Annotated in this window: 41 protein-coding genes, 2 tRNA genes and 1 pseudogene (1 of these 44 cut by a window edge); 33 read left to right on the top strand and 11 right to left on the bottom strand. The window is 72.5% G+C overall.

Annotated elements, in window-relative coordinates:
* Positions 1-133: 133 nt before the first annotated feature.
* Positions 134-301 (bottom strand): hypothetical protein, encoded by a 168-nt coding sequence (locus ACIQG9_RS25220; RefSeq protein WP_400406887.1) that lies wholly within the window; start codon positions 299-301, stop codon positions 134-136.
* Positions 302-673: 372 nt separating this feature from the next.
* Here ACIQG9_RS25220 and ACIQG9_RS25215 point away from each other — a divergent pair, with 372 nt between their 5' ends.
* From ACIQG9_RS25215 to ACIQG9_RS25125, 19 genes are all read left to right on the top strand, one after another.
* On the top strand, positions 674-1,606 hold the full coding sequence (locus ACIQG9_RS25215) for an ABC transporter ATP-binding protein (protein WP_400406884.1): 933 nt from the start codon (positions 674-676) through the stop codon (positions 1,604-1,606).
* Positions 1,606-2,424, top strand: coding sequence for an ABC transporter permease (locus tag ACIQG9_RS25210; RefSeq protein ID WP_400406882.1), 819 nt, complete (start codon positions 1,606-1,608; stop codon positions 2,422-2,424). The genes ACIQG9_RS25215 and ACIQG9_RS25210 overlap by 1 nt, the downstream gene beginning before the upstream one ends.
* A gap of 9 nt (positions 2,425-2,433) precedes the next feature.
* Positions 2,434-3,243, top strand: a complete 810-nt coding sequence (locus ACIQG9_RS25205) for an ABC transporter permease (RefSeq protein ID WP_400406879.1) — start codon at positions 2,434-2,436, stop codon at positions 3,241-3,243.
* 355 nt (positions 3,244-3,598) lie between these two features.
* Positions 3,599-4,777: an ROK family transcriptional regulator gene (locus tag ACIQG9_RS25200; RefSeq protein ID WP_400406877.1), complete on the top strand. Its 1,179-nt coding sequence runs from the start codon at positions 3,599-3,601 to the stop codon at positions 4,775-4,777.
* Positions 4,774-6,360: a sugar ABC transporter ATP-binding protein gene (locus ACIQG9_RS25195; protein WP_400406875.1), complete on the top strand. Its 1,587-nt coding sequence runs from the start codon at positions 4,774-4,776 to the stop codon at positions 6,358-6,360. Before ACIQG9_RS25200 ends, ACIQG9_RS25195 begins: the two co-directional genes overlap by 4 nt.
* Positions 6,361-6,391: 31 nt before the next feature.
* On the top strand, positions 6,392-7,510 hold the full coding sequence (locus tag ACIQG9_RS25190) for an ABC transporter permease (RefSeq protein ID WP_400406872.1): 1,119 nt from the start codon (positions 6,392-6,394) through the stop codon (positions 7,508-7,510).
* A gap of 118 nt (positions 7,511-7,628) precedes the next feature.
* A complete protein-coding gene (locus ACIQG9_RS25185) occupies positions 7,629-8,684 on the top strand; it encodes a substrate-binding domain-containing protein (RefSeq protein WP_400406870.1) in 1,056 nt (351 codons plus the stop codon).
* A gap of 20 nt (positions 8,685-8,704) precedes the next feature.
* Positions 8,705-9,913, top strand: coding sequence for a Gfo/Idh/MocA family protein (locus tag ACIQG9_RS25180; RefSeq protein WP_400406867.1), 1,209 nt, complete (start codon positions 8,705-8,707; stop codon positions 9,911-9,913).
* A 486-nt stretch (positions 9,914-10,399) separates the two neighbouring features.
* Complete coding sequence (locus ACIQG9_RS25175) at positions 10,400-11,548, top strand: inositol-3-phosphate synthase (protein ID WP_400406866.1); 1,149 nt, start codon at positions 10,400-10,402, stop codon at positions 11,546-11,548.
* Positions 11,545-12,495, top strand: a complete 951-nt coding sequence (locus ACIQG9_RS25170) for an SCO3242 family prenyltransferase (RefSeq protein ID WP_400406863.1) — start codon at positions 11,545-11,547, stop codon at positions 12,493-12,495. The genes ACIQG9_RS25175 and ACIQG9_RS25170 overlap by 4 nt, the downstream gene beginning before the upstream one ends.
* Positions 12,492-13,439, top strand: a complete 948-nt coding sequence (locus ACIQG9_RS25165; protein WP_400406861.1) for a sugar phosphate isomerase/epimerase family protein — start codon at positions 12,492-12,494, stop codon at positions 13,437-13,439. The genes ACIQG9_RS25170 and ACIQG9_RS25165 overlap by 4 nt, the downstream gene beginning before the upstream one ends.
* A gap of 34 nt (positions 13,440-13,473) precedes the next feature.
* A complete protein-coding gene (locus ACIQG9_RS25160) occupies positions 13,474-14,076 on the top strand; it encodes an EboA domain-containing protein (RefSeq protein ID WP_400406858.1) in 603 nt (200 codons plus the stop codon).
* Positions 14,077-14,931 carry a TatD family hydrolase gene (locus tag ACIQG9_RS25155; protein WP_400406856.1) on the top strand — a complete coding sequence of 285 codons (855 nt, stop codon included), beginning with the start codon at positions 14,077-14,079 and terminating at the stop codon, positions 14,929-14,931.
* Positions 14,931-16,139 carry a metabolite traffic protein EboE gene (eboE, locus tag ACIQG9_RS25150; RefSeq protein WP_400406853.1) on the top strand — a complete coding sequence of 403 codons (1,209 nt, stop codon included), beginning with the start codon at positions 14,931-14,933 and terminating at the stop codon, positions 16,137-16,139. Before ACIQG9_RS25155 ends, eboE begins: the two co-directional genes overlap by 1 nt.
* 64 nt (positions 16,140-16,203) lie before the next feature.
* Positions 16,204-17,634 (top strand): alkaline phosphatase family protein, encoded by a 1,431-nt coding sequence (locus ACIQG9_RS25145; RefSeq protein WP_400406851.1) that lies wholly within the window; start codon positions 16,204-16,206, stop codon positions 17,632-17,634.
* Positions 17,631-18,698: a polyprenyl synthetase family protein gene (locus tag ACIQG9_RS25140; protein ID WP_400406849.1), complete on the top strand. Its 1,068-nt coding sequence runs from the start codon at positions 17,631-17,633 to the stop codon at positions 18,696-18,698. Before ACIQG9_RS25145 ends, ACIQG9_RS25140 begins: the two co-directional genes overlap by 4 nt.
* Positions 18,699-19,028: 330 nt before the next feature.
* Positions 19,029-21,896, top strand: coding sequence for a carbohydrate-binding protein (locus tag ACIQG9_RS25135; protein WP_400406846.1), 2,868 nt, complete (start codon positions 19,029-19,031; stop codon positions 21,894-21,896).
* A 61-nt stretch (positions 21,897-21,957) separates the two neighbouring features.
* Positions 21,958-24,069, top strand: a complete 2,112-nt coding sequence (locus ACIQG9_RS25130) for a ThuA domain-containing protein (protein ID WP_400406844.1) — start codon at positions 21,958-21,960, stop codon at positions 24,067-24,069.
* A gap of 397 nt (positions 24,070-24,466) precedes the next feature.
* On the top strand, positions 24,467-25,477 hold the full coding sequence (locus ACIQG9_RS25125) for a sugar phosphate isomerase/epimerase family protein (RefSeq protein WP_400406842.1): 1,011 nt from the start codon (positions 24,467-24,469) through the stop codon (positions 25,475-25,477).
* Between the two features lie 54 nt (positions 25,478-25,531).
* Here the strand turns inward: ACIQG9_RS25125 and ACIQG9_RS25120 are convergent, their stop codons facing one another.
* Positions 25,532-25,915, bottom strand: coding sequence for a hypothetical protein (locus ACIQG9_RS25120; protein WP_400406840.1), 384 nt, complete (start codon positions 25,913-25,915; stop codon positions 25,532-25,534).
* Positions 25,916-26,203: 288 nt separating this feature from the next.
* On the opposite strand from ACIQG9_RS25120, the gene ACIQG9_RS25115 reads away from it, so the two are divergent.
* The 6 genes from ACIQG9_RS25115 to ACIQG9_RS25090 all read left to right on the top strand — a co-directional run bounded on the left by ACIQG9_RS25115 (position 26,204) and on the right by ACIQG9_RS25090 (position 30,684).
* Positions 26,204-26,276: transfer RNA gene (locus ACIQG9_RS25115), tRNA-Asn, on the top strand.
* 237 nt (positions 26,277-26,513) lie between these two features.
* Entirely contained in the window at positions 26,514-28,640 is a 2,127-nt protein-coding gene (locus ACIQG9_RS25110) for an MMPL family transporter (protein WP_400406838.1), read from the top strand.
* Positions 28,630-29,871, top strand: coding sequence for an NAD(P)/FAD-dependent oxidoreductase (locus tag ACIQG9_RS25105; RefSeq protein ID WP_400406836.1), 1,242 nt, complete (start codon positions 28,630-28,632; stop codon positions 29,869-29,871). Before ACIQG9_RS25110 ends, ACIQG9_RS25105 begins: the two co-directional genes overlap by 11 nt.
* Positions 29,872-30,003: 132 nt before the next feature.
* Positions 30,004-30,077, top strand: a tRNA-Ile gene (locus ACIQG9_RS25100).
* A 77-nt stretch (positions 30,078-30,154) separates the two neighbouring features.
* Positions 30,155-30,430: a type II toxin-antitoxin system Phd/YefM family antitoxin gene (locus tag ACIQG9_RS25095; RefSeq protein WP_400406833.1), complete on the top strand. Its 276-nt coding sequence runs from the start codon at positions 30,155-30,157 to the stop codon at positions 30,428-30,430.
* The gene (locus ACIQG9_RS25090; protein WP_354882969.1) at positions 30,427-30,684 is read left to right on the top strand and encodes a Txe/YoeB family addiction module toxin; all 258 of its coding nucleotides are present in this window, start codon (positions 30,427-30,429) and stop codon (positions 30,682-30,684) included. Before ACIQG9_RS25095 ends, ACIQG9_RS25090 begins: the two co-directional genes overlap by 4 nt.
* Before the next feature lie 188 nt (positions 30,685-30,872).
* On the opposite strand, the gene ACIQG9_RS25085 is transcribed toward ACIQG9_RS25090, so the two are convergent.
* From ACIQG9_RS25085 to ACIQG9_RS25070, 4 genes and pseudogenes are all read right to left on the bottom strand, one after another.
* The gene (locus ACIQG9_RS25085) at positions 30,873-31,625 is read right to left on the bottom strand and encodes a Stf0 family sulfotransferase (RefSeq protein ID WP_400406830.1); all 753 of its coding nucleotides are present in this window, start codon (positions 31,623-31,625) and stop codon (positions 30,873-30,875) included.
* Positions 31,626-31,818: 193 nt separating this feature from the next.
* Positions 31,819-32,574: a phosphotransferase family protein gene (locus tag ACIQG9_RS25080; protein WP_400406828.1), complete on the bottom strand. Its 756-nt coding sequence runs from the start codon at positions 32,572-32,574 to the stop codon at positions 31,819-31,821.
* 218 nt (positions 32,575-32,792) lie between these two features.
* A pseudogene (locus tag ACIQG9_RS25075) lies at positions 32,793-33,161 on the bottom strand (helix-turn-helix domain-containing protein); the annotation flags it as partial.
* Positions 33,162-33,299: 138 nt separating this feature from the next.
* The gene (locus ACIQG9_RS25070) at positions 33,300-33,806 is read right to left on the bottom strand and encodes a hypothetical protein (protein ID WP_400406825.1); all 507 of its coding nucleotides are present in this window, start codon (positions 33,804-33,806) and stop codon (positions 33,300-33,302) included.
* Positions 33,807-34,097: 291 nt separating this feature from the next.
* Here ACIQG9_RS25070 and ACIQG9_RS25065 point away from each other — a divergent pair, with 291 nt between their 5' ends.
* The 4 genes from ACIQG9_RS25065 to ACIQG9_RS25050 all read left to right on the top strand — a co-directional run bounded on the left by ACIQG9_RS25065 (position 34,098) and on the right by ACIQG9_RS25050 (position 37,671).
* Entirely contained in the window at positions 34,098-35,729 is a 1,632-nt protein-coding gene (locus tag ACIQG9_RS25065) for a fibronectin type III domain-containing protein (protein WP_400406822.1), read from the top strand.
* 68 nt (positions 35,730-35,797) lie between these two features.
* Entirely contained in the window at positions 35,798-36,493 is a 696-nt protein-coding gene (locus ACIQG9_RS25060) for a hypothetical protein (RefSeq protein ID WP_400406820.1), read from the top strand.
* Positions 36,490-37,302 (top strand): nickel/cobalt transporter, encoded by an 813-nt coding sequence (locus ACIQG9_RS25055; protein WP_400406818.1) that lies wholly within the window; start codon positions 36,490-36,492, stop codon positions 37,300-37,302. The genes ACIQG9_RS25060 and ACIQG9_RS25055 overlap by 4 nt, the downstream gene beginning before the upstream one ends.
* A gap of 63 nt (positions 37,303-37,365) precedes the next feature.
* Positions 37,366-37,671, top strand: coding sequence for a TetR-like C-terminal domain-containing protein (locus ACIQG9_RS25050; protein ID WP_400406816.1), 306 nt, complete (start codon positions 37,366-37,368; stop codon positions 37,669-37,671).
* 86 nt (positions 37,672-37,757) lie between these two features.
* On the opposite strand, the gene ACIQG9_RS25045 is transcribed toward ACIQG9_RS25050, so the two are convergent.
* Positions 37,758-38,447: a TetR/AcrR family transcriptional regulator C-terminal domain-containing protein gene (locus ACIQG9_RS25045; RefSeq protein ID WP_400406814.1), complete on the bottom strand. Its 690-nt coding sequence runs from the start codon at positions 38,445-38,447 to the stop codon at positions 37,758-37,760.
* 128 nt (positions 38,448-38,575) lie between these two features.
* Between ACIQG9_RS25045 and ACIQG9_RS25040 the strand changes: the two genes are divergently transcribed.
* A complete protein-coding gene (locus tag ACIQG9_RS25040; RefSeq protein ID WP_400406812.1) occupies positions 38,576-39,292 on the top strand; it encodes a DUF4386 domain-containing protein in 717 nt (238 codons plus the stop codon).
* A 43-nt stretch (positions 39,293-39,335) separates the two neighbouring features.
* Here the strand turns inward: ACIQG9_RS25040 and ACIQG9_RS25035 are convergent, their stop codons facing one another.
* The 4 genes from ACIQG9_RS25035 to ACIQG9_RS25020 all read right to left on the bottom strand — a co-directional run bounded on the left by ACIQG9_RS25035 (position 39,336) and on the right by ACIQG9_RS25020 (position 44,727).
* Positions 39,336-42,458 (bottom strand): helicase HerA domain-containing protein, encoded by a 3,123-nt coding sequence (locus ACIQG9_RS25035; RefSeq protein ID WP_400406809.1) that lies wholly within the window; start codon positions 42,456-42,458, stop codon positions 39,336-39,338.
* 53 nt (positions 42,459-42,511) lie between these two features.
* Positions 42,512-43,159 (bottom strand): hypothetical protein, encoded by a 648-nt coding sequence (locus ACIQG9_RS25030; RefSeq protein WP_400406807.1) that lies wholly within the window; start codon positions 43,157-43,159, stop codon positions 42,512-42,514.
* A complete protein-coding gene (locus tag ACIQG9_RS25025) occupies positions 43,146-44,171 on the bottom strand; it encodes an endonuclease domain-containing protein (RefSeq protein WP_400406805.1) in 1,026 nt (341 codons plus the stop codon). Before ACIQG9_RS25025 ends, ACIQG9_RS25030 begins: the two co-directional genes overlap by 14 nt.
* A 403-nt stretch (positions 44,172-44,574) precedes the next feature.
* A complete protein-coding gene (locus ACIQG9_RS25020) occupies positions 44,575-44,727 on the bottom strand; it encodes a hypothetical protein (protein ID WP_400406803.1) in 153 nt (50 codons plus the stop codon).
* 59 nt (positions 44,728-44,786) lie between these two features.
* On the opposite strand from ACIQG9_RS25020, the gene ACIQG9_RS25015 reads away from it, so the two are divergent.
* The 3 genes from ACIQG9_RS25015 to ACIQG9_RS25005 form a co-directional block, all read left to right on the top strand.
* Complete coding sequence (locus ACIQG9_RS25015) at positions 44,787-45,182, top strand: hypothetical protein (RefSeq protein ID WP_400406801.1); 396 nt, start codon at positions 44,787-44,789, stop codon at positions 45,180-45,182.
* Between the two features lie 354 nt (positions 45,183-45,536).
* A complete protein-coding gene (locus ACIQG9_RS25010) occupies positions 45,537-45,806 on the top strand; it encodes a hypothetical protein (protein ID WP_400406799.1) in 270 nt (89 codons plus the stop codon).
* Positions 45,806-45,969, top strand: partial view of a hypothetical protein gene (locus ACIQG9_RS25005; RefSeq protein ID WP_400406797.1) — the 5' portion only. The gene runs 874 nt beyond the window's last position; the window shows 164 of its 1,038 coding nt (coding positions 1-164); its start codon is at positions 45,806-45,808; the stop codon falls past the right edge of the window. Before ACIQG9_RS25010 ends, ACIQG9_RS25005 begins: the two co-directional genes overlap by 1 nt.

The raw sequence follows: 45,969 nt of genomic DNA, 5'->3' as shown, positions 1-45,969 counted from the left end.
AGGGGGGGGGGGGGGGGGGGGGGGGGCGGGGGGGGGGGGGGGGGGGGGGGGGGGGGCCGGGGGGGGCGCGGGGGGGGGGTCGCGGGGGGGGGGGGGGGGGGGGGGGGGGGCCCCCCCCCCCCGCCGCCCTGGGTCAGCTCGCGCCCAGGAGGTCCGGCAACGCCTTCGTGGCGCCCCGGCGCGGCGGCACCGGGGCGGTCCGGTAAGCGTTCTCCGGGCTGCTGCCCTTCGCGGCCGGGTTGGCCCGGGCCAGGTGCGCAGGCTGCGGAGCCAGGCCGTCGGGGGAGCGCAGGGATGACACGAGGCGGCACGATACGCGAATTGTGTAATCCAGGGAACATTGCTGATGCCAATTGCTCTCGGTAAGCGATTTTCGGCCCCAATCACGCAGCGAAATCGAATTGCGAGAACTATTCGACAAATACCTCCGACAGGCCCATTGACATCGGATGTTCGGATCGCCCGTCCGAAAACGATCTGTCCAGTATGGCGGGCAACGCCCGTCGTCCTGGTCGGCCGTCGGCCCGTGCGTCCGGCAGGGGCGCCCGTGCATCGCCGCACGTCACCGTGACCGTCGGTAGCACTGATACGTTCCGTGACGAGCCACCCGCCGCGCCGGCCGGCCGGCGAAACCCGGTCGAGGGTGTCGGACGTTGTCGGTAGGGTCGGCCAGGTGACCGACGCCCCGCCATTGATCCGCGCCCGAGGGCTGGTGAAGCGGTTCGACGATTTCACCGCCGTCGACGGCATCGACGTCGACGTCCCACCCGGTGAGGCGTTCGGCTTCCTCGGCCCCAACGGCGCCGGCAAGTCCTCCACCATGCGCATGATCGGCTGCATCTCCCCGCCCAGCGGCGGCGAGCTGCGCATCCTCGGCATGGACCCGGTCCGCGACGGCACCGCCATCCGGGCTCGGCTCGGCGTCTGCCCGCAGCTCGACAACCTCGACCCCGAGCTGACCGTCCAGGAGAACCTCACCACCTACGCCCGCTACTTCGGGGTGCCGCGCCGGGTGGCCCGCGAGCGCGCCGCCGAGCTGCTCGACTTCGTCCAGCTCACCGAGCGGGCCGACAGCCGGGTCGAGCCGCTCTCCGGCGGCATGAAACGTCGGTTGACCATCGCCCGCGCGCTGGTCAACGAGCCGGAGATCGTGCTCCTCGACGAGCCCACCACCGGTCTCGACCCGCAGGCCCGCCACCTGGTGTGGGAGCGGCTGTTCCGGCTCAAGCAGCAGGGCGTCACGCTGGTGCTGACCACCCACTACATGGACGAGGCCGAGCAGCTCTGCGATCGCCTGGTGGTGATGGACGGCGGTCGGATCGTGGCCGAGGGCTCGCCCCGCGCGCTGATCGAGCGGCACTCCACCCGCGAGGTGGTGGAGCTACGGTTCGCCGCCGAGTCGCAGGAGGCGTTCGCCGGCAAGCTCGACGGGCTGGGGGAGCGGGTCGAGGTGCTGCCCGACCGGATCCTGCTCTACGTGCCCGACGGTGACACGGCGGTCGCCGAGGTCGACGCGCGTGGCCTCACCCCGGCCTCGGTCCTGGTCCGGCGCAGCAGCCTGGAGGACGTCTTCCTGCACCTCACCGGCCGCACCCTGGTCGACTGATGGCTGACCGGGCGGGAGTCGAGACGGGCGGGCCGGCGCGGGTTCGGCCGATGCTGCCCCGGGTGCCGGCGCTGGCGGTGCTGGCCCACCACCTGACCGGCTACCGGCGTACCTGGCGGGCCGGGGTCTTCTCCTCGTTCCTGCTGCCCACGCTGACCGTGCTCGGCTTCGGCCTGGGCGTCGGCGCCTACGTCGAGCAGGGCGTCGGCGGGGTGCGCTACCTCGACTGGATCGTGCCCGGACTGCTCGCCTCGACCGCCCTCCAGGTGGCGGTCGGCGAGTCGACCTGGCCGGTGTTCAGCAACTTCCAATGGACCCGGACGTACGTCGCGCAGAGCGCGGCACCGCTGCGGGTCGCCGACATCGTCGGCGGGCACCTGGCCTTCGTGCTCGTCCGGGCGGTCACCGCCAGCGCCGCGTTCCTACTGGTCACCGGGCTGTTCGGGGCGCTGAGGTCGGGCTGGGCGGTGGCCACCCTGCCGATCGTGGCGCTGCTCTGCCTGGCCGTGGCCGCGCCGGCCTTCGCCTTCACCGCCGTGGTGCCCAGCGACAGTTGGCTGGCCATGCTGTTCCGCTTCGCGGTGATCCCGATGACCCTCTTCGCCGGGATCTTCTTCCCGGTCGAGTCGCTGCCCGGGGCGCTGCGCCCGCTGGCGTACGCGACCCCGCTCTGGCACGCGGTCGACCTGTGCCGGGCGGCCACCCTCGGGGTCGCGCCGCAGTGGTCGGCGGCCGGCCACCTCGGCTACCTGGCGGCCTGGGCGGTGGCCGGCTGGCTGCTCGCGGTCCGCGTCTTCCGTCGCCGGCTCGTGGTCTAGGAGCGTCGCGTGGTCACCCTCGTCCTGCCCCGGCTGCTCGACGTCTCCGGCGCGTCCCGCCGCTCGGCCTCGGTGGTCGAGCGCAACATCGCGACCCTCAAGCCGGTCTACTGGCTGCTGCTCGTCTCCGGCTTCGTCGAACCGGTGCTCTACCTCTTCTCGATCGGCGTCGGGGTCGGCCGGCTGATCGACGGCTTCACCCTGCCCGACGGCCGGCCGGTGGCGTACGCGGTGTTCGTGGCCCCCGCCATGCTGGCGGCGTCCGCGATGACCGGGGCGCTCGCCGAGACCACCTTCAACTTCTTCGGCAAGTTCAAGTACCTCAAGCTCTACGACGGCATCATCGCCACCCCGGTGCGCCCGTTCGAGATCGCCCTCGGCGAGCTGGGCTGGGCGATGGTGCGCGGCTCGGCGTACTCGGCGGCCTTTCTCGTGGTGATGGTGGCGATGGAGCTGACCACCGCCGTGCGGGCCGTCGCGGCGTTCCCGGCGGCCGTGCTGGTCGGCTTCTCCTTCGGCGCGCTCGGGATGGCGCTCTCCACCTTCATGCGGAGCTGGCAGGACTTCGACCTGATGGGGTCGGCCCAGTTCGTGCTCTTCCTCTTCTCCGGCACCTTCGTGCCCGCGGAGTCCTACCCGGCGGCGCTGCGCTGGCTGGTCGAGGTGACCCCGCTCTACCGCTCGGTGCACCTGATCCGGGAGGTGAGCGTCGGCGCGGGCGGCTGGTGGTGGGCGCTCGACGTGCTCTACCTGGGCGCGCTGACCGGGCTCGGCCTGCGGGTGGCGTCGCGGCGGATGGCGGGACTGCTCTACCGGTGAGCGGTTAGCGGGCGGCCCGACCTGGGCATCTCGTGGGCGACACCCGCCGACACGAGGAGGGGCGGCGGGTGTCGCTGATCGGCCATCCGTCGTCCGCTCCGCCCCGTCACGTCCGCCGTGGCGGGGCGGATCCGTGTCCGGCCGGTCGATCGTTCCGCCGCAGGTGGCGGGCTGTATCGCGGGCGTGCCGGATGGTCAACCTTTTCTTGATCCACTTTAAGCTTTTGTTCGTTCGGACAAAAGTTGGCGTCGGAACGACTGAAGCTATGGACAGGTGCCACGGAAGTCTCCTACTGTGTCGGACACAACACAACGGCGTGACGTCAATGTGAACCCTGAGGCGGAGGTGAGTCCCGTGCGGACGGCTGACCCCCTGCACGTGCAGCTTTTGCGGCTGCTCCGCGACGAGGGCCCCGCGTCCCGGGCCGAACTGGGCGACCGGTTGCAGATGCCCCGGCCCCGGCTGCTCGCCGAGCTGGAGCGGCTGGTCGGTCTGGGCCTGGTGGCCGAGGCCGGGCTGGCCGCCTCCCGAGGCGGTCGTCGCTCCACTCTGGTCGAGCTGAACCCCGGGCTCCGGTTCGCCGCCGTCGACATGGGCGCCAGCTCGATCGACGTCGAGGTGGTCAACGGGCGGCTGGAACCGGTCGCCGCGTACGCCGAGGCGGCCGACATCCGCTCCGGCCCGAAGGTCATCCTGCACCGGGTCAACGACCTGCTGCACAAGGCCCGGGTGGACGGCGCGTACGAGAAGCTGGACGGCGTCGGCATCGGCGTCCCCGGTCCGGTGAGCTTCCGCGACGGCGTGCCGGTGTCGCCGCCGATCATGCCCGGCTGGGACCGGTTCCCGGTGCGCGAGCTGCTCACCCGTGAGCACGGCTGCCCGGCGGTGGTCGACAACGACGTCAACATCATGGCGATCGGTGAGCGGCACGGCGGGGTGGCCCACTCGGTCGACGACTTCCTCTTCGTCAAGATCGGCACCGGCATAGGGTGCGGCATCTACCTCAGCGGTGAGGTCTACCGGGGCACCGACGGCTGCGCCGGGGACATCGGGCACATCCAGGTCGACGCCGGGGGGCCGATGTGCTCCTGCGGCAACGCCGGCTGCCTGGAGGCCGTGTTCAGCGGCGCCGCCCTGGCCCGGGAGGCCGCCACCGCCGCCCGTACCGGCGCCTCGCCGGCCCTGGCCGAGCGGCTCGCCGCGCGGGGCGCGGTCACCGCCCGCGACGTCGCCGAGGCGGCGGTCGAGGGGGACGTCACCTGCATCCAACTCATCCGCGACGGTGGCCGCCGGGTCGGGCAGGTGCTGGCCGGGCTGGTCAGCTTCACCAACCCGTCGATGATCGTGATCGGCGGCGGGCTGGCCCACCTCGGGCACATTCTGCTCGCCGAGATCCGCAGCGTGGTCTACCGCCGCTCGCTGCCCCTGGCCACCGGCAACCTGCCGGTCGTCCTTTCCGAACTCGGACCGCGCGCCGGCGTCGCCGGCGCGGCCGTCCTCGCCAGCGACGTCGCCTTCGGGGAGGCATCATGAGCGCCGAGTCGACTCCCGCCGGCGGGGCCACCCCGCTGGTCGCCGCCCCCGACGACACCGTCGTCGGTGAGGTGGTGCTCCGCCTCACCGACGTGGTGAAGACCTTCCCCGGGGTACGCGCGCTGGACGGCGTGCAGTTGGAGGTGCGGGCCGGCGAGGTGCACTGCCTGCTCGGGCAGAACGGCGCCGGCAAGTCCACCCTGATCAAGGTGCTCGCCGGGGTGCACCGGCCGGACTCCGGTCAGGTCGAGTGGCGCGGCGAACCGGCGAACTTCGCCAACCCGCAGGCCGCCATGCGGGCCGGCATCGCCACCATCTACCAGGAACTCGACCTGGTCGAGGACCTGTCGGTCGCGGAGAACGCCTTCCTCGGCCACGAGCCGAAGGTCGCCGGCTTCGTCCGGCGCGGGCAGATGGCCCGGCGGACCCGGCAGATCCTGGGCCGGCTCGGCCACGGCGAGATCCCGCCCGGCCGGATGGTCCGCGCCCTGCCGGCGGCCGGCAAGCAGGTGGTCAGCATGGCCCGGGCGCTGTCCCACGAGGCCCGACTGATCATCATGGACGAGCCGAGCGCGGTGCTGGCCCACGACGAGGTGGGCAACCTGTTCCGGATCATCCGGGAACTCACCGCCCAGGGCATCGCGGTCATCTACATCTCGCACCGGATGGAGGAGATCCGCGAGATCGGCGACCGGGTGACCGTACTCAAGGACGGCCGGACCACCGCGGCGAACCTGCCGGCCCGGGACACCCCGACCCGCGACCTGGTCGCGAGGATGACCGGCCGGACCATCGAGTACGTCTTCCCGGACCGCCCGACCGCCGCCGCCACCGGCGACGAGCTGCTGCGGGTCGAGGGGCTGAGCCGGACCGGCGAGTTCGCCGACGTCTCGCTCAGCGTCCGTCCCGGTGAGATCGTCGGCATCGCCGGGCTGGTCGGCTCCGGCCGCTCGGAGCTGCTGGAGACCATCTACGGCGCGCGTCGGGCCGAGTCCGGCACGGTCCGGATGGGCGGCCGGGCGCTGCGCCCGGGAAGCGTCGGCGCGGCGGTCCGGGCCGGCATGGGCATGGCCCCGGAGGAACGCAAGAGCCAGGCGCTGCTGCTCGGCGAGCCGATCCACCGCAACGTCACCCTGGCCACCTTCACCCGGTACGCCCGCCTCGGCTTCACCGACGCCGGGCGGGAACGGGCCGAGGCGGAACGGATCGCCGACAGCCTCCAGCTCCGGCCGAACGACGTGCGCCGGCCGGTACGCACCCTCTCCGGCGGCAACCAGCAGAAGGTGGTGGTCGGGCGCTGGCTGCTCGGCGACACCCGGCTGCTGCTGCTCGACGAGCCGACCCGGGGGGTGGACGTGGGCGCCCGGGCCGAGCTGTACCGGGTGATCCGCGAGCTGGCCGCCCAGGGGGTCGGGGTGCTGCTGGTCTCCAGCGAGGTGCCCGAGGTGCTGGGACTGGCCGACCGGGTGCTGGTCATGCGAGAGGGCCGGATGGTGCGCGAGGCGCCCGCCGGCGAACTGGACGAGAACACCGTGCTCGACCTCGTCATGGCGGGGTCTCTGATGGAAGGCGCGCCGGCATGAGCGAGCGCAGTGAGCGTACCGAGGTGACGGCATGAGCGAGGCGACCGGGACCGCGACGCCGGACCGGCCGGCGGACCTGCCGGCACAGTCCCCGCCGGTCGACCCGGCCGGGACGGCGGCGGCCAAGGAGAAGCCCGGCGCGGGCCGGTTGTCCTGGTGGCACGGCGACGGCGGCGAGGGCGCGAAGCGCAACCTCGGCCTGATCGGGGTGCTGGTGGTGCTGGTCGTGATCGGCGCCGCCACCCGCTGGGACCTCTACTCCAACCTCGACTGGGTGTGGGGCAACACGCTGACCATCCTCAAGCTGGCCTCGGTGGTCGGGGTGGTCACCGTCGGGATGACCTTCGTGATCATCGGCGGGGGCATCGACCTGTCGGTCGGCGCGATCGTCGCGCTGGCCGGGGTCTGGGCCACCACGATCGCCACCCAGAGCTACGGCGCGGGCGGCATGATCTTCACGGCGATCGTGGTCGGCGTGGCGGTCGGGCTGGTCAACGGGCTGCTCATCTCGTACGGCCGGCTGGTGGCGTTCATCGCCACGCTGGCCATGATGGTCGCGGCCCGGGGCCTGGCCGCGCAGATCTCCGGCAAGCAGACCCAGGTGTCGAGCAACACCCTCATCAACGGCATCGCCAGCACCGAACTGCTCGGCATCCCGCTGCTGGTCTACATCCTGGCCGCCGTGGTGGCCGCCGGCTGGGTGCTGCTCAACCGGACCACCTTCGGCCGGCGTACGGTCGCCGTGGGTGGCAACCCGGAGGCGGCCCGGCTCGCCGGCATCAACGTCCGCCGGCACACCCTGCTGCTCTACGCGCTCTCCGGGCTCTGCTGCGGCATCGCCGCGATCATGCTGACCGCGCAGGCCAACTCCGCCCAGGCGGCCATGGCCAACCTGTACGAGCTGGACGCGATCGCCGCGGCCATCATCGGCGGCACGCTGCTCAGCGGCGGCCGGGGCACCATCATCGGCTCCCTGCTCGGGGTGCTGATCTTCTCCACCATCACCAACCTGTTCGCCATCAACGGCCTCTCCACCGAGGCCCAGAACATGGTCAAGGGCGGCATCATCGTCGGCGCCGTCCTGATCCAGCAGGTGCAGTTCCGCAGCCTCACCCAGTTCCTCGGCCGTAACAGGGCCACCACCGCCTGACCCGACGGCGCCCGCCGGGCGCCGCACCGAACCGAGACCGTATTCCGGCGGCCACCCGACGGTGGCCGGGACCCGCACACCCTTTTTCACCCCACCACCCGTCATTCAGGAGGTCGTCATGACCCAGCCCCGTGACCTGTCCCGCCGCCGGTTGCTCCTCGGCGGTGCGGCGGTCGGCGCCGGCGTGCTCCTCGCCGGCTGCACCAGCAACGAGACAGCGCCGACCGCGGCGCAGACCAAGGCGGCCGACAACGCCGCCGGCGGCAACAGCGCCCCCGGCAAGAAGGTGACCATCGGCTTCTCCGCGCCGGCCGCCGACCACGGCTGGATCGCCGCCATCACCAACAACGCCAAGGCGCAGGCCGGCGCGTACTCCGACGTGGACTTCAAGACCGTCGAGGCGGGCGCGGACGCCGCGGCTCAGCGGGCCGCGCTGTCCACCCTGGTCGCGCAGAAGCCGGACGTCATCGTGGTGCTGCCGCACGATGGCAAGGAGCTCAACGCGTTCGGCCTGGAGGCGATGAAGGCCGGCATCCCGGTGGTCAACCTGGACCGGGCCTTCCCGGACGCGCTGGCCTACCGGCTCCAGATCATGGGCGACAACTACGGCATGGGCGTGGCCGCCGCGAACTACATCGTGGCCCAGCTCAAGGCCAAGGGCGTCAGCAACCCGGTCATCGGCGAGATCCCCGGCATCGACTCGCTGGAGCTGACCCAGCAGCGCTCCAAGGGCTTCGCCGACACCCTCGCCACGGCCGGCTTCAAGGTGGCCAACCGCCGGCCGGCGGAGTTCACCGCCGACTCCGGCCAGCAGGCCGCGACCGGCCTGTTCCAGGCGCTGCCGAAGATCGACGCGATCTGGAACCACGACGACGACCAGGGCATCGGTGTGCTGGCCGCCGTCAACCAGGCCAACCGCAAGGAGTTCTTCATGGTCGGCGGCGCCGGCTCGAAGAAGGCCATGGAGGACATCCAGGCCGACAACACGGTGCTCAAGGCGACCGTGACCTACAGCCCGTCGATGGCCTCCTCGGCCATCTCCCTGGCGCGCCTGATCGCCCAGGGCAAGGGCATGTCCGACCTGGTGGAACTCCAGGTGCCCAAGGAGATCGTGCTCGCCTCGGAGACGATCACCAAGGAGAACGCGAGCAACTACCTCAAGCTCGGGTTCTGACACACGGGGGGAGACCCACCTTGTCCACTCACCACAGCGAACTGCGGGTCGGCATGATCGGCTACGCGTTCATGGGCGCCGCGCACTCGCAGGCCTGGCGCACCGTGAACCGGGTGTACGACCTGCCGGCCCGGGTCCGGATGGCGATGGTCTGCGGCCGGGACGCCGCGAAGGTCGCCGAGGCGGCCGACCGGCTCGGCTGGGACGCGCACACCACAGACTGGCGCGCCCTGGTCACCTCGGACGAGATCGACGTGGTCGACATCTGCACACCGGGGGACAGTCACGCCGAGATCGCGCTCGCCGCGCTCGCCGCCGGTAAGCACGTGATCTGCGAGAAGCCGCTGGCCAACACGGTGGCCGAGGCGCGGGCGATGACCGCCGCCGCGGCCACCGCCGGCGCCGCCGGGGTCCGGTCCATGTGCGGGTTCAACTACCGCCGGGTGCCCGCCGTCGCCATGATGCGGCAGCTCGTCGCCGAGGGACGGCTCGGAGTGATCCGGCACGTCCGGGCGGCGTACCTGCAGGACTGGATCGTCGACCCGCAGTTTCCGCTGGTCTGGCGGTTGCAGAGGGACAAGGCGGGCTCCGGTGCGCTCGGCGACATCGGGGCGCACATCATCGACCTGACCCAGTACGTCACCGGACAGCGGATCACCGGGGTCAGCGCGGTCACCGAGACGTTCGTCAAGGAACGGCCGCTGCCGGCCGGCTCCAGTGGCCTGGCCGCGCAGGCCGACGGCAGCGGGACGGCGACCGGCACGGTCACCGTCGACGACGCCGCGGTGTTCGTGGCCCGGCTCGACGACGGCTCGCTGGCCACGTACGAGGCGAGCCGGTTCGCCACCGGCCGCAAGAACGCCCTCCGGGTGGAGATCAACGGTTCGCTCGGCTCGGTGGTGTTCGACCTGGAACGCCTCAACGAGCTGGAGTTCTACGACGCTGCCCGGCCGACCGCCGAGCAGGGATTCACCCGGATCCTGGTGACCGAGGCCGAGCACCCGTACATGTCGGCGTGGTGGCCGCCGGGCCACATCATCGGCTACGAGCACTCCTTCACCCACCAGATGCGCGACTTCGTCGAGGCGGTCGCCACCGGCGCCGACCCGACGCCGTCCTTCGCCGACGCGTTGCAGGTCCAGCTCGTGCTGGACGCGGTGACCCGGTCGGCAGAGCTCGGGTCGCAATGGACCGACGTCGAGCCGGCACTGGCCGCGCTCGCCGTCTGACCAGCCACCTCCGACGCCGACCGGCGAGGGACCGGCCGCGGTTGCGCCCCGCGGCCGGGCCGGGGTCGGCACGGAGGGCGTGCGCTCGGGCCACCCGGCCCGGTGCACGCGCAGCACGGCCGTCCGGTGCGGCCGGACCGGGATTCCCCGGTCGCACCGGAAGGCCGACCACCCCACCCGGGTGACCCGGGAACCCCGGCCGGCGACGGTCGGGACCGGGTCGCCACCACGAGACGTCCGGCCGGGGGCGCGCCGCCGCCCGGTGGCCGGATGCGGGGAGGCAGGGCCGATACGCCGAACCGGCCCTGCCTACCAGCCCCGTCCGCACGCCGTGCGGGAGCCGGGTGCGGCGTCGGTGCCGCCGACGTCGACGCCGTATCCGGTGCCATCCCGGACGTCCGGGCGGACGGGGCCACCCCGCGCCGAATCAGCACCTGCCGGTCCACATTGACCTGCGACACGGTTTCGCCCGACGAAAGGAGCACCATGCGTACGGGTGTCTGGCTGTTGGGTGCGCGCGGCTCGGTCGCGACCACCGCCATCGTCGGGGGCCTCGCCCTGCGGGCCGGCCTCACCGGCCCGACCGGCTGCGTCACCGAGCTGCCGGAACTGCGCGGGCCCGCCCTGCCCGCCTTCGCCGACCTGGTCTTCGGCGGTCACGACGTGGCCACCACCCCGCTGACCAAGCGGGCCGAGGCGCTCGCCGACGCCGGTGTGCTGCCCGGCCGGCTGGCCGCCGCGCTCGCCGCCGACCTGGCCGCCGTCGAGGACGACCTGCGCCCCGCCCCCACCGGCGGCACCCAGGCCGAACGGGCCGCCGCCAGCACCGCCGACCTCACCGCGTTCCGCGACCGGCACCGGCTGGACCGGGTGGTGGTGGTCAACGTCTCCGCCACCGAACCGGCCCCCGCGCCGCACCCCGGACACGCCGACCCGGACGCCCTGCGCGCCGCGCTCGCCGGCCCCGACGAGGTGCTGCCGCCCAGCTCGCTCTACGCGTACGCGGCCGTCGAGGCGGGCTGCCCGTACGTCGACTTCACCCCGTCCACCGGGCTGCGGCTGCCGGCGCTGGCCGCGCTGGCCGCGCAGCGCGGCCTGCCGTACGCCGGGCACGACGGCAAGACCGGGGAGACCCTGGTCAAGTCGGTGCTCGCGCCGATGTTCGCGATGCGTCACCTGGCGGTCCGCTCCTGGTCCGGGATGAACCTGCTCGGCGGCGGCGACGGCGCCACGCTCGCCGACCCGGCCGCGAACGCCGCCAAGGTCGGCAGCAAGCAGCGGGTCCTCGGCGAGACGCTGGGCTACCTGCCGCAGGGCGGCACCCGCATCGAGTACGTCGAGGAGCTGGGCGACTTCAAGACCGCCTGGGATCTGATCACCTTCGCCGGCTTCCTCGGCACCGGCATGCGGATGGAGTTCACCTGGCACGGCTGCGACTCCGCGCTGGCCGCCCCGCTGGTGCTCGACCTGGCCCGGCTCACCGCCGCCGCGCACGCCGCCGGACAGTCCGGCCCGCTGCCCGAGCTGGCGTTCTTCTTCAAGGACCCGCTCGACTCGCCCACCCACTCGCTGGGCGAGCAGTGGCAGCGGCTGGTCGGGTTCGCCCGGGAGCTGCACGCCGGGGGTGCCAGGTGACCGGCCTGGCCGACCTGGCCGAGCTGGTCCGGGCGCCGGCCGCGCTCTCCGTGCCGGGCGACGTGGTCGCCGGGGCGGCGGCGGCCGGGACGCTCGGCCCGCGTACCGCCGGGCTGGCCGGCGCGTCGGTCCTGCTCTACTGGGCCGGGATGGCCGCCAACGACTGGGCGGACCGCCGGCTGGACGCCGTCGAGCGTCCGGAACGGCCGATCCCCAGTGGCCGGGTCACCCCGACCGCCGCCGCCGGCCTCGCCGTCGGGCTCACCGCCGCCGGGTTGGGGCTGGCCGCCGTCTCCGGTGGCCGGCGTGCCACCGCCGTCGCGCTCCCGCTCGCCGCCGCCATCTGGGGGTACGACCTCGCGGCGAAGAACACCGCCGCCGGGCCCGCCGTGATGGCCGCCTGCCGGGGGCTGGACGTGCTGCTCGGCGCGTCCGGCGGCCGGCCGGTCCGGGCCCTGCCGGCGGCGCTCACCGTGGCCGCGCACACCTGGACGGTCACCGCCCTGTCCCGCCGGGAGGTGACCGGCGCCGACGCCGCGCTGCCCCGCCGTACCCTGGCCGGCACCGCCCTGGTCGCGTTGGCCGCCACCACCCTGCGCCGGCCCGCCCCACCGGCCGGTGTCGCCGCCGGCCCGCCGGCCGCCACCGGCAGCGCGCCGGCCGGCGCCGTCCGGGGTGCGGCGGCCACCGCCGGTCGGCGGGTCGCCGCCGCGTTGCCGGTCGCGCTGGCCGGCTGGTACGTGGCCCGCTACGGCGGCGCGCAGGTGCGGGTGGTCGCCGAACCCACCCCCGGCCGGGTCCGGGCGGCGGTCGGCGCGGGGATCACCGGGCTGCCCGCGTTGCAGGGTGCGCTCACCGCCCGGGCCGGCGCCGGCCTGCTCGGCGGGCTGGTCGCGCTCGCCGCGCCGCTCGGCGGACGGCTGGCCCGGAAGGTCTCCCCGACATGACCGGCCCGCGCCCCGCCGACCCGCCGTCCGGCCGGGTGGACCCGGGCGGGCTGCGGTTCGGCTACGGCACCAACGGGTTCGCCAACCACCGGCTCGACGACGCCCTGGCCGTGCTGGCCGACCTCGGCTACCGGGGCGTCGCGCTCACCCTGGACCACGACCACCTCGACCCGTACGCGCCGGACCTGGCCGGCCGGGTGGCCGCGGTGGCCCGCCGGCTGGCCGCGCTCGGCCTGGCCGTGGTGGTCGAGACCGGAGCCCGCTACCTGCTCGACCCGTGGCACAAGCACGCCCCGACGCTGCTGCACGACGACCCGGCCCGCCGGATCGACTTCCTGTGCCGGGCCGTCCGGATCGGCGCCGACCTCGGCGCGGAGGCGGTCTCGTTCTGGGCCGGGGTCCGCCCGGACGGCGTCACGCCGGCCGTCGCCCGGGACCGGCTGGTCGCCGGCTGCGCCACCGTCGTGGACGCCGCCGACCGGGCCGGCGTGACCCTCGGCTTCGAGCCGGAGCCGGGGATGCTGGTCGAGGACATCGCCGGTTGGCGGTGGCTGCGGCACGCCCTCGGCGACCCGGCGCACTTCGGCATCACCCTCGACATCGGGCACTGCCGCTGCCTGGAGCCGCTGCCCGTGCCGGACTGCGTGCGCGAGGTGGCCGACCACCTGGTCAACGTGCAGATCGACGACATGCGTCGGGGCGTGCACGAGCACCTGGAGTTCGGCACCGGCGAGATCGACTTCCCGCCGGTGCTGCGCGCCCTCGCCGACTCCGGATACCGGGGGCTGGTCGCCGTGGAGCTGCCCCGGCACTCGCACGCCGCGCCCACCGTGGCCGCCCGGTCGCTGGGCTTCCTGCACACCGCCGCCCACCGAGCCGGTGTCGGCGGTACCGGGCCGGCCACCGGGGGCACCGCGACCGGCCCGCCCGCCGGGGCGACCTGACCACCGCCGACCAGCACCTCAGGAGGAGAGACGGATGACACCGGATCGACTGCGGGCCGCGCTGGAGGGCGTACCCGATCGTGACTGGCTGGACGTCGCGCTGCGCCGCGTCGCGGTCGAACCCGACACGGTCGGGCGGTACTTCCCGGCCGCCGGCCGCCGGTGCGGCCGGCACGACCTGCCCACCGCGCCCGGCTGGACCGCCGACGAGGCGGCCCGGGCGCTGCTGCTGGCCGCGCTGCCCGCCGACCGGATCGCCGGGCAGGCCGAGGCGCTGTACCGGCACGGCGACGCGGCCGAGAAGCGGGCGGTGCTCAAGGCGCTGCCGCTGCTGCCCGTCGGTGCGGCCGGCGCGCCGCTGCTGCTCGACGCGATCCGCACCAACGACACCCGGTTGGTGGCCGCCGCGCTCGGCCCGTACGCCCGGCACCTGGCGCCGGACGCCTGGCGGCAGGCGGTGCTCAAGTGCGTCTTCATCGGCGTGCCGCTGGCCGCCGTCGTCGACCTGGACACCCGCGCCGACCCGGAGCTGACCGCGATGCTCGCCGCGCTCGCCGCGGAGCGGCACGCCGCCGGTCGGCAGCTCCCCGCCGACGCGACCGCACTGCTCGACCGGCTCACCATCAGGGAGGCGTGAATGCGCATCTTCGACCCGCACATCCACATGACGTCGCGGACCACCGACGACTACGAGCGGATGGCCGCCGCCGGGGTCCGCGCCGTGGTCGAGCCGGCCTTCTGGCTGGGACAGCCGCGTACCAGCGCCGCCTCCTTCGCCGACTACTTCGACTCGCTGATCGGCTGGGAGCCGTTCCGGGCCGGGCAGTTCGGCGTCCGGCACCACGCCACCGTGGCGCTGAACCCGAAGGAGGCCAACGACCCGCGCTGCCGTCCGGTGCTCGACCTGCTGCCCCGCTACCTGGAGAAGGACGCGGTGGTCGCGGTCGGCGAGATCGGCTACGACGACATGACCCCGGCCGAGGACGAGGCGTTCGCCACCCAGCTCGCCCTGGCCATCGACCACGACCTGCCGGCCCTGGTGCACACCCCGCACCGGGACAAGGCGCGCGGCGTCGAACGCAGCCTCGCGGTGGTCGCCGAGTCCGGTATCGCACCGGGCCGGGTGGCGCTCGACCACCTCAACGAGGTGACCGTGAAGCTGGCCCGGGACAGCGGCTGCTGGCTGGGCTTCTCCATCTACCCGGACACCAAGATGTCGCCGCCCCGGATGGTGGAGCTGCTGCGGACGTACGGGACCGAGCGGGTGCTGGTCAACTCGGCCGCCGACTGGGGGCGCTCGGACCCGCTGCTCACCCGGGCCACCGGCGAGGCGATGCTGGCCGCCGGGTTCACCGACGACGACGTCGACCGGGTGCTGTGGCGCAATCCGGTGGAGTTCTACGGCCAGTCCGGCCGGCTCGACCTGACCGACCTGGACCAGCCGGCCAGCGGCACCTTCGCCGGCAACTCGATCCTGCGCGGCGGCGACTGATGCGGCTGCGGCACGCCGACGGCAGCACCGTCCACCTCGGCTACTGCACCAACGTGCACCCCGCCGAGGACGCCGCCGGCATCCTCGCCCAGCTCGACACGTACGCCGTACCGGTGCGGGAGGCGCTCGGCGCGGACCTGCTCGGCCTCGGGCTGTGGCTGGCCGCCCCGGTCGCCGCCGAACTGGCCGCCGACCCGGCGGCCCGGCGCCGGCTGCGCGCCGAGCTGACCCACCGGGGGCTGGAGGTGGTCACCCTCAACGGCTTCCCGTACGCGGCCTTCCAGGCCCCGGTGGTCAAGGGCGCCGTCTACCACCCCGACTGGACCACCCCGGAGCGGCTGCGCTACACCCTGGACCTGGCCCGGGTGCTGGCCGACCTGCTTCCCGACGACGCGGCCCGCGGCTCGGTCTCCACCCTGCCGCTGGCCTGGCGGCAGCCCTGGGACGCGGCCCGCGCCGACACCGCCCGCCGCCGGCTGGACGACCTCGCGGCCGGGCTCGCCGCCGTCGAGCGGGACACCGGCCGCCCGGTGCGGGTGGCCTTCGAGCCGGAGCCGGGCTGCGTGGTGGAGAGCAGCGGGCAGGCCGCCGCGCTGCTGTCCGGCCTCGACCCGGACCGGCTCGGCGTCTGCCTGGACCTGGCCCACCTCGCCTGCGCCTGGGAGGAGCCCGCCGAGGCGCTGGTCCGGCTGCGCGCCGCCGGGCTGCCGGTGGTCAAGGTGCAGGTCTCCGCCGCCCTGGAGGCGGCCGACCCGGTCGCCGATGCCGAGGCGTTGGGCCGCTGGGTGGAGCCGCGCTTCCTGCACCAGACCCGGACCGCCGGCTGCGCCCACGCCGCCGACCCGGCCGACCCGGCGTACGCCGCCGACGACCTGGACGCGGCGCTGGCCGCCCGGCTGCCCGGGGCGTGGCGGGTGCACTACCACGTGCCGCTGCACGCCCCGCCCGAGCCGCCGTTGACCTCGACCCTGCCGGTGCTGCGCAGCGCGCTGGCCGCGCTGCTCGGCGGCCCCACCGCCGGCTGCGACCACCTGGACGTCGAGACGTACACGTGGGGGGTGCTGCCGGTGGCGCGGCGTCCGCGCACCGACCCGGAGCTGGCCGCCGGGATCGCCGCGGAGCTGGCCTTCGCGCGCGACGAACTGGTCACCCTCGGCCTGACACCGGCGGGCCGAGCCGTCCCGACGATCCTGGGGGTACGACGATGAGCGAGCGTCACCGACACCGCGCCGTGGGGCGCGACGGCGGCACCGAGCGCGGCGAGGTGTCGGCATGAGCCGCCGGCTGGTGGTGCTGGACGTGGTCGGGCTGACCCCCCGGCTGCTGGCCCACATGCCCCGGCTGCGTGCGGTCGCCGAGCAGGGTTTCTCCGCCGAACTGGGCACCGTGCTGCCGGCGGTGACCTGCTCGGCGCAGGCGACCCTGCTGACCGGCGAACCGCCGTCCGGGCACGGGATCGTGGGCAACGGGTGGTACTTCCGCGACCTCGGCGAGGTGCTGCTGTGGCGGCAGCACCACGCGCTGGTCGGCGGGGAGAAGCTGTGGCAGGCGGCCCGCCGGGTCGAGCCGGGCTACACGGTGGCCAACGTCTGCTGGTGGTACGCGATGGGCGCGGACGTCGACTGGACGGTCACCCCGCGCCCGGTCTACCACGCCGACGGGCGCAAGGAGCCGGACTGCTGGACCGATCCGCCGGAGCTGCGCGACACCCTCACCGACGCCTTCGGCACCTTCCCGCTGTTCACCTACTGGGGGCCGGGGGCCGGGCTGCCCTCGTCGCGGTGGATCTGCCAGGCCGCCGAGCGGATCCTCGCCGACCACGCCCCGGACCTGACCCTGGTCTACGTCCCGCACCTCGACTACGACCTGCAACGCTTCGGCCCGTCGTCGCCCCGGGCCGCCGCCGCGGCGGCCGAGCTGGACGCGGTGCTCGGCCCGCTGCTGGACGCCGCCCGGGCCGCCGACGCCACCGTGGTGGTGCTCTCCGAGTACGGCATCACCGACGTCTCCCGTCCGGTGGACGTCAACCGGCTGCTGCGCGCCGAGGGGCTGTTGCGGGTCTACACCCAGGCCGGGATGGAGTACCTGGACCCGTGGACGTCCCGGGCGTTCGCCGTCGCCGACCACCAGATCGCGCACGTCTACGTCAAGGACCCGGCGGACGTGCCGGCGGTGGCGAAGCTCTGCGCCGGCCTGCCCGGGGTGGCCGAGGTGCTGGACGCCGACGGCAAGGCGGCGGCCGGGCTGGACCACGAGCGCGCCGGTGAGCTGGTGCTGGTGGCCGAGCCGGACTCGTGGTTCACCTACTACTACTGGCTGGACGACGACCTGGCCCCGGACTTCGCCCGCAACGTGGAGATCCACCGCAAGCCCGGGTACGACCCGGCGGAGCTGTTCTTCGACCCGGCCGCGCCGGGGGCGGCGAAGCGCCGGGCGGCGGTCGCGCTGGCCCGCAAGAAGCTCGGCATGCGGTACCTGATGAGCGTGGTCGGCCTGGACGCGGGCGCACAGGCGGTGCGCGGCTCGCACGGCCGGCTGCCGGCCGACCCGGCGGACGGCCCGGTGCTGCTCTGCTCCGACCCGTCCGTCGCCCGGGACACGTTCGCCGCCACCGAGGTGAAGGGACTGCTGCTGGAGCTGGCCGGCCTGGGCGCGGCCACCCGCCCGGCCGACGTGGTCGGAGGACCGGGGGAGCGGCGGTGACGGTCACCGCCGCCCCGGTCGACGCCAGCGGGCTGCGGGCCCGCTTCGACGCGGAGCTGGTGGCCTTCCTGGACCGGCAGGGCCCGGACTGGCCGGACGGCGCGCCGCGCGGCATCTTCACCGCCCTGCACCGGTTCGTGCTGGCCGGCGGGAAGCGGCTGCGTCCGCTCTTCTGCTACTGGGGCTGGCGGGGTGCGGGCGGCGAGGACGACCGGCCGATCGTGGTGGCCGCGGCGGCGTTGGAGCTGTTCCACGCGTTCGCGTTGATCCACGACGACATCCTCGACGGCAGTGACCTTCGCCGGGGCAGCCCGTCGGTGCACCGGATCTTCGCCGACCTGCACACCCGGTCGGCGTGGCGCGGCGACCCCGAGACGTACGGGCGGAACACCGCGCTGCTCTGCGGGGACCTCTGCGCCGCCTGGTCGGACCAGATGTTCCACGAGTGCGGCCTGAGCACCACGCAGGTCTGCCAGGGGTACGCGGTCTTCGCCCGGATGCGTACCGAGGTGATCGCGGGGGAGTACCTGGACCTGGTCTCCGGCGTCGGGGACGGCTCGGTGGCCAGTGCGCTCACCGTGATCCGGATGAAGGCGGCCCGGTACACGGTGACCCGGCCGTTGCAGATCGGCGCGGCCCTGGCCGGTGCCGCGCCGGAGCTGATCGCCGCGCTCACCGACTTCGGTGACCCGCTGGGCGACGCCTTCCAGCTCCGTGACGACGTGCTGGGGGTCTTCGGTGATCCGGCGGTGACCGGCAAGTCGGTCCTGGACGACCTGCGCGAGGGCAAGCCGACGGTGATGATGGCGTTGGCCCGGGACGCCGCCGACCGGACGCAGGGCAACCGGCTGCGCGACCTGTTCGGCAACCCCGGTCTGGACGCGGCGGGCGCCGCCGAACTCCGGGCGATCATCGAGGCCACCGGGGCGCGGGAGCAGATCGAGCGGCTGATCCGGGTCCGGGCCGACGCGGCGCGGGCGGCCCTGGACCAGGTGCCGCTGGCGGAGCCGGCGCGGTCCGCGCTGGCCGGCCTGGCCGACCAGGCCGTGCACCGGCAGAGCTGAGGCCCGGCGACCGGGTCGCCACCGGTGGGGATGCCCCGAACTTTTCGTCGGACGAGCAAAAGTTCAGGTCGGTCCGGCAGAAGGTATGGACACCGAAATCGACAAGCCTTAATGTTCGTCTCATCACGAACCTGTTTCGTCGAGGTGAACCGGCGGCGCGGTAACCCATCGACTGGTGACCTCCCGGCACGTGGCTCCCGCCCCGGCCGAAGGTCACGGGGGCGGCCGACCCGTACCTGGCCGACCCTGTCGTACCCCACGCATCCGGCATCCGGCGCGACGGCACGCGCCCCGCCCTGGCAGTGATCCGTCAGGAAGGGACAGCCAGTAATGTCCACAAAGGACTTAATTGTTAACGGAACCCGACGATGGTTCCCCTCCGCCGCCGCGCTGCTCCTGGTCGCGGCGGCCGGCACGGTCACCCTCACCGCCGGTCCGGCGGCCCTCGGTGGTCCCGCCCCCGCCGCCGCGCACGTCATCAGCGCGGGAGACTTCCAGCAGGTCGAACTGGCCCGGGGAGTCGCCGAGACCGGCGAGCCGATGTCGCTCGCGGTGCTGCCGGACCGCTCCGTCCTGCACACCGCCCGCAACGGCACGCTGCGCCGTACCGACGCCGCCGGCGTCACCACGGTCATCGGCACCCTGCCCGTCTACACCCACGACGAGGAGGGCTTGCAGGGCGTCGGGGTGGACCCCAACTTCACCACCAACCGGCAGGTCTACCTCTACTACGCCCCGCCGCTGACCACCCCGGCCGGGGACGCCCCGGCCACCGGCACCGACTTCTCCGCCTGGCAGGGCGTCAACCGGCTGTCCCGGTTCACCCTCAACGCCGACTTCACCATCAACCAGGCCAGCAAGGTCGACGTGCTCGACGTGCCCGCCGACCGGGGGCTCTGCTGCCACGTCGGCGGGGACATCGACTTCGACGCGGCCGGCAACCTCTACCTCTCCACCGGCGACGACACCAACCCGTTCGACTCCGCCGGCTACGCGCCGATCGACGAGCGCACCAACCGCAACCCCGGCTACGACGCCCAGCGCAGCGCCGGCAACACCAACGACCTGCGCGGCAAGATCCTGCGGATCAAGGTGAACGCCAACGGGTCGTACGCGATCCCGGCGGGCAACCTGTTCCCGGCCGGCACCGCGAAGACCCGCTCGGAGATCTACGCGATGGGCTTCCGCAACCCGTTCCGGATGAGCGTCGACAAGGCCACCGGCATCGTCTACGTCGGCGACTACGGGCCGGACGCCGGCACCACCAGCGCCACCCGGGGCCCCAGCGGGCAGGTCGAGTTCAACCGGGTCACCGGGCCCGGCAACTACGGCTGGCCGTACTGCACCGGCACCAACACCACCACCGAGACGTACAACGAGTGGGACTTCGCCACCGGCGCCACCGGCGCCAAGTACAACTGCACGGGCGGCCCCACCAACAACTCGTTCCGCAACACCGGCCAGACCACCCTCCCGGCGGCGAAGCCGGCCTGGATCCGGTACGGCGGTGACGCCGGCACCCCCGCCGAGTTCGGCGGCGGCTCGGAGTCCCCGATGGGCGGCCCGGTCTACCGGTACAACGCCGCCTCCACCTCGACGACGAAGTTCCCGCAGTCCTTCGACGGGCAGTTCTTCGCCACCGAGTTCGGCCGGGGCTGGATCAAGCCGATCCACGTCAACGCCGACGGCTCGCCCGGCACCATCGACGCCTTCCCGTGGGTGGGCAAGCAGGTGATGGACTCGGCGTTCGGCCCGGACGGCGCGTACTACGTGCTCGACTACGGCACCGGCTACTTCAACGGCGACGCCAACTCGGCGCTCTACCGGTTCGACTACGTCGCCGGCGGCAACCGCGCCCCGGTGGCCCGGGCCAGCGCCGACAGGACCTCCGGGGCCGCCCCGTTGACGGTCAACTTCTCCTCGGCCGGGTCGTCGGACCCGGACGGCGGCGCGTTGACCTACTCGTGGGCGTTCGGCGACGGCACCAGCTCCACCGCCGCCAACCCGGCGAAGACCTACACCGCCAACGGCTCCTACACGGCCACCCTCACCGTGCGGGACCCGCAGGGGGCCACCGGCAGCGCCAGCGTGCTGATCAGCGTCGGCAACACCGCACCCACGGTGACGGTGAACAACCCGGGCAACGGCAAGCTCTTCTCGTTCGGTGACACCGTGCCGTTCAGCATCACCGTCACCGACCCGGAGGACGGCACGATCGACTGCGCCAAGGTCAAGATGACCTACGTGCTCGGCCACGACCAGCACGGCCACCAGATCACCTCGGTCGCCGGCTGCACCGGCCAGATCACCATCCCGGTCGACGGCGAGCACGACGACGCGGCGAACATCTTCGCCATCTTCGACGCCGAGTACACCGACTCCGGTGGGCTGACCACGCACACCCAGCACATCCTCCAGCCCCGGCACCGGCAGGCCGAGCACTTCAAGACCTCGGCCGGCATCGCCACCTTCGACAAGGCCACCGCCGAGGGCGGCAAGACCGTCGGCAACATCGAGAACGGGGACTGGATCGCGTTCACGCCGTACCAGGTCGGCAACGTCACCTCGTTCAGCGCCCGGGTCTCCTCGGCCGGGGCCGGCGGCACCCTCCAGCTCCGGGCCGGCTCAGCCACCGGCACCGTGCTCGGCCAGGCCACCGTCCCGGTCACCGGCGGCTGGGACGTCTTCACCACGGTCACCGGCACGGTCACCGGCCCGCCCGCCGGCACCACCACGCTCTACCTGACCTTCGCCGGCGGCGCCGGGGCGCTCTACGACCTCGACGCGTTCACCCTGAACACCACCGCCACCACGGTGCGGACCGGCCCGGTCGTCGGGCTGGCCGGCAAGTGTCTGGATGTGCGGGGTGGTGCGACGGCTGACGGTACGCAGATTCAGCTCTACACCTGCAATGGCAGTACCGCGCAGAGTTGGGCGGTGACGCCGAATGGCACGGTGAAGGCGTTGGGTAAGTGTCTGGATGTTGCTGGTGCGGGTACTGCTGATGGTACGAAGATCCAGCTCTGGACGTGTAATGGGACGGGTGCGCAGAACTGGTCCGGGCAGGCGGACGGGACGTTGCGTAACGCTGGTTCGGGTAAGTGCCTGGACGTGTCCGGGAACAACTCGGCTGACAGCACTCCGGTGAACCTGTGGACCTGCACCGCCGCTGCCAACCAGAAGTGGACCCTGCCCTGACCTGCTGGGTGCGGGACCGGCCCACCCGGTCCCGCGCCCTCCTGGCGTACTGGAGAGCGACATGAGACTCCTCCGACCCGTCCTCGGCGCGGCCACCGCCGTCCTCGCCGTCCTCGCCTGCACCACCCCCGCCACCCCCGCCTCGGCCGCCGACGCCCCGTACGACGTGCTGGTCTTCTCCAAGACGGCCGGCTTCCGGCACGACTCCATCGCGGTCGGCACCCAGGCCATCCGTGACCTGGGGGCGGCCAACAGCTTCACCGTCACCGCCACCGAGGACGCCGCCCAGTTCACCACCGCCAACCTCGCGAAGTACGAGGCGGTGGTCTTCCTCAACACCACCGGCGACGTGCTGAACGCCACCCAGCAGACCGCCTTCGAGTCGTACATCGGCTCCGGTGGCGGGTTCGTCGGCGTGCACGCCGCCGCCGACACCGAGTACGACTGGCCGTTCTACGGCAACCTGGTCGGCGCCTGGTTCGCCTCCCACCCGGCGATCCAACAGGCCACCGTCCGGGTGGAGGACCGGGCGCACGCGGCCACCGCGCACCTCGGCCCGACCTGGCCGCGCACCGACGAGTGGTACAACTACCGGACCAACGCCCGGTCCACCGCGCACGTGCTGGCCAACCTCGACGAGTCGTCGTACTCGGGCGGGGGGATGGGCGCGGACCACCCGCACGCCTGGTGCAAGACGTACACCGGCGGGCGGGCCTTCTACACCGGCGGCGGGCACACCCAGTCGTCGTACGCCGAGCCGGCGTTCCGCTCCCACCTGCTCGGCGGCATCCGGTACGCGGCCGGCCGGACGAAGGCCGACTGCCGCCCGGAGACCGGCTACACCACCCTGTACAACGGCTCCACCACCGGCTGGTCCCAGGCCGGGCCGGGGAGCTTCACCAACGCCGACGCCACCCTCACCTCCGTCGGCGGCATGGGCCTGTACTGGTACAGCGCCAAGCAGTTCACCAACTACTCGCTCAAGCTGGACTGGAAGCTGGCCGGCGACGACAACTCCGGCGTCTTCATCGGCTTCCCGCCGTCGACCGACCCGAACTCTGCCGTGAACAACGGCTACGAGGTGCAGATCGACGCCACCGACGCCGCCGACCGCACCACCGGCGCGGTCTACACGTTCAAGTCCGCCGACCTGGCCGCCCGCGACGCGGCGCTCAACCCGCCGGGGGAGTGGAACACCTACGAGCTGCTGGTCGAGGGGGAACGGCTCCAGGTCTTCCTCAACGGCGTGAAGATCAACGACTTCACCAACACCGACCCGGCCCGCTCGCTCGCCGGCCACATCGGCATCCAGAACCACGGCACCGGCGACGACGCCGCGTTCCGCAACATCCGGATCAAGGAACTGGGCGGCACCCCGCCGCCGGCCGGGAACACCACCGTGCAGGCCGAGGCGTTCAGCACGGCCAACGGGGTCAGCGCGTACGGCAAGGCCGGGGCCAACGGCGGCCAGACCCTCGGGTACATCGATCCGGGTGACTGGGCCGGCTACCACGGCCTGGACCTGACCGGGGTCACCTCGGTCCGGGCCCGGGTGGTCTCCGGTGGGGCCGGCGGGACGATCCAGTTCCGCACCGGCTCGGCCACCGGCACCGTCCTCGGCCAGGTGGCGGTGCCGAACACCGGTGGCTGGACCACCTACGCCGACGTCACCGCCCCGCTGACCGGCGTCCCGTCCGGCCCGCAGAACCTCTACCTCACCTTCACCGGTTCCGGCGCGGGCCTCTTCGACGTCGACGACTTCACCCTGGTCAAGGGCAGCGGCGGCAGCGGCGGCACCGGCCCCGTGCGGGGGCTGGCCGGCAAGTGTCTGGATGTGCGGGGTGGTGCGACGGCTGACGGTACGCAGATTCAGCTCTACACCTGCAATGGCAGTACCGCGCAGAGTTGGGCGGTGACGCCGAATGGCACGGTGAAGGCGTTGGGTAAGTGTCTGGATGTTGCTGGTGCGGGTACTGCTGATGGTACGAAGATCCAGCTCTGGACGTGTAATGGCACGGGTGCGCAGAACTGGTCTGGGCAGGCGGACGGGACGTTGCGTAACGCTGGTTCGGGTAAGTGCCTGGATGTGTCCGGGAACAACTCGGCTGACAGCACTCCGGTGAACCTGTGGACCTGCACCGCCGCCGCCAACCAGAAGTGGACCCTCCCCTAACCCCCCGCCCCACCCACCCAACCCCCACCCACCCAACCCCCACCCACCCCCCCAACCGAGCCGACACCCAGCCCAGCACCCCAGCCCGCGCACCCAGCCCGGCATCCCGGAGCGGTGATCAAGAGGTTTGCGTCAGGCGGCCCCGCCCGCCATGACGTAAACCTCTTGATCACCGTCGAGCCAGCACGGGTGGGGCACTTCCGTGCTCGGGCTGGGGGCCCTAGAGTGGGGGCGGCGACCGTGCGGTGGCCGGTGACCCGACGGGAGGCGCAACCCGTCGGGCCCAGGTGCGTCCGCACCCACCGGTGACCCGTCACGGCCGTCGACGTACCGGCCTGGCCCGGTCCCCTCGCCCCGGTCCGCTCAGGAATCCCCATCACTACAGGGGAGACAGACGATGGCGCGACCGATCACGCTCTTCACCGGCCAGTGGGCCGATCTACCGTTCGACGAGGTCTGCCGGCTCGCCTCCGAGTGGGGCTACGACGGTCTGGAGATCGCCTGCTGGGGCGACCACTTCGAGGTCGACAAGGCCCTCGCCGACGACTCGTACGTCGAGCGTAAGCGGGAGACGCTGGCCAAGCACAACCTGCAGGTCTTCACCATCTCCAACCATCTGGTCGGCCAGGCGGTCTGTGACCACCCGATCGACGAGCGGCACCAGGACATCCTGCCGGCCCGGATCTGGGGCGACGGCGAACCCGAGGGCGTCCGGCAGCGGGCCGCCGAGGAGATCAAGGACACCGCCCGGGCGGCGGCGAAGCTCGGCGTGAAGACGGTGGTCGGCTTCACCGGGTCGTCCATCTGGCACACCCTGGCGATGTTCCCGCCGGTGCCGCCGTCGATGATCGAACGCGGCTACCAGGACTTCGCCGACCGGTGGAACCCGATCCTGGACGTCTTCGACGAGGTGGGGGTGCGGTTCGCCCACGAGGTCCACCCCAGCGAGATCGCCTACGACTACTGGACCACCAAGCGGACCCTGGAGGCGATCGGCCACCGGCCCGCGTTCGGCCTCAACTGGGACCCGTCGCACTTCGTCTGGCAGGAGCTGGACCCGGTGAACTTCATCCTGGAGTTCGCCGACCGGATCTACCACGTCGACTGCAAGGACGCGAAGGTGCGTACCGGCGACGGGCGGCGGGGCCGGCTCGCCTCCCACCTGCCCTGGGCGGACCTGCGGCGCGGCTGGGACTTCGTCTCCACCGGCCACGGCGACGTGCCGTGGGAGGACTGCTTCCGGGCGCTGAACGCCATCGGCTACACCGGGCCCATCTCCGTGGAGTGGGAGGACGCCGGGATGGACCGGCTGCTCGGCGCGCCGGAGGCGCTGGAGTTCGTCCGGCGGCTCGCCTTCGACGCCCCGTCGGCGGCGTTCGACGCGGCGTTCAGCAGCGGCCGGGACTGAGACACACCTCGGGCCGGTCGCCACCCGGCGACCGGCCCGACGACGTGCCGACGATCAGAGCGTGCTGCCGTTGGCGCCGGTGCCCGGCGCCTTGGGCTTCGGGGTGGTGCTGGGCGACGCGGTGGTCGAGCTGACGCCCGACTTCGCGCCGACGGTGGCCGGGGTGCCCGCGTACGCGTCGTCCGCCGCGGTCAGCCCCTGCTTGGTGCCGTTGGTGCTGAGCTTCTCACCCAGCTTGGACTGGCCGAGCTTGTCCTTGCCCTCGCTGTAGAGGCGGGTCGCCTGGGCCTGCGCGACCCCCGCCGCCTCCTGGACGGTCGGGTGGTCGAGCACCTTGCGGCCCCGCACGACCAACTCCTCGTACTTCTCCCGGCCGGCACGGGCGCCCAGGACGAAGCCCGCAGCCAGCCCGCCAAGAAACATGATCTTTCCGCGCATGGCGGCTCCTTCCGTACCTGACGCTCCGCCGTCCCCGCCCGGATTCGCTCCGGTCGGGACCGACCATGTCGCGCCCACCTTCTCTGTCGGCAGCTAACTACCCATCCTGCTCCGCGCTCATACCTGCTTGTGCCGGGATGACGATTTGTCTGCATTATTGTCGTCCATGGTGGCGCTCCCGTCGGAAGCGGTAGATGCGGTAACCCCCTGGACCAGACCCCCCGGATGTCCTGTACTCTTGTGCCGTCGCCGAGCGCCGGAGAGATCCGGATCGACGCGACGAAGCAGTCCCCCGTAGCTCAATTGGCAGAGCAGCCGGCTGTTAACCGGCAGGTTTTTGGTTCGAGTCCAAACGGGGGAGCTCAGCTCCACATCACGCCCGTCGGCCCAGCCGGCGGGCGTTCTTCCTGTCCGGGCCCCGTCCCCGCCGCTTGCCCTCGTCGGCCAGTCCGGCTGCGCCTGAATCGTCTACGTCCTCAGGTCCAGATGGTCTGGGCGGTTTCGGCACCGGGTGGCGTATTCGGGCGGCAGGATGGTCGCTGTCGACGTGAACTCCCGCCGCGTCGATTGGCGCGTCGATCTGAGGGGTGGACCGGAGATGGCCGGTGGACGGGGTCGGGGCGCGGCCACGCTGATCGCGGCGGCGGTCGTCCTGGGCTGGCTGCTCGTCGGCGGCATCGCCGGGCCGTACGCCGGCAAGCTGGGCGACGTCGCCACCAACGACAACGCCTCGTTCCTGCCCGCCGACGCCGAGGCCACCCGGGCGCAGGATCTGGCCGCCGGCTTCGTCGCGCGGCAGACCACCCCCGCCCTGGTGGTCTATGAGCGCCGCAGCGGGATCACCGCCGCCGACAAGCAGCAGGCCGCCGCCGACGCCGCCCAGTTCGCCCAGGTCAAGGGGGTGGTCGGGCCGCTGCCCCCACCGCTGCCCAGCCAGGACGGCCAGGCCCTCCAGGTGATCGTGCCGATCGACAACTCCGAGGGCGAGCAGATCAGGCAGGTGGTCGACGAACTTCGGCGGATCGTCGGCCAGAACACCGACGGCAGCACCGTGGACGTCGCCGGCCCGGCCGGCCTGCTCGCCGACCTGATCGACGTCTTCACCGCGATCGACGGGCCGCTGCTGCTGGTCACCCTGGTGGTGGTGCTGATCATCCTGCTGATCGTCTACCGCAGCCCGGTGCTCTGGATCTTCCCGCTGCTGGCGGCGGGCATGTCGTACTCGCTGGCGTCCGTGTTCGTCTACCAGCTCGCCAAGCACGACGTGATCACGCTGAACGGGCAGGCCCAGGGGATCCTCACCGTGCTCGTCTTCGGCGCCGGCACCGACTACGCGTTGCTGCTGATCGCCCGCTACCGGGAGGAGCTGCACCGGCACGAGCGCCCGTGGGACGCCATGAAGGCGGCCTGGCGGGGTGCCGCGCCGGCCATCGGCGCCTCCGGCGTCACCGTCATCGTCAGCCTGCTCTGCCTCCTGCTGTCCAGCCTGAACTCCAACCGGGGACTCGGCCCGGTCGCCGCCGTCGGCATCGCCGCCACGCTGGTGGTGATGCTGACCTTCCTGCCCGCGCTGCTGGTGCTCGGCGGCCGGTGGGCGTTCTGGCCGCGTACCCCGGTGGTCGACCGGGCCGACCCGCAGGCCGAGCACGGCGGGTGGAGCCGGATCGCCGGCTTCGTCGCCCGCCGGGCCCGGGTGCTCTGGCTGACCACCGCGGCGGTGCTGGCGCTGCTCGTCATCGGCCTCACCCAGATCGGTGCCACCACGCTCGGCCAGTCCGAGATGTTCACCAACCGCACCGACTCGGTCGCCGGGCAGGAGGTGATCGACCGGCACTACCCGGCGGGGACCGGCAGCCCGGCGACGATCTTCACCCGGCGGGAGAGCGCCCCGCAGGTCGCCCAGGTCGCGCAGGGCGTACCCGGGGTGGCCGCCGTCCGCCCGGTCACCCAGCGCGACCAGGCCGGCCCACCCGACCCGAAGGCCCCGCCCGTCGTGGTCGACGGCCGGGTGCAACTGGAGGCCACCCTGACCGACCCGCCGGACAGCGACGCGGCGGAGCAGACCATCCGTGACCTGCGGGACGCGGTGCACCAGGTGCCGAACGCCGACACCGTGGTCGGCGGCTTCACCGCGATCGACGTGGACACCTCCGACGCGGCCGCCCGGGACCGCAACGTGATCATCCCGGTCGTGCTCGTGGTGATCACGGTCATCCTGGCCCTGCTGCTGCGTGCGCTGGTCGCGCCGGTGCTGCTCATCGCGACCGTGGTGCTGTCGTTCCTGGCCACCCTCGGGCTCTGCGCGCTGATCTTCAAGTACCTGCTCGGCTTCCCCGGCGTCGACGCGTCCTTCCCGCTCTTCGCCTTCGTCTTCCTGGTCGCCCTCGGCATCGACTACAACATCTTCCTGATGAGCCGGGTCCGCGAGGAGTCGGTCAAGCGGGGCACCCGGGCCGGCGTGCTGGCCGGGCTGGCGGTCACCGGTGGGGTGATCACCTCCGCCGGCATCGTGCTCGCCGCCACCTTCTCCGCACTGGCCGTACTCCCGCTGGTGGTGCTCGTCGAGTTGGGCGTGGCCGTCGCGGTGGGCGTACTCCTGGACACCATCGTGGTCCGCTCGCTGCTGGTGCCCGCGCTGGCGTACGACATCGGGCCGAAGGTCTGGTGGCCCGGACGCCTGTCCCGCGCGGTCCGGTCCGGGACGGAGACCGGACATGCTCGCTGAGACCGACGTGGTGATCGTCGGCGGTGGCCTCGCCGGGCTGGCCGCCGCCCGTCGGCTGCACCGGGCCGGCGTGCCCTGGCGGCTGCTGGAGGCCGGCGACCGGCTCGGCGGCCGGGTCGCCACCGACGCCGTCGACGGCTACCTGCTGGACCGGGGCTTCCAGGTGCTCAACACCGGCTACCCGAGGCTCGGCACCCTGCTCGACCTGGCCACCCTCGGCCTGGGCTGGTTCACCTCGGGAGTCCTGGTCCGCCGGGGCGACCACCTCCACCGGCTGGTCAACCCGGTACGCGAACCCGGCGGCACGCCGGCCACCGTGCTCGCCGGCATCGGGTCGCTGGGCGACCGGCTGCGCCTCGCCGCCCTCGCTGCCGGCTGCGCCACCCTGCCGGTGACCCGGCTGCTCACCGCGCCGGAGACCACCAGTGAGGCGGCCCTGCGCCGGGCCGGGCTCTCCGACACGATCATCGAGGAGCTGATCCGGCCGTTCCTCTCCGGCGTCCTCATCGACCGGGAGTTGGAGACCTCCAGCCACGTCCTGGCGATGGTCCTGCGGTCCTTCGCCCGTGGTCGGATCGGCCTGCCGGCCCAGGGGATGGCCGCGCTGCCGAGGGCCATCGCCGCCCCGCTGCCCGCCGAACTGATCGAACGGCACACCCCGGTCGCCGAGGTCGCGCCCGGCCGGGTCCGTACCCAGGCCGGCGACATCGGCTGCCGCGCCGTCGTGGTCGCCGTCGACCCGCCGGCGGCGGCCACCCTGCTGCCCACCCTGGCCCGGGTACGCACCCACCACTACACGACCTACTACCACAGCACCGCCGAGGCACCGCTGGACGAACCGATCCTGCTCGTCGACGGCGACCGGCGGGAAGTCGTCGCCAACACGGTCGTCGTCAGCCGGGCCGCGCCGTCGTACGCCCCACCCGGACGGCACCTGGTGGCGACCTCCGTGGTCGGCCCGTCCGCCCCGCCCGAGACGGAGATCCGGGCCGAGCTGGACCGGCTCTACGGGCGGTCCACCGCGGACTGGGAGCACCTGACCACCGTCTCCATCCCCGACGCGCTGCCCGCCGCACCACCCCCGCAGGGGCGGCTGCGCAAGCCGGTGGCGCTCGGCGGCGGGCTCTTCGTGGCCGGCGACCACCGGGACAGCCCGTCCATCCAGGGGGCGCTGGCCAGCGGCTGGCGCACGGCCGGGGCGGTGCTCGCGGAACTGCGCGCGGTGGGCTGATTCGGGTGCCTCCCCGACGGCTGCTGACTGTTATTCTCGCGTAGCCCATCGTGCCGGCCGGCGATCCTGACGCGGCACCGGTTCGGTGGTGGCCGGTGATCCGTTGGGCGGGTTACGATCCGGCTCGGTATCGGGGCGGTAGCTCAGCGGGTTAGAGCAGGGGACTCATAATCCCTCGGTCGCGGGTTCGAGTCCCGCCCGCCCCACTTGTTGATCTTCCGTGCAAACCTGGCCGGACCACCCACGTGAGGTACAATTTTCTGTACTTGCCCTGGAGGTGGTCATGCGGACGGTGAACTTCACCCAGCTACGGCAGAACCTGGCCGCCGAACTCGACAGCGTGATCAACGACGCGGAGGAAGTGGTGGTGACCCGGTCGGGCCACGATCCCGTGGTGATCGTGCCGCTTGCGGAGTACGAGTCGATGAAGGAAACCGAGTATCTCCTGCGCAGCCCGAGCAACGCCGGCGCGCTGCGCCGATCGATGGCAGAGCTTGAGAAGGGCGACGCGGCCGAGAGGGATCTGATCGACCCGGCCACCGTGCGCGACGTCGCATGAGGCTGGTCTTCACCGCGACGGCGTGGAGCCAGTATCTCAGCCACACAGACCGTAAGTTGGTCAAGCGCATCAATGACCTCATCGCGGACGTGATGCGCAACGGATACGAGGGCATCGGCAAGCCGGAGCCCCTTCGGGGGGAGCTGTCCGGCTTCTGGTCCCGCCGCATCGATCGCGAACACCGGCTGGTGTATCGGATCACCAAGGACGACGTCGAGATCATCGCCTGCCGTTACCACTACGTTGACCGGTAGCGGACTGGACTGGAACCAGGAACGTCGGTCGTCTGGCCACCGAACCTCGGGACGGCCGAACTGAGACGTCGCAAGCGGCAGCGGGTCACCGGCGACGGTCGTCAATTGGTTCGTGTGGTGGTACCTCCGGCCACCAACAGTTCATGACCCGGGCAACGCAGAACCAGATGTAGCGACGCCCGACCACTTCACTGACCGGCGAGAGCGCGGTAGCGGAGAGCCCAGTCGTGGTTGAGCTGGTCGGCCTGCCGGCGGTGACGAGGGACGAACGCGTGCCCTGCCGGGGGGTCCAGGCTGAGGAAGCCGAGGATGCCGCTGGTGACCCGGTCGATATCGGTGGTCAGGTCTTCATAGCGCACGCTGTGCGGTTGGACGTCGTACGTCGTGAACCAGTTCCGCCAGGCGTCGTTATGTTCGTCAATGGTCTGGACGAGGTCGTGGATCTGCTCGAAGTCGAAGCGGGGCTCGTGGTCGGGCAGGGCAGCGTCGCCGTGCTGCCAGAACCGAGTCTGCTCAGCGCGCGCCCATGACACGGCCTGTGCCACCGTGTCTTCACGCCAGCAATGGACGAAGCGGACGCGGCCGAAGGCTCGACTCAGAAGGTCGAGGTCGGCGCCGGTGGACCGAGAATCAGAATGTGCGGCGCCGAGCTTGGCGACCATCTCATCCAGCGTTCCCCACATCACCCGGGCAGCGAAGATGCCGTTCGAGGTACTTCCCTCCGCGATCGCCGCCCGGACGAAGTCACGGTAGTCGAACGATCCGACGTCGTCGCGGGGCAGGTGCCAGCGGTCCGCCCAGGATTGCTCGCCCGGCAGCCGGAAGTAGGACTCCGGCCGACCGGCGATCCCGGTGTCGCGTAGCAGCCCGCACAGCAGCGTGCTTCCAGTCCGCGGCGTACCGCAGAGCAGGTACGCGTCGATGTCGTTGCCCGTAACCACGGTCGACAGTCAACCAGTGGTGCCGCCACCACCGCTCCAGGATTTTCCCGGCGAAGCGGTGACGCGCCATCGACTCACCTCTGACCGCACGCCCACCAACCCGGGCAGCCTGGTGGGTCAGCCGACACGATTGCCACCTTGCCCGGGTGTCCAGCAGGCGCGGCACCGTCCCGCCGCCTCCTGAGGACGGACCCTAGGGTTCCTGCATCCGGGATCTGAGTACGTCGAATTCGCACCCCGGCGCGTCCGGATCGAAGCCGTGCTCGATCAGCCAGCGCGACGCCACCAGGCTGCGCAGTGACCACCACGCGCGGATCACGTCCCGGTCCGCGCCGGCGCCGTAGCCGGCAAGCAGGTCGTCGAGGCGTTCCTCGTGCCCGAGCGTCAAGGTGGCGAGGTCGAACATGGCGTCGCCGGGGGCGGCCTCGGACCAGTCGATGACGCCGGTGACCTCGTCGCCGTCGACGAACACGTGGGTGATCTGCAGGTCGCCGTGGATGAACACCGGTTTCCACGGACGGAGCGCGGCCTCGGCGATCTCGTAGTTGTGCCGGATCACCTCGGCGGGCAGCACGGCGTTGGCGAGCAGCCACGCGCACTCGCTGTCGAGCTCCGCCGCCACGTCGTCGAGCCTGGGCCCCGGCCACGGCGGCAACGGCGCATCGTGCAGCCTCCGTACGGCGGCACCCGCCGCAGCCCACGCCGCTGGCGACGCGGCCGACGGTTCGCCGAGGAGGCCGAGCGCCTTGCCGGGCACGGCGGCGATCGCGAGCACGGGCGGCTCGTGCCAGAGGATCGCCGGGGTCGGTATCGGCACCATGGCCATCGCCCGCACCTCGATGTCGGCGTGCGCCGGGTCGCCGTCGACCTTCAGGAACACGTCGCCGACGCGCAGCGTCGCGCGCTGGCTGTGCGCGACGACGACTTCAACCTGTTCCATACCGGCCATCCTGGTGGGGACGGCCGTCGATGTCGCCGGATTTTGCGGGTGGCGGGACGCCGGCGGTGCCGATCCTGGCGTATCCCGTGCTGCCCGCCCGCCCGGCGAACTGGTGTGGTCAAAGCGCCCGACATGACAGTGTGTCTGCGCCACGACCGCAGCCACTTCCGCACGCGGCGATCTCGTTCGCTCGGGCATCGGCCGGCACGGAAGGGCTGGCGCGCATAAGGTCGGCCCGACACGGCGACCTTCGCGAGATTAGGACGGGGCAGGACATGGTGCATGTGCCAGGCGGTGAGGGCGCGTCGGACGTCGTCGACGGCGGGGTGGCGGGGCCGGCCGTCCAGCGACAGGGTCACGCCCGCGCCGAACAGGTCGCCGAGGTCGCGCACGCTGAGGTGTGGGGCGAGGCGCTGGGCCGCCTGCAAGGTCAGCGACCTGCGGCCCTTCTCGATGAACTTGACCGTCGTCGGGCTGAGTCCGGAGAGCCCGGCGAGGCGCTCCCGGGAGAGGCCGACTGCCCGGCGGAGCCGTTCGACGCGCTGACCGGGAGTTGAGGGGATGCGCTGACCGGGAGTTGAGGGCTGGTCGACCATCGGGCCACCTCCGGGCGGGTACATCGTGTACCACTCGCCGTACGCCTGGCCAGCCCGGTGGTGGAGAGTCCGATCAGGATCGGACGAGTCGGCTACCTGTCTGGACAGGTGCGGGTTGCCGCCTACCTGCGCCGGTGGTCACCGGAGCAGCGGCACCAGCGATCGGGTGAGCTGGCCGCCCGGCCGGTACACCACGCACATGACGTCGCGGTCGCCGTCGGCCCAGGTCTCCGCCGTGGGCAGGACCGGATAGTAGGCCAGCCCGGAGGTGGCCCGGGAGGTCCAGCGTCGGGCGAAGTCGTCGCCGCATCCGGTCCAGGCGAACGCCGCCAGCGCCGACCGGTCCCACGGCCCGTCGGCCGCGTGCAGGAACGCGTACGACTGGTTCTCGGCGCGTTCCTCGCACGGTCGGTAGAGCACCACCACCTCGCCGGCCCGGCGGGAGTAGGTCGGGTCGGTGAAGCACTCGCCGCCCTCGATGTTGAGGATTCCGGTGGTCTGCGCGGTGATGAAGGTGTCGTCCTTGTGGCGGACCGTGGTGCGTGGTTCGGCGGCCGGGAACACCGCCAGTGCCAGGACGGCGGCGACCAGCGCCCAGCCTCGGTACCGGGGGTGCGGCGGCCGGTCCACCGCTGTCCGGGTCATCGCAGGTCCGTTCCGTCGGTGGTCACGCGGGTGGTTCCGCGCTGCCGCATGGTAGGTCCAACCCGGTGAACCCAAGATCGACAACTGGTGTCCGGTGGGGAACGCCCTGGTTATCCGGTGGCGAAACCGGCAGCTCTGGATCATGAGTTCATCCGGCGTCCGGCTGGATGTCGTTCCGGCTTCCACTCACCGGCCGGTAATGCGATGGCCTGCCACGACATCGTCGGCGGGCGCATCCACCTTGCTGAAGGGCTCTCCACCGTGAATTCCAGCAGTAGACCCTGGATCACCATGTCCCGACGGACGCGGATCGTGGCGGCCGGCGGAGCGGCGCTGCTCGTCGGCGGCTTCGCGCTCACCCCGGCGGCGTTCGGCGACGCCGCCCCGGCCAAGTACCCGGCGGCCGAGATCCACCGGCCGTCGCCGATGCCCGACCGGGTGATCCTCACCCCCACCACCACTCCGGCGACCTCGCAGAAGGTGACCTGGCGGGCCCAGGCCACCGCCGAGTGGGCTCAGGCGCAGATCCTCGCCGCGCCGCGGGCGCTCGGCGACGTGACGCCGGCCGTCGGTTCGGTGCGTACCGTCCCGGCCAGCTCCACCACGTCGGTCAACACCTCGTTGGGCTACGCCTCGACCTACCACACGGTCGAGTTCACCGGGCTGACGCCGGACACCCGCTACACCTACCGGGTCGGTGACGGCACCAACTGGAGCGAGTGGACCGACTTCACCACCGCCGACAGCTCCTTCGACCCGTTCTCGTTCATCTACTACGGCGACGCCCAGAACTACATCGACTCGGCCGTACCCCGGGTGTTCCGTCAGGCGTTCGCCGACCGGCCCGAGGCCAAGGTGATCGTCAACGCCGGCGACCTGATCGACTCCGCGAACAGCGAGGAGCAGTGGGGTCAGTGGTTCCGGGCGGGCGGCTTCATCGACAGCCAGGTCAACAACATCTCGGTGCCGGGCAACCACGAGTACAGCGGCGGCCTCTCCTCCTTCTGGCGTCCGCAGTTCCCGTACCCGGACAACGGGCCGGGTAACCCGGAGCTGAAGCAGACCGCCTACCACGTCGACTACCAGGGCGTCCGGTTCATCGGCCTGGACACCAACTACCAGAGCAACAGCACCCTGATGGCCGCGCAGACCGCATGGCTGGAGGGCCTGCTGCGGGACAACCCCAACAAGTGGACGGTGGTCACCTTCCACCACCCGGTCTACTCGACCACCGGGACCCGGAACAACCCGACCGTCCGGGACCAGTGGGGCCCGTTGTTCGAGAAGTACGGCGTGGACCTGGTCCTCCAGGGCCACGACCACTCGTACGGCCGGGGCAACGTCGCGGCCAAGCGCCAGTCGACCACCGTGCACAACGGGGTGGCCTACGTGGTCTCCGTCTCCGGCGGCAAGATGTACGCGCTGAACAACGGGGAGAACTGGACCGGCAACGGCGCCGAGGTCGTGAGCAAGAGCCAGAACACCCAGCTCTACCAGCTCATCGACGTCCAGGCGGACCAGATCCGGTTCGAGGCCCGGTACGCCAACGGTGAGCACCACGACGGCTTCCTGATCCGCAAGAACGCGGCCGGCGAGCGGACCGTCAACGAGCTGCGTACGCCGGAGAACACCGTCGGCGAGCAGGTCACCGTCAACAAGACCACGGTCGAGACCGAGGGTCGGGTCAAGGTCTCCGCGTACGGCTACGACCCGGGCGAGAAGGTGACCGTCTACCTGCGCAACACCAAGGCGGACGAGGGCAAGAACGGCGTCTTCATCGGCTACAAGACGGCCGACGAGCTGGGCCGACTCAGCTACAGCTTCGAACTGCCGCCCACCGCGAAGAAGAATTCCACCCACGTGGTCTACCTGACCAGCGACCACCAGAAGATCACCAGCCCGATCATCACCGTCACCAAGTAAGCCACGCCGGGGCGGGCAGGTCGGCACCGGCCGGCCCGCCCCGAGCCGGCACGAGCAGGGAGAAACACGTGAGGATCCGTACCCGGGTCCGGGCCGGCACGCCCCGGACCGGCGGCCGGTTGGTCGGCCTGCTGCTGGCCGGCGTCGCCGCGCTCGGCGCGGCCGTCGGTCCGGCCGCACCGGCCGCCGCCCACCCGTTCGGTCCGCCGTCCACCGCGGACATCAGCGTCGACGGGGCTCGGGTGACGCTGGTCTGGCAGGCCGCCGAGGACGACTGGGTGGCACTGGGCCAGTCGGCCGGCGCGTTCGAGGACCCCACCGCGGGCACCGTCGACACCGCGCTGACCGGAGAGCAGAAGCTGCAACGCTCGCCGGCGGTGCGGGAGTACCTGCTCCGGCACGTCGAGGTCGAGCAGGCCGACCGTTCCTGCGTGGCGGAGCTGCTGCCGCTGGAGCGGTTGCTGACCGAGGGCGCGCGGTTCCGTTTCGACTGCCCAGGGCCGGTCACCGAGGTCCGGCTCACGCTCAGCGCACTGACCGACCTGAACCCGGCGTACCGGACCATGGTCACCGCCAGGACTCCGATGACGCCGGCCCGGGCGCTGTTCACCGCCACCGGGAGCAGCCACGACCTGCGGGTCAACGCCACCGGCGGCGGCCGGCCCGGGGCGGTCACCGCGGTCGCCGCCGGGACCGGACTCGCGGCCGTCGGCGGCCTGGCCGTCCTGCTGGTACGTCGGCGGCGGGCGGGAGGTCGGCGGTGAACGGGCTGACCGGACTCGACGCCCGGCTGGTCGCGTTCTTCGACGGCGGTGTGGTCTTCTGGCTCGCCCTGCTGGTGGCGCTCGGCGTCGGGGCGGCGCACGCGGTGGCCCCCGGGCACGGCAAGAGCATCACCGCCGCGTACCTGGTCGGCACGCACGGTCGGTACCGGGACGCGGCGCGGCTCGGGGTGATCGTGGCGGTGATGCACACCTTCTCCGTGCTGGTCCTCGCGCTCGCCTGGGTCGGCGTCAGCGGGGTCGCCGGCCTGGGCACGGAGTCCGTCACGGGTTGGCTCCAGGCCCTCGCCGGACTGGTGGTGGTCGGGGTCGGGCTGCACCTGACCTACCGCCACCTGACCGGCCGCAGCCACAGCCACAGCCACGGCGACGGCCACAGTCACAGTCACAGTCACAGCGACGGTCACAGCCACGGTCACAGCCACAGCCACGGGTCGGCGTCCGACGGCGCGCCGACCGATCCGTGGTCCCGGCGGGGGCTCGTCGCGCTCGGCCTCTCCGGTGGGCTGTTGCCGTCGCCGTCGGCCTTCCTGGTCCTGGTCAGTGGGCTGCTCACCGGTCGGGCACCGTACGCGGTCCTGCTCGTCGCGGCCTTCGGTGTGGGGATGGCGGCGACGTTGACCGCGGTCGGTGTGATCACCGTCCGGGGGTACGCGCTGCTCGCCGGTCGCGCCCCGCGCTGGTCGCCGATCGCCAGGTTGGTGGCCTGGGCGCCGCTCGTCGCCGGCATCGCGGTGTCCACCGGCGGCTGTCTCTACCTGGTGGCCGCCCTGACCACGCTCACCACCTGATTCCGTCCACGACGCGGCGGCCAGCAGGGCGAAGGGTACGGCGGTGGGCCGGGTTCACCGCCCGTGGACGGTGGCGGGACGGTCGCCGAGTCGGCTGAGCTCCTCCCAGCCGTCGACCGCGAGCTGGCCGGCCTCTACCGGGAGCAGGTCGACCAGCCGCTCACCGAGGCCAAGCTCGCCCGGCTGCGCGCCGGGCAGCGCGCCGGCCAACTCCACCCCGACGCGGATCTCGCGCTGTGCCTCGACTTCCTCTACGCCCCGTTCACCCAACGGTGGCTGCACCGGGCCGGACCACTCGACCACACCTACGCCGACGCGCTGGTCGAGGCCACCCTGCGGGCGTTCGCCCCCACCACCCGTGGGTCGTGACGCTGGTCCTCCGGTCCTCGTCGGCGAACGGTAGGAACAGGCTCCGGGACCACCCGTGGAATCGCTGCCCGCCCGCCTCGGCCGCCTCAGCGGCGGGCCCGTTCGAGTCCGTCGAGGAGCAGGTCGAGGGTGAACTCGAACTCGACCTGGCTGTCGCACCAGCCGAGCGTGGGGTCGGCCGGGTCGTGGGCCTCGGCCGCGACCATCGCCGTCAGGTGCGGCAGCGCCTCGGCCATCGCGGCCAGCTCCGCCGCCGCGCCGTCGACATCGGTGTTCCCGCCCGCCCGCGCGGGACGGAAGACCTCCTGGGTGAACCCGAGGGCCAGGCTGCCGAACGCGTGCAGCGCCCGGTGGGCGAGGCGGTGGGAGAACCCGGCGCTGAGCAGGGTGGCCAGGATTCCGTCGTAGTAGGCGTACACGCCGGTGGGGATGGTCGGGCGTGAGCCGAGCAGCGCGGGCGCCCACGGGTGCCGCAGCATGACCTCGCGTGCGGCGAGGAACCGCCGCCGCAGCCCCGTACGCCAGTCGCCGCCGGTCCCGGTCACGGCGGCGCGGCCGACCGCGACGTCGATCTCACCGACGACGGTGTCGGCGAGGCCGTCGAGCAGACCCTCCTTGCCGGGCAGGTGGTGGTAGAGCGACATGGCCTCGACGCCGAGTTCGGCGGCGAGTCGGCGCATCGTCAGCGCCGGTATCCCCTCCGCGTCCGCGAGTGTCACCGCCGTGGCCAGGGCGCGCTCGCGGCTCAGCGGCTCCCGAGGGTTCTTCGTTCGCATCCGGATCCTGACCTCGTCCTCATCTTGCCCGGCCACCTTACGCTGTAAGGCAGGTGGTGCTTCCGGCCTGCCGGCATCGCGGGATGCGCGGCCCACCACCCCCGCGCGCACAGTCGAAGGAGCCCACCGTGCACCCACTGGTCCGCACCGCCCGCGCCACCGGCCTGCTCTATCTCGGGCTCGCCGTCACCGGCGCACTCGGCTTCCTGCTCATCCGGCCGCAGCTCTTCGTGGCCGGCGACGCCGCCGCGACCCTTGCCCGCCTGGTCGAGCACGAATCGCTCGCCCGCGCCGGGATCGTCCTCGAACTGCTCGTCGTGCTCACCCAGGCGCTCACCGCCGTCTGGTTCTACCGGCTGTTCCGCACGGTCGACACCGTCGCCGCCGGCAGCATCGCCGCCTTCGGCCTGGTCAACGCCATCGCGATCCTCGGCAGCGCCGCACTCCTCGCGACCGCGACCGAGGTCGCGCTCGCCCCGCTCGGTGACGCCGCGACGACCACCCAGCTTCTGTACCTCGTCAGCGGCAACCTGTGGACGGTGGGCGCACTGTTCTTCGGCCTGTGGCTGATCCCCATGGGCTGGTGCGTACACCGGTCGGGATGGATGCCCCGGGCCCTCGGCTGGACCCTCGTCGTGGGCGGCCTCGGCTACCTGCTCAGCGCGTTCACCGGATACCTCGCTCCCGGGGCGGGGGCGCTCGCCAGCGCCCTCACGGTCCCCGCGTCCGTGGGCGAGTTCTGGATGATCGGCTACCTGCTCGTCCGGGGCATCCGGCGGCAGGCGCTCCCCACCGGGCCGGATGCGGTGGCGGTCCCGCCGCTCGCGGCCGAGTCGCCCGCGTGACCGATCGCCCACCCGGCGGTCCGGGCCGGTCCACATCCGACCGTCACCGCCCGGCGCGCGCCCGGTCCAGTACCTCCTCGACCGTGAGCGGGCTGCGGGGGTGGTGGCTCAGGGAGAGTGGGGCGCGGATCTTCACCGGCGCGGCCCCCTCGGCGGCGAGGTAGAACTCGCCGGTGGTGAGCCGGGAGATGTCGGCGACGTCGCCGCCTTTCGCCTTCGCCATCTCGCGTGCGGCCTCGACCTGGATCGGGCTGTTGAGCCGTCCGTAGAGCTGGGTCGCCGCGTTTCCCGGGATCCGGTTGTGCAGCCCTTTCGGCGACTGCGTGGCGAAGATCAGGCCAAGACCGTACTTGCGGGCCTGTGCGGCCAGGGTCACCGTGCTGTGGGTGCAGGCGGTCATCGTGCCCGACGGGGCGAACGTCTGCGCCTCGTCCATGACCAGCAGCCCGAGCAGTGGCCGGTCGTGCGCCGGGTTCTTCCTGATCCAGGCGAAGAGAGCCATCTGTAGCTGGTTGACGAAGCTCTGTCGGGCTTCGTCGGAGGGCAGGCCGACGAGATTGACGACAGAGATCCGCGCCAGCATTCCCGGCGGTGGGGTGAGCAGCAGCCCCGGGTCCATCGGGCTGCCCTCTCCGCCGAACAGGGGATCGTTGACCATGGCCGCAGCCAACGACTGTGCCAGCCCGAGACCGATCTTGTCGGCGGCGTCGATGTCCACCAGCCCGTCGGGCAGATCGGCGAGGGTGTCGATCAGGCCCTGGACCCGGTTGCCGCCCCGCCGGCCATAGTGCTCGACGGCCTTGCGCAGCACCGCGAGACCCAGGTGGGCCTTGCTGGTACGACCGGTGAGTTGCGCCCGAGGGGCCAGCGACGCGACGGCGGTCTCGACCGCCTCGTGGAACTCGTCCGGGTCGTCGAGCACGCTGCGGAACTCCGGCAGCGGCTGGAGGCTCAGCGGACGACCGGAGGAACGGCGCGGGGTCCAGACGGCGACGTCGGTCCGAGCGAGATACTCCTTGGCCCGCTGCGCGTCTCCCGGGCCCCAGTCCGCTGGCGGCTGTGGCCACTCGTCGCCGAGCCGGGCCAGGTCGTTGTTGGGGTCGAGGACGATCGCGGAGACCCCCGCCAGGGCACACTCCTCCAGGATCCGGCGGATCAACACCGTCTTGCCGGAGCCCGAGCCGGCGAAGATGGTGGTGTGCTTCCGCAGCGCCTCAAGGGAGAGTTCCACGGGCGTGCCGCTGCCGTGGTCGTGCCCGACGACGAACGAGGGACCGGTTCGCCGAGGTCCCACCGCGCCGGGGTCGGCCCGGTTGTCGTCCGGCGCGACCGGGTCGGGGTCGGCTCGGCCCTCGCCTGGCTCGGCCGGGAGCCAGTCCGCGACGGTGCCGAGAGCGAGCCGCAACACAGTGAGGTCCCGGGTCGGCCGGCGGGCGATCAGCCACCCCTGGATGCCGGCCGGCGACTGGGCCAGCAGGACCTGGAGCGCCCCGAGAACCCGCAGGTCCTCGTCGTTCAGTGGCAGGGTCGCTCCTCCCGCCTGGACGAAGGCCCTGATCGCTTGCTGGGTCTTGGCGCCGGTGGACCACGCGCCGTTGCGCAGCAGGAAGAGCTTTCGCTTGGTCACCCGCTCGTCGAGGCCGGTCGCAGTGCATGCCTTCCGTAGCCGGGCTAGTGCGGCGACGGAGTGGTGCTCCTCGCTGATCGCCCGGAAGCACCAGTGGACCTGGTCCTCCGTGGCCTCGTCGAGGGTGAGCCGGAGCCGGGCGTGCAGCGGCGGTTGGGCGCTGGGGGGCGGGTCGACGCTGAACGCCCCGCCGGCCTCGCCACGCTCCATCACCCATGCCGCGAGACCTGCGGCGAGCAGGCTGGGGACGATGCTGTCCTCACTGTCGCGCCGCATCGGGCCGACGACGTCGACCTCGGTCTTCAGTCGCGCGAACCGGCTGTCGAGCCGGGCGAGGCTCTCGGTCGAGTCACCGGCGGGGACCGTGCCGGAACTGTGCGGCGTTGCGGCCGGCGGATCGCCGAGGTGCCTCAGCTCCCGAACCTCGCCGGCGACGAGGCAGGCCCGGATGTGCCGGTCGATGTTGATGAGCAACTGTCGCGGGGTCATCCCGCCGGCCTGGACGAAGGCGCTCGGATGCACCGGCCACGAGGGGTACGGGGGCACGAAGTCGACTTCCCGGAACCGGACCGAGAACCGCCGCTCGATGATCTCCCGAGCCAGGTCGGCGTTGTCGATGGTCGTGAGCCGGGGTGGCCTGCGAAAACGGTCGCTCACCGTGTCCACGGTCTGGCTGGTGATGATCGTCCACGAGGTGGGGAGGCAGGCGACCAGGGTGAGCGTGCGGCGGGTCACCTGTCGCAGCGACATCAGGCCGTCGGCGATGCGGGCGTGCACCGCCGCCTGCTCCGGGTCGTCCCGGACGTCCGGCCGGGCGTTCTCGGTGTCGCCGACGATCACGGACTGGGCGATCAGGGTGTCGATCTGGTCGACCGCGACGACGGATGGGCCGGTGAGGGCCAGCAGCCAGGAGAGTTCCTGGACGATCTGCTGCGCGGTCCGGGGAACGCGACGCATACCCCAGGCCGCTCGTTCCCCCTTCTCCTCCTCCTCGCCGGAGGCGAAGTAGTTCTCCGCGATGTCCCGGTGCGTGACGTCCTCCGACGCGCTCAGCGCGAGCGCCCGAGCGGTCTCCCGGCAGATGCGGGCCACATGGGGGTCGAATGCGGCCAGGCCCTCGACGAACGCGTCCAGGGCGGTCCGGGTCAGCTCGGTTTCACCCATGACCGCTCGCCGGGCGGCCCGGGGAGCACCGACCATCGAGGACAGCCCACGCAGCAGCAGACGGAGTTGGGTCTCGCCGCCGGGCACCGGACGGGACAGCCCGTCGAGCATGGCGGTGAGCACGCTGTCCCAGAAACCGTGCGCGTCGAGCAGACCGACCAGGAAGAAGTAGCCCCCCTGGTCCTGCACCTGCTGGCGGATCCAGCCCAGCAGATGGGTCTTTCCCGAGCCGCGTTGGCCCAGCAGCACGAGCCCGAGCGGGCTGCCGTCGGCGCTGTCCCGGGCGTCGGCGACACCATCGAGGACGTCGCGGACCACCGCGGTGTGCAGGCCCTCCACGTGGAAGGGTGACGGTCGCCAGACATCGTCGGGCACCGGCGCCCAGTTGAACCTGAGTGCCGCCAGGGCAGCGTGTTCCGCCTCTGTCATCACACCCCGATCGCCAGCAGGTGCTTGTCCTGACCACCGAGGCGCAGCGCCGCCACCAGGTCGTCCGGGGTCAGCATCTTCTGGTTGGACTCCGGGGCGATGTCGACGTCCGCCTCCCGTTCCAGTTGCCGCAGCGCCTCGTCGAGGTCAGCCGTGCTGACGTCGCCGAAGAACGGTCGCAGGCGGGTCAGGCTGACCCACGTTCCCGGCTCGGTGGCCAGCGCCGCATAGGTGACCCGGATCCGCCTCGCCAGGCTTCGCTGCTGGTCCGCCTGCGGTGCCGGCGTCCGCATCTCGGTCGACGCGAACATCTCGCCGAACGAGCGGTAGTCGCTACGGGCCATGATCCGGTCCCGCAGATTCCGGTGCAGGGCGACCAGTGCTCCGCCGATGGCCCGGGCACCCCGGGCGTCGAAGTCCAGGTCGCTCTGCACCCGCACCCAGCCTCCGTCCGCGAGCTGGTGCAGATACGTGCGGCCGATGCGGCGACTCTCGACGTACCCGAGCCTGTTGAGCTTGTCGCGATACTCCTTCCGGACGTCGACGTGGTAGCTCTCCCTGAGCTCGGTGTTGGTGATCTCGCGCGCCTCCGCCATCAGCACGACCAGGATCGCGCTCTCGCTCGGGGTGAGGTTATCGCCGGGCATGGAATCTTCCTTCCGCTGTGTCCCGCCGCCGGGCTCGGACCAGGGTGCCGATCTGGTGCACCACCGAGCCGACGTCGTGGCTGATCCGGGCATTGGTGAAGCGAAGGACGGCGTAGCCGTCCAACTGCAACTGGACGTCGCGCTGCCGGTCGGCCTCGAACCGGGCCGGACGGCAGTGCTCTGGCCCGTCCACTTCGACCACGCACCGCTCGGCGGGCCAGAGCAGATCGAGACAGACCGGTGCGCTGAGGGGGTGCGACTGGTGGTACTGGTTCCACATCCGACCCGTCGCCCAACTCTCGGCGGCCAGGGCGTTCTCAAGGGCCGTCTCGGCCGCGCTGCCAGGATGCGGCCGGCCCACCACGTCCGGCGGTGCGGTCGCCACCACCGGGGGACGGTCGCCCGGGGGCCCGTTGAGCGGTGCGCAGACCACCCGGTCCACCTGGCGCAGCGGCGTGCCGGCCAGCCAGACTCCCGCCCTGCCGTGGTGGGCCAACCACTCGGCACCCGCGACGACGGCTTGTTCGCCGGCCGCGGTGAGACCGGCGGGAACCTCGATCAGCAGACTGAGCCTGGGCCGACCGAAACCCTCCGCCACGACCCGGACCAGCCCGAGACACCGGATCTCCCGCGAGAACGTGTTGACGGACGGTCGCCTGTCGGAGAGTGCCACGGTGGCGAGCTGCGCGAGGAAGGGCGCGAAATGCGCGGTGCCGTGCGCCCGGCGGACGGCGGCGGCGCGGACGGCGGCCATGCCGAACGGATCAGAGCGGTGGATCTCGGCCGCCTCGGGAAGCCACCCGGGTAGCAGCGCGACCGCCACCCGTTCCAACTCGTCCAGAACCGCCCGGACGACGGCGGTCGGCGTCCGACAGGGGCCGGGGTCGAGTACGACGGCAGCCAGGCCCGCCACCCCCTGGGTGGCGGCTGCGGCGATCATGCCGGTGGGCACCCCGACGACCTGGACGACCCGATCGGCCGGCAGGCCCGCGAGCTGGCGGGCAAGGCTCATGCCGGGTCACCGGAACCGACCGGGCTGTTGTCGGCGGGCGGCGGTTCCGGTCGGAGCCGGGCGCGAGGAAGGTCCAGGAGGACGGCGGATTCCAGCGTTCTCAACCCTCCCGCAAGCCGCGTCGGACGAACCCGAACACACTACGAACCGCGCGTGGCCAGCGCCAGAGGCAGGAATGTCGCACTGGTCGACCGTCCGGCCGCCGCCCAGCCCCGTCCGGGGCCGTCCCGACCGCTCGACCGGTTGGTGTCCGCCCTGCTGGCAGGGGTTCCCGCCAGTCGGGGTGGCTGACCTACCGACCTGCGGGAGGGCTCCCGGTCAGTCGTGCTTCGGACACCTGGGCGTCAGCCTTCGGGGCCGGCCATCGCCAGTGCCCGCCGGCTCAGCGGCTCGACGTGTTCCGTCAGCTCCCGTACGGTCTGCCGTCCGCGCCGGCCACGGCGGCCAGCCGGTCGAGCGGCGCGGCGTGGTCGGACGTCAGCTTCAGGTAGCGCCGGGCGAACGTCCGTCCGTCGTCGTCGCCGGCACCGGCCTCGCCCCGCTGGCCGTCGACCACGACGATGGTGGGTACGGGTGCTCATGGCCCGAGGCGGTCCGGCCGGGAATGATCGGGGCGTGAACACGACGACGCGTGCGCGTACCCTCCTCGGCGGCCTGATCCTCGCGGCCGTGACCATCGGCACGTGGGCGGCCTGGCTGGGTTGGGAGAGCGGCTACGCGACCGACCCGGAGACCGGTGCGACCAGCGGCCCGTACGCGGTGTGGCAGGTGGTGGGCGCGGTGCTCACCCTGGCCGTGGTCGCCGCCGTCGCCGGGTGGCTGCTGAGCCCGCTGCTGGTGGCGCCGGTGATGACGGTGGCCTTCACCGCCGCCTGGGCCGGGCGCGCCGCGGCGACCGACGACTCCGGGCTGTGGGCGGTGGGGGCGGTCCTGGTCCTGGTCGGCACCGCCGTCGGCACCACCCTGGTCAGCCTCGGCGCCCACCTGACCCGCCGGCGTCGGGCCGGCTGACCGGGGCGGGCGGCACCGCAGCCGCCGGGCCGTCGCGGACCGGGCTGACGGATAGCCGACAGGACGCCGGGGGCCTGGGCGGAGCACTGTTTGTGCAGGTGGAGAGGTGCGGGTGCGGGCCACATCCGATTTTTCCGGCCCGGTGGGTGACAGGTCGTCGCCGGCTGAGCCGCCATCGCCGAGCCCGGCCGCCGTCGTCGTGGCGGACAACGGTCCGGCCGGTCCGACCGCGTCCCGGTCGCGCCGTCCCGGTCGCCGGGGACGCGGTGGGTGCCTGCGTCAGGACAACGACGTCACCACCCTCCGGTCGTCGACCCGCGGGTCCGACCGGGCCAGCACAAGAGGAGGGCCGCAATGGCCGCTCCCACCGTGACCGCCAGCCTCAACGCCTCGACCTACTCACCGGGCGACCAGATGACGCTCACCGTCAGCTACGCCGACCCGGACAACCGGCCCGTCACCGTGACCATCGTGGTGACCGACTCCCAGGGCAACCGCAGCGCCCCGGTCACGGTCGCCGCGGTGATCGATCCGCTCGCCGTCACCGTCGCCGACGACTCCGGTCGGACCTGGAGCACGGTCTCGGACACCGGCGCGGTGGCCGTGTACCGGGCGGTGGCGTGATGCCCCGCGTCACGGTGACGGTGCGTGACAACGGTGGGCGTACCGCCAGCGCCGCCGCCGACTTCACCGTCGCCCGGCCGGTGTGGGGCGGCTACTACCTCGCCGGCAACGCGGACCCCACGGCGGACCTGGTGGGCGGCAACTTCCGTTCGCTGACCCAGTA

Origin of the sequence: Micromonospora sp. NPDC092111 (assembly GCF_044755745.1) — a bacterium.
Classification (GTDB): Bacteria; Actinomycetota; Actinomycetes; order Mycobacteriales; family Micromonosporaceae; genus Micromonospora.
The sequence above is the reverse complement of the archived record's forward strand: the minus strand, read 5'-3'. Positions and strand labels throughout refer to the sequence as shown.

Coding starts and splice junctions, on each gene's coding strand:
- ACIQG9_RS25105 (WP_400406836.1), top strand. CDS start 28,630: ATGCTCGCTGAGACCGACGTGGTGATCGTCGGCGGTGGCCTCGCCGGG.
- ACIQG9_RS25130 (WP_400406844.1), top strand. CDS start 21,958: ATGAGACTCCTCCGACCCGTCCTCGGCGCGGCCACCGCCGTCCTCGCC.
- ACIQG9_RS25110 (WP_400406838.1), top strand. CDS start 26,514: ATGGCCGGTGGACGGGGTCGGGGCGCGGCCACGCTGATCGCGGCGGCG.
- ACIQG9_RS25165 (WP_400406861.1), top strand. CDS start 12,492: ATGACCGGCCCGCGCCCCGCCGACCCGCCGTCCGGCCGGGTGGACCCG.
- eboE (WP_400406853.1), top strand. CDS start 14,931: ATGCGGCTGCGGCACGCCGACGGCAGCACCGTCCACCTCGGCTACTGC.
- ACIQG9_RS25080 (WP_400406828.1), bottom strand. CDS start 32,574: ATGGCCGGTATGGAACAGGTTGAAGTCGTCGTCGCGCACAGCCAGCGC.
- ACIQG9_RS25175 (WP_400406866.1), top strand. CDS start 10,400: ATGCGTACGGGTGTCTGGCTGTTGGGTGCGCGCGGCTCGGTCGCGACC.
- ACIQG9_RS25095 (WP_400406833.1), top strand. CDS start 30,155: ATGCGGACGGTGAACTTCACCCAGCTACGGCAGAACCTGGCCGCCGAA.
- ACIQG9_RS25195 (WP_400406875.1), top strand. CDS start 4,774: ATGAGCGCCGAGTCGACTCCCGCCGGCGGGGCCACCCCGCTGGTCGCC.
- ACIQG9_RS25190 (WP_400406872.1), top strand. CDS start 6,392: ATGAGCGAGGCGACCGGGACCGCGACGCCGGACCGGCCGGCGGACCTG.
- ACIQG9_RS25185 (WP_400406870.1), top strand. CDS start 7,629: ATGACCCAGCCCCGTGACCTGTCCCGCCGCCGGTTGCTCCTCGGCGGT.
- ACIQG9_RS25065 (WP_400406822.1), top strand. CDS start 34,098: ATGTCCCGACGGACGCGGATCGTGGCGGCCGGCGGAGCGGCGCTGCTC.
- ACIQG9_RS25045 (WP_400406814.1), bottom strand. CDS start 38,447: ATGCGAACGAAGAACCCTCGGGAGCCGCTGAGCCGCGAGCGCGCCCTG.
- ACIQG9_RS25120 (WP_400406840.1), bottom strand. CDS start 25,915: ATGCGCGGAAAGATCATGTTTCTTGGCGGGCTGGCTGCGGGCTTCGTC.
- ACIQG9_RS25070 (WP_400406825.1), bottom strand. CDS start 33,806: ATGACCCGGACAGCGGTGGACCGGCCGCCGCACCCCCGGTACCGAGGC.
- ACIQG9_RS25210 (WP_400406882.1), top strand. CDS start 1,606: ATGGCTGACCGGGCGGGAGTCGAGACGGGCGGGCCGGCGCGGGTTCGG.
- ACIQG9_RS25025 (WP_400406805.1), bottom strand. CDS start 44,171: ATGAGCCTTGCCCGCCAGCTCGCGGGCCTGCCGGCCGATCGGGTCGTC.
- ACIQG9_RS25160 (WP_400406858.1), top strand. CDS start 13,474: ATGACACCGGATCGACTGCGGGCCGCGCTGGAGGGCGTACCCGATCGT.
- ACIQG9_RS25010 (WP_400406799.1), top strand. CDS start 45,537: ATGGCCGCTCCCACCGTGACCGCCAGCCTCAACGCCTCGACCTACTCA.
- ACIQG9_RS25090 (WP_354882969.1), top strand. CDS start 30,427: ATGAGGCTGGTCTTCACCGCGACGGCGTGGAGCCAGTATCTCAGCCAC.
- ACIQG9_RS25145 (WP_400406851.1), top strand. CDS start 16,204: ATGAGCCGCCGGCTGGTGGTGCTGGACGTGGTCGGGCTGACCCCCCGG.
- ACIQG9_RS25155 (WP_400406856.1), top strand. CDS start 14,077: ATGCGCATCTTCGACCCGCACATCCACATGACGTCGCGGACCACCGAC.
- ACIQG9_RS25125 (WP_400406842.1), top strand. CDS start 24,467: ATGGCGCGACCGATCACGCTCTTCACCGGCCAGTGGGCCGATCTACCG.
- ACIQG9_RS25135 (WP_400406846.1), top strand. CDS start 19,029: ATGTCCACAAAGGACTTAATTGTTAACGGAACCCGACGATGGTTCCCC.
- ACIQG9_RS25030 (WP_400406807.1), bottom strand. CDS start 43,159: ATGCCCGGCGATAACCTCACCCCGAGCGAGAGCGCGATCCTGGTCGTG.